At 73.6% G+C, this 56,773-nt stretch carries 53 protein-coding genes and 1 tRNA gene (2 of these 54 running past the window's edge); 19 read left to right on the plus strand and 35 right to left on the minus strand.

Features of this window, described 5'->3' with window-relative positions; all coding sequences use genetic code 11:
• The 5 genes in view from RKE38_RS13805 to RKE38_RS13825 are tightly spaced (at most 5 nt apart) and all read right to left on the minus strand, a layout consistent with a single transcriptional unit that may run on beyond the window.
• Nucleotides 1-389, minus strand: the 5' end (the start) of a protein-coding gene (locus tag RKE38_RS13805; protein WP_316008346.1) for a DUF1295 domain-containing protein. Its footprint begins 421 nt before the window's first position; only the first 389 of its 810 coding nucleotides appear in the window; its start codon is at nt 387-389; its stop codon lies beyond the left edge, outside the window.
• Between the two features lie 5 nt (nt 390-394).
• The gene (locus tag RKE38_RS13810) at nt 395-1,720 is read right to left on the minus strand and encodes a cyclopropane-fatty-acyl-phospholipid synthase family protein (RefSeq protein WP_316008064.1); all 1,326 of its coding nucleotides are present in this window, start codon (nt 1,718-1,720) and stop codon (nt 395-397) included.
• Nucleotides 1,717-3,051, minus strand: coding sequence for a cyclopropane-fatty-acyl-phospholipid synthase family protein (locus RKE38_RS13815; protein WP_316008065.1), 1,335 nt, complete (start codon nt 3,049-3,051; stop codon nt 1,717-1,719). Before RKE38_RS13815 ends, RKE38_RS13810 begins: the two co-directional genes overlap by 4 nt.
• Nucleotides 3,048-3,779 carry a DUF1365 domain-containing protein gene (locus RKE38_RS13820; RefSeq protein WP_316008066.1) on the minus strand — a complete coding sequence of 244 codons (732 nt, stop codon included), beginning with the start codon at nt 3,777-3,779 and terminating at the stop codon, nt 3,048-3,050. The genes RKE38_RS13815 and RKE38_RS13820 overlap by 4 nt, the downstream gene beginning before the upstream one ends.
• Nucleotides 3,776-5,119, minus strand: coding sequence for an NAD(P)/FAD-dependent oxidoreductase (locus RKE38_RS13825; RefSeq protein WP_316008067.1), 1,344 nt, complete (start codon nt 5,117-5,119; stop codon nt 3,776-3,778). The genes RKE38_RS13820 and RKE38_RS13825 overlap by 4 nt, the downstream gene beginning before the upstream one ends.
• Nucleotides 5,120-5,631: 512 nt before the next feature.
• Here RKE38_RS13825 and RKE38_RS13830 point away from each other — a divergent pair.
• The gene (locus RKE38_RS13830; RefSeq protein WP_316008068.1) at nt 5,632-6,558 is read left to right on the plus strand and encodes a MerR family transcriptional regulator; all 927 of its coding nucleotides are present in this window, start codon (nt 5,632-5,634) and stop codon (nt 6,556-6,558) included.
• A gap of 185 nt (nt 6,559-6,743) precedes the next feature.
• Here the strand turns inward: RKE38_RS13830 and RKE38_RS13835 are convergent, their stop codons facing one another.
• Nucleotides 6,744-8,228: an MFS transporter gene (locus RKE38_RS13835; RefSeq protein WP_316008069.1), complete on the minus strand. Its 1,485-nt coding sequence runs from the start codon at nt 8,226-8,228 to the stop codon at nt 6,744-6,746.
• A gap of 168 nt (nt 8,229-8,396) precedes the next feature.
• Here RKE38_RS13835 and RKE38_RS13840 point away from each other — a divergent pair, with 168 nt between their 5' ends.
• On the plus strand, nt 8,397-8,993 hold the full coding sequence (locus RKE38_RS13840) for a TetR/AcrR family transcriptional regulator (RefSeq protein ID WP_316008070.1): 597 nt from the start codon (nt 8,397-8,399) through the stop codon (nt 8,991-8,993).
• A 3-nt stretch (nt 8,994-8,996) separates the two neighbouring features.
• Here the strand turns inward: RKE38_RS13840 and RKE38_RS13845 are convergent, their stop codons facing one another.
• Complete coding sequence (locus RKE38_RS13845; protein ID WP_316008071.1) at nt 8,997-9,641, minus strand: PAS domain-containing protein; 645 nt, start codon at nt 9,639-9,641, stop codon at nt 8,997-8,999.
• Nucleotides 9,642-10,043: 402 nt separating this feature from the next.
• Between RKE38_RS13845 and RKE38_RS13850 the strand changes: the two genes are divergently transcribed.
• Nucleotides 10,044-10,397 (plus strand): cupin domain-containing protein, encoded by a 354-nt coding sequence (locus tag RKE38_RS13850; protein ID WP_316008072.1) that lies wholly within the window; start codon nt 10,044-10,046, stop codon nt 10,395-10,397.
• Nucleotides 10,398-10,490: 93 nt separating this feature from the next.
• Here RKE38_RS13850 and RKE38_RS13855 read toward each other — a convergent pair.
• Together RKE38_RS13855 and RKE38_RS13860 are read right to left on the minus strand one after the other, a co-directional pair.
• Nucleotides 10,491-10,567: transfer RNA gene (locus tag RKE38_RS13855), tRNA-Met, on the minus strand.
• An 84-nt stretch (nt 10,568-10,651) separates the two neighbouring features.
• A complete protein-coding gene (locus RKE38_RS13860) occupies nt 10,652-13,624 on the minus strand; it encodes a UPF0182 family protein (RefSeq protein ID WP_316008073.1) in 2,973 nt (990 codons plus the stop codon).
• A 254-nt stretch (nt 13,625-13,878) separates the two neighbouring features.
• Here RKE38_RS13860 and RKE38_RS13865 point away from each other — a divergent pair, with 254 nt between their 5' ends.
• Complete coding sequence (locus tag RKE38_RS13865; protein WP_316008074.1) at nt 13,879-14,415, plus strand: PPA1309 family protein; 537 nt, start codon at nt 13,879-13,881, stop codon at nt 14,413-14,415.
• A gap of 11 nt (nt 14,416-14,426) precedes the next feature.
• Here the strand turns inward: RKE38_RS13865 and RKE38_RS13870 are convergent, their stop codons facing one another.
• From RKE38_RS13870 to RKE38_RS13880, 3 genes are read right to left on the minus strand one after another with little or no spacing between them, the layout of a single operon-like run.
• Nucleotides 14,427-15,557 (minus strand): PDZ domain-containing protein, encoded by a 1,131-nt coding sequence (locus RKE38_RS13870; RefSeq protein ID WP_316008075.1) that lies wholly within the window; start codon nt 15,555-15,557, stop codon nt 14,427-14,429.
• Nucleotides 15,554-16,021 (minus strand): molybdenum cofactor biosynthesis protein MoaE, encoded by a 468-nt coding sequence (locus RKE38_RS13875; RefSeq protein WP_316008076.1) that lies wholly within the window; start codon nt 16,019-16,021, stop codon nt 15,554-15,556. Before RKE38_RS13875 ends, RKE38_RS13870 begins: the two co-directional genes overlap by 4 nt.
• Complete coding sequence (locus RKE38_RS13880) at nt 16,018-17,169, minus strand: NAD-dependent epimerase/dehydratase family protein (RefSeq protein WP_316008077.1); 1,152 nt, start codon at nt 17,167-17,169, stop codon at nt 16,018-16,020. The genes RKE38_RS13875 and RKE38_RS13880 overlap by 4 nt, the downstream gene beginning before the upstream one ends.
• Before the next feature lie 61 nt (nt 17,170-17,230).
• Between RKE38_RS13880 and RKE38_RS13885 the strand changes: the two genes are divergently transcribed.
• On the plus strand, nt 17,231-18,655 hold the full coding sequence (locus RKE38_RS13885) for a zinc-dependent metalloprotease (RefSeq protein ID WP_316008078.1): 1,425 nt from the start codon (nt 17,231-17,233) through the stop codon (nt 18,653-18,655).
• Entirely contained in the window at nt 18,652-19,245 is a 594-nt protein-coding gene (locus RKE38_RS13890; RefSeq protein WP_316008079.1) for an NUDIX hydrolase, read from the plus strand. The genes RKE38_RS13885 and RKE38_RS13890 overlap by 4 nt, the downstream gene beginning before the upstream one ends.
• Nucleotides 19,246-19,252: 7 nt before the next feature.
• Here RKE38_RS13890 and RKE38_RS13895 read toward each other — a convergent pair whose 3' ends face one another.
• Together RKE38_RS13895 and RKE38_RS13900 are read right to left on the minus strand one after the other, a co-directional pair.
• Nucleotides 19,253-19,864 (minus strand): M48 family metallopeptidase, encoded by a 612-nt coding sequence (locus tag RKE38_RS13895; protein WP_316008080.1) that lies wholly within the window; start codon nt 19,862-19,864, stop codon nt 19,253-19,255.
• 200 nt (nt 19,865-20,064) lie between these two features.
• Nucleotides 20,065-20,889 carry an enoyl-CoA hydratase/isomerase family protein gene (locus tag RKE38_RS13900; RefSeq protein WP_316008081.1) on the minus strand — a complete coding sequence of 275 codons (825 nt, stop codon included), beginning with the start codon at nt 20,887-20,889 and terminating at the stop codon, nt 20,065-20,067.
• Between the two features lie 132 nt (nt 20,890-21,021).
• Between RKE38_RS13900 and RKE38_RS13905 the strand changes: the two genes are divergently transcribed.
• The 3 genes from RKE38_RS13905 (at nt 21,022) to RKE38_RS13915 (ending at nt 23,828) form a co-directional block, all read left to right on the plus strand.
• A complete protein-coding gene (locus tag RKE38_RS13905) occupies nt 21,022-21,180 on the plus strand; it encodes a DUF5679 domain-containing protein (protein WP_091756008.1) in 159 nt (52 codons plus the stop codon).
• Between the two features lie 150 nt (nt 21,181-21,330).
• Complete coding sequence (locus RKE38_RS13910) at nt 21,331-22,494, plus strand: hypothetical protein (RefSeq protein WP_316008082.1); 1,164 nt, start codon at nt 21,331-21,333, stop codon at nt 22,492-22,494.
• Nucleotides 22,491-23,828 (plus strand): AarF/ABC1/UbiB kinase family protein, encoded by a 1,338-nt coding sequence (locus RKE38_RS13915; protein ID WP_316008083.1) that lies wholly within the window; start codon nt 22,491-22,493, stop codon nt 23,826-23,828. Before RKE38_RS13910 ends, RKE38_RS13915 begins: the two co-directional genes overlap by 4 nt.
• A 90-nt stretch (nt 23,829-23,918) precedes the next feature.
• On the opposite strand, the gene RKE38_RS13920 is transcribed toward RKE38_RS13915, so the two are convergent.
• The 7 genes from RKE38_RS13920 to RKE38_RS13950 all read right to left on the minus strand — a co-directional run bounded on the left by RKE38_RS13920 (nt 23,919) and on the right by RKE38_RS13950 (nt 29,830).
• Nucleotides 23,919-24,137 (minus strand): hypothetical protein, encoded by a 219-nt coding sequence (locus RKE38_RS13920; protein ID WP_316008084.1) that lies wholly within the window; start codon nt 24,135-24,137, stop codon nt 23,919-23,921.
• Nucleotides 24,134-24,724: an HhH-GPD-type base excision DNA repair protein gene (locus RKE38_RS13925; RefSeq protein ID WP_316008085.1), complete on the minus strand. Its 591-nt coding sequence runs from the start codon at nt 24,722-24,724 to the stop codon at nt 24,134-24,136. The genes RKE38_RS13920 and RKE38_RS13925 overlap by 4 nt, the downstream gene beginning before the upstream one ends.
• Nucleotides 24,725-24,833: 109 nt before the next feature.
• Complete coding sequence (locus tag RKE38_RS13930; RefSeq protein ID WP_316008086.1) at nt 24,834-26,351, minus strand: alkaline phosphatase family protein; 1,518 nt, start codon at nt 26,349-26,351, stop codon at nt 24,834-24,836.
• A gap of 102 nt (nt 26,352-26,453) precedes the next feature.
• Nucleotides 26,454-26,756, minus strand: a complete 303-nt coding sequence (locus RKE38_RS13935; RefSeq protein WP_316008087.1) for a hypothetical protein — start codon at nt 26,754-26,756, stop codon at nt 26,454-26,456.
• Nucleotides 26,753-27,040 (minus strand): WhiB family transcriptional regulator, encoded by a 288-nt coding sequence (locus RKE38_RS13940; RefSeq protein WP_316008088.1) that lies wholly within the window; start codon nt 27,038-27,040, stop codon nt 26,753-26,755. The genes RKE38_RS13935 and RKE38_RS13940 overlap by 4 nt, the downstream gene beginning before the upstream one ends.
• A 235-nt stretch (nt 27,041-27,275) precedes the next feature.
• Nucleotides 27,276-27,512 (minus strand): hypothetical protein, encoded by a 237-nt coding sequence (locus RKE38_RS13945; RefSeq protein WP_316008089.1) that lies wholly within the window; start codon nt 27,510-27,512, stop codon nt 27,276-27,278.
• A gap of 149 nt (nt 27,513-27,661) precedes the next feature.
• Entirely contained in the window at nt 27,662-29,830 is a 2,169-nt protein-coding gene (locus RKE38_RS13950; RefSeq protein WP_316008090.1) for an ATP-dependent DNA helicase UvrD2, read from the minus strand.
• Nucleotides 29,831-30,017: 187 nt separating this feature from the next.
• On the opposite strand from RKE38_RS13950, the gene RKE38_RS13955 reads away from it, so the two are divergent.
• Complete coding sequence (locus RKE38_RS13955) at nt 30,018-30,281, plus strand: mycoredoxin (protein WP_310154704.1); 264 nt, start codon at nt 30,018-30,020, stop codon at nt 30,279-30,281.
• A 94-nt stretch (nt 30,282-30,375) separates the two neighbouring features.
• Here RKE38_RS13955 and nudC read toward each other — a convergent pair whose 3' ends face one another.
• A complete protein-coding gene (gene nudC / locus RKE38_RS13960) occupies nt 30,376-31,329 on the minus strand; it encodes an NAD(+) diphosphatase (protein WP_316008091.1) in 954 nt (317 codons plus the stop codon).
• Nucleotides 31,330-31,370: 41 nt separating this feature from the next.
• On the opposite strand from nudC, the gene RKE38_RS13965 reads away from it, so the two are divergent.
• The gene (locus tag RKE38_RS13965) at nt 31,371-33,035 is read left to right on the plus strand and encodes a phosphotransferase (protein WP_316008092.1); all 1,665 of its coding nucleotides are present in this window, start codon (nt 31,371-31,373) and stop codon (nt 33,033-33,035) included.
• Between the two features lie 39 nt (nt 33,036-33,074).
• Here RKE38_RS13965 and RKE38_RS13970 read toward each other — a convergent pair whose 3' ends face one another.
• The 5 genes from RKE38_RS13970 to moeB all read right to left on the minus strand — a co-directional run bounded on the left by RKE38_RS13970 (nt 33,075) and on the right by moeB (nt 41,895).
• Nucleotides 33,075-33,551, minus strand: coding sequence for a hypothetical protein (locus RKE38_RS13970; protein WP_316008093.1), 477 nt, complete (start codon nt 33,549-33,551; stop codon nt 33,075-33,077).
• Between the two features lie 63 nt (nt 33,552-33,614).
• The gene (locus tag RKE38_RS13975; RefSeq protein ID WP_316008094.1) at nt 33,615-37,028 is read right to left on the minus strand and encodes an ATP-dependent DNA helicase; all 3,414 of its coding nucleotides are present in this window, start codon (nt 37,026-37,028) and stop codon (nt 33,615-33,617) included.
• Between the two features lie 101 nt (nt 37,029-37,129).
• On the minus strand, nt 37,130-40,267 hold the full coding sequence (locus RKE38_RS13980) for an ATP-dependent DNA helicase (RefSeq protein ID WP_316008095.1): 3,138 nt from the start codon (nt 40,265-40,267) through the stop codon (nt 37,130-37,132).
• Between the two features lie 51 nt (nt 40,268-40,318).
• Nucleotides 40,319-40,654 carry an MGMT family protein gene (locus RKE38_RS13985; RefSeq protein WP_316008096.1) on the minus strand — a complete coding sequence of 112 codons (336 nt, stop codon included), beginning with the start codon at nt 40,652-40,654 and terminating at the stop codon, nt 40,319-40,321.
• 5 nt (nt 40,655-40,659) lie between these two features.
• Nucleotides 40,660-41,895, minus strand: coding sequence for a molybdopterin-synthase adenylyltransferase MoeB (gene moeB, locus RKE38_RS13990; RefSeq protein ID WP_316008097.1), 1,236 nt, complete (start codon nt 41,893-41,895; stop codon nt 40,660-40,662).
• A 122-nt stretch (nt 41,896-42,017) separates the two neighbouring features.
• Here moeB and RKE38_RS13995 point away from each other — a divergent pair, with 122 nt between their 5' ends.
• From RKE38_RS13995 to RKE38_RS14005, 3 genes are all read left to right on the plus strand, one after another.
• On the plus strand, nt 42,018-42,662 hold the full coding sequence (locus tag RKE38_RS13995; protein ID WP_316008098.1) for a TetR/AcrR family transcriptional regulator: 645 nt from the start codon (nt 42,018-42,020) through the stop codon (nt 42,660-42,662).
• Between the two features lie 169 nt (nt 42,663-42,831).
• Nucleotides 42,832-43,056 carry a DUF3107 domain-containing protein gene (locus tag RKE38_RS14000; RefSeq protein ID WP_316008099.1) on the plus strand — a complete coding sequence of 75 codons (225 nt, stop codon included), beginning with the start codon at nt 42,832-42,834 and terminating at the stop codon, nt 43,054-43,056.
• A gap of 91 nt (nt 43,057-43,147) precedes the next feature.
• Nucleotides 43,148-43,411, plus strand: coding sequence for a GlsB/YeaQ/YmgE family stress response membrane protein (locus RKE38_RS14005; protein ID WP_316008100.1), 264 nt, complete (start codon nt 43,148-43,150; stop codon nt 43,409-43,411).
• Nucleotides 43,412-43,523: 112 nt separating this feature from the next.
• On the opposite strand, the gene RKE38_RS14010 is transcribed toward RKE38_RS14005, so the two are convergent.
• Nucleotides 43,524-44,213, minus strand: coding sequence for a ferritin-like fold-containing protein (locus RKE38_RS14010; protein ID WP_316008101.1), 690 nt, complete (start codon nt 44,211-44,213; stop codon nt 43,524-43,526).
• 191 nt (nt 44,214-44,404) lie between these two features.
• Between RKE38_RS14010 and RKE38_RS14015 the strand changes: the two genes are divergently transcribed.
• Nucleotides 44,405-45,946, plus strand: a complete 1,542-nt coding sequence (locus RKE38_RS14015; protein ID WP_316008102.1) for a DEAD/DEAH box helicase — start codon at nt 44,405-44,407, stop codon at nt 45,944-45,946.
• A gap of 88 nt (nt 45,947-46,034) precedes the next feature.
• Here the strand turns inward: RKE38_RS14015 and RKE38_RS14020 are convergent, their stop codons facing one another.
• The 6 genes from RKE38_RS14020 to RKE38_RS14045 form a co-directional block, all read right to left on the minus strand.
• On the minus strand, nt 46,035-47,090 hold the full coding sequence (locus RKE38_RS14020; RefSeq protein ID WP_316008103.1) for an NAD(P)-dependent alcohol dehydrogenase: 1,056 nt from the start codon (nt 47,088-47,090) through the stop codon (nt 46,035-46,037).
• Between the two features lie 140 nt (nt 47,091-47,230).
• Nucleotides 47,231-48,010, minus strand: a complete 780-nt coding sequence (locus tag RKE38_RS14025) for a ParA family protein (RefSeq protein ID WP_316008104.1) — start codon at nt 48,008-48,010, stop codon at nt 47,231-47,233.
• A 52-nt stretch (nt 48,011-48,062) separates the two neighbouring features.
• Nucleotides 48,063-48,929 carry a PD-(D/E)XK nuclease family protein gene (locus RKE38_RS14030; RefSeq protein WP_316008105.1) on the minus strand — a complete coding sequence of 289 codons (867 nt, stop codon included), beginning with the start codon at nt 48,927-48,929 and terminating at the stop codon, nt 48,063-48,065.
• 10 nt (nt 48,930-48,939) lie between these two features.
• Nucleotides 48,940-49,557, minus strand: coding sequence for a MarC family protein (locus tag RKE38_RS14035; protein ID WP_316008106.1), 618 nt, complete (start codon nt 49,555-49,557; stop codon nt 48,940-48,942).
• Nucleotides 49,554-50,405, minus strand: coding sequence for a PHP domain-containing protein (locus RKE38_RS14040; RefSeq protein WP_316008107.1), 852 nt, complete (start codon nt 50,403-50,405; stop codon nt 49,554-49,556). Before RKE38_RS14040 ends, RKE38_RS14035 begins: the two co-directional genes overlap by 4 nt.
• Nucleotides 50,406-50,487: 82 nt before the next feature.
• Nucleotides 50,488-50,862: a YciI family protein gene (locus RKE38_RS14045; RefSeq protein WP_316008108.1), complete on the minus strand. Its 375-nt coding sequence runs from the start codon at nt 50,860-50,862 to the stop codon at nt 50,488-50,490.
• Nucleotides 50,863-51,035: 173 nt separating this feature from the next.
• On the opposite strand from RKE38_RS14045, the gene RKE38_RS14050 reads away from it, so the two are divergent.
• Nucleotides 51,036-51,563, plus strand: a complete 528-nt coding sequence (locus tag RKE38_RS14050; RefSeq protein ID WP_410055465.1) for a MaoC family dehydratase — start codon at nt 51,036-51,038, stop codon at nt 51,561-51,563.
• Nucleotides 51,564-51,632: 69 nt separating this feature from the next.
• Here RKE38_RS14050 and RKE38_RS14055 read toward each other — a convergent pair whose 3' ends face one another.
• Nucleotides 51,633-52,199, minus strand: a complete 567-nt coding sequence (locus tag RKE38_RS14055; RefSeq protein WP_316008110.1) for a MarR family winged helix-turn-helix transcriptional regulator — start codon at nt 52,197-52,199, stop codon at nt 51,633-51,635.
• Nucleotides 52,200-52,448: 249 nt separating this feature from the next.
• Here RKE38_RS14055 and glpK point away from each other — a divergent pair, with 249 nt between their 5' ends.
• The 3 genes from glpK to RKE38_RS14070 all read left to right on the plus strand — a co-directional run.
• On the plus strand, nt 52,449-53,987 hold the full coding sequence (gene glpK, locus RKE38_RS14060) for a glycerol kinase GlpK (protein ID WP_316008111.1): 1,539 nt from the start codon (nt 52,449-52,451) through the stop codon (nt 53,985-53,987).
• A gap of 7 nt (nt 53,988-53,994) precedes the next feature.
• The gene (locus RKE38_RS14065) at nt 53,995-55,698 is read left to right on the plus strand and encodes a glycerol-3-phosphate dehydrogenase/oxidase (protein ID WP_316008112.1); all 1,704 of its coding nucleotides are present in this window, start codon (nt 53,995-53,997) and stop codon (nt 55,696-55,698) included.
• Nucleotides 55,699-55,774: 76 nt separating this feature from the next.
• Nucleotides 55,775-56,773 carry the 5' portion of a DNA topoisomerase IB gene (locus tag RKE38_RS14070; protein WP_316008113.1) on the plus strand. The gene runs 3 nt beyond the window's last position, so the window shows 999 of its 1,002 coding nt (coding positions 1-999); it begins with the start codon at nt 55,775-55,777; its stop codon lies off the right edge, out of view.

Raw genomic sequence — 56,773 nt, forward strand, 5'->3', positions numbered from 1 at the left:
AGCGGCAGGGAGACGAACCACAGCGCGGCGCCCTGCACGGCGTAGACCTTGCGGATCGCGACGAGGGTCGGGTTGCCGCTCTCCTTCTCGAGCATCTCGGCGTAGCGGGGGTCCTCCCCCTTGCCGGCGTTGCGGCGGGTGACGTGCCAGGCGAGCCGCAGCCCCCACACAGCGACCAGCACGAGCACCAGCACCCGGCGCCAGCCGGCGCCGTCGCCGACGAGCGCCGAGACCAGGGCGACCAGGACGAACCCCAGCCCCCAGGTCGTGTCGACGACGCTCACCCGGCCCTGCCGGTGCCCCACGACCGCGGTGACGGCCATCAGCAGGACGAGGGCGAGCAGCGACGAGCCGGTGACCGCCCAGAAGCTCCCGAGGTCGAAGCCCATCCCGCTCACGACCACCCGCCGGGGCGGACCGGCTCGACGTCGGACCGGCCGGCCGCTCCGGGACGCACGGCGAGGATCTGGTCGACCCCCATGCGTCCGTCGCGGAACGCCATCGACCCACCCACGAGGTAGAGCCGCCAGACGCGGGCGATCTCCTCGCCGACGAGGGCCACGGCACGGTCCCAGTTGGCCTCGAACGTGTCGTGCCACGCGTCGACCGTGCGGACGTAGTGCTCGCGCAGGGCGTGCACGTCGCGCACCTCGAGGCCGGACTCCTCGATCAGCGCGACCGTGTCGCCCACCGGCCGCATGTGCATGTCGGGCGCGATGAACTGCTCGATGAACGGTCCCCCGCCCGGGTGGCGCCCCCGGCGCGACATCTGCTGGACGAGGACCCGGCCGCCGGGCCGGACGGCGTCGTGCAGGACCCTGGCGTAGGTCGGGTAGTTCCGCTGGCCGACGTGCTCGCCCATCTCGAGCGAGACGACGGCGTCGAAGCCGGTGTCCGGGACGTCGCGGTAGTCCTGCAGCCGGATCTCGACCCGGTCCTGCAGGCCCCGCTCGCGGATGCGGGCGTCGATGAATCGCTTCTGCTCGGCGGCGATGGTGACGCCGGTGACCTGCGCGCCGAAGTGCTCGGCGGCATACAGGCTCATCGATCCCCAGCCGCACCCGACGTCGAGCAGCCGCGAGCCCTCGCGCAGGCCGAGCTTGTGGCCCACGAGCTCGAACTTGTCGCGCTGGGCGTCCTCGACGGTGTAGTCCGGGTCGTCGGAGCGCCAGTAGCCGCACGAGTACGCCAGGTGCGGGTCGAGGATCAGCTGGTAGAAGTCGTTGGACAGGTCGTAGTGGTGCGAGATCGCGGCCCGGTCGCGGCGCAGGCTGTGCAGCCGGCCCTTGACGACCGCCTGGCTCGCGGGCGGGGGCAGCGGGCGCCCGAGGACGCCGGCGTTGCGGGCGAGCCGCACCACCCCGGCCGCCACCGACGGAGTCGGCCGTATGCCGCTGAGCCCGCGCTCCTGCGCCACCGACCACACGTGCGTGAGGGCATGGTCGAGGTCGCCCTCGACGTCGAGCTCCCCCGTGACGTACGCCTGCGCGGCGCCCAGCTCGCCGGGGTGCCGCAGCAGCCGGCGCAGGGCGCGCGGTGACCGGACGACGACCCGGGGCGCGTCGACCGGGCCGGCGCTGCTGCCGTCCCAGAGGGTGAGGTGGACCGGGAGCTCCCCGCCCACGACCGGGGCGAGCGCCTCCGCGAACTGGCCTGCGAGGCCCGAACCTCTTGCGGCAGAACGCGACTCGGGTGCGCGGGGGGAGTCGAGCGTGGTCACGCGGTCACCTCCCGGCGGAAGACGAGCTGCTGGACGTCGAGGTAGCCGGAACGGAACCCAGCCTCGGAGTACTGCAGGTAGAAGTGCCACATCCGGTCGAACACCTCGTCGAAGCCGAGCCGGTGGACAGCGTCGAGGGCGCCGAGGTAGCGCTCGTCCCACAGCCGCAGGGTCTCGGCGTAGTGGCGGCCGAACGACAGGCGCTCGGTGAGCCGGAGCCGCGTGTGCTCGCGGGTCACGTCGGCGAGCGCCTCGGTGGAGGGCAGGAACCCGCCCGGGAAGATGTACTTGTTGATCCAGGTGTAGGTGTTGCGGGTCACCAGCATCCGGTCGTGGGGCATGGTGATCGCCTGGATCGCGACCGACCCACCGGGGGCGAGGACCCGGTCGATGGTGCGGAAGTAGTCCTTCCAGTACTGGTGGCCGACGGCCTCGATCATCTCGACCGAGACGACGGCGTCGAACTCGCCCTGGACGGCGCGGTAGTCGAGCAGCTCGACGTCGACGCGGTCGGAGTAGCCCGCCGCCGCGACCCGCGCGCGCGCCAGCTCCTGCTGCTCGCTGGACAGGGTGACGGTCAGGACCGTGGCACCGCGTGCTGCCGCCCGGATGGCGAGCTCCCCCCAGCCCGAGCCGATCTCCAGCACCCTCGTGCCGTCGCCGACCCGCGCCGCGTCGAGGATGCGGTCGATCTTGCGCTCCTGCGCCACGCGCAGGTCCGGCCAGGTGGGGGCGGTCGGCGCGGGGCTGACGAGGGCCGTCTCCCCCGACACCGACGCGACCCGCTGGGCCGGCGCGTCGAACAGCGCGGACGAGTAGGAGAGCGTGTCGTCGAGGAACGTCGCGAACAGGTCGTTCGAGAGGTCGTAGTGCCGGGCGATGTTGCTGCGCGTGTTGCGGGTGGTGTTGCGCTCGCTCGAGGGGTGCCGCGCGACGTAGAGGGCGCGCAGGCGCTGCAGCGGCGCCGGGATGAGGGTCGCCATCTGTGCCGCGAACACCTCGAGCAGGCCGGCGAGGTCGGGCGAGTCCCAGTCGCCGGCCATGTACGACTCACCGAACCCGATCAGCGCCTTGGAGCCGACGGCTGCGTAGAAGGCCTCGGGGCGGACGAGGCGCATGACGGGTGCACCCGGGTCGTGGGCGCCGCCGCCGAAGACCTGGTCGCCGGCCTCCACCCGGACGGCCAGCCGCTTCACGGCTGAACGGAACAGCTGCCGGGCCACTGCCGACTCCACGCCCCTGCGCACCTTGGCGCGGGAGGCGGCGAGGTCCGGCCAGCGGACCGGGTCGATGGTCGGGCGGGACGCGAGGACGGGGTCTGCGGTGGTCACTGGACGGCCTCCTGGTGGTGCGGGGGTCGGGGTTGGACGGGCAGCCGGCGCAGCCAGAGCCGGATGCCGTGCAGGCGGATCCGGGCCATGACGGCCAGCGGTTCGAGCGGTTGGGTGAGGGCGAGGCGGAGCACCGAGCGGGTGGTCACAGGCACCGCGACACCGGTCATGCTGGCCACGAACGGGTCGTGGCCCCGGCGGTGCAGCACGACCTGGACGTGCAACCGGTCGTCCGGCTCGGGGACGGTCAGGGAGTAGCGCCCGGAGACGTCGTTGAAGGGCGAGACGTAGAGCGCCTTGTCGACCTCGGCGCGGCCGCGCTCGTCGGGCCGGACCAGGTACGCGTGCCGGTCGCCGTACGTGTTGTGCACCTCCACGACGGTGGCGACGTGGCGGTCGTCCCGGTCGTGGCACCAGTGGATGCTGATGGGGTTGAAGACGGTGCCGAGCACCCGGGGCATGGCGAGCATCCGGATCCGGCCGCCCTGCAGGTCGATCCCCTGCGTCGCCAGGAAGGTGTCGAGGTTCTGCCGCAGGCTGCGGTGCGGGTCGCCGAGGTGGTCCCGGGACTCGAACCGCGCCAGGGGCGCGAGGACCCCGAGCTGCGGCAGGTCGTCCAGGTCCACGAGCCAGGTGTGGCTGCGGTGGGCGAACCGGTGCCGCAGCGGCGAGGTGCGGGCGTGGCGGATGCTGGTGCGGTAGATCCGGGTGCCCCGACCCGGCCTCACGAACCCACCGCCGCCGGCACGACATCGCCGTCCGGGTCGGCGTGCCGCCTGCGGGCGTCGCTCGGAGTCGCGGACCACTCGGCGCCCAGCACGCGGGCCGCCTCGACGCCGGAGCGCGCTCCGTCCTCGTGGAAGCCCCACCCGTGGTAGGCCCCGGCGAACGCGATGCGCGAGGAGTTGATGTGGGGCAGCTTGCGTTGCGCGGCAACGGATTCCGGCGTGTAGAGCGGGTGCTCGTAGTGCATGGTGTCGATGACGAGTGCGGGGTCGACACAGTCCACGCCGTTCAGCGTGACGAGGAACCGCGGGCCGGGCACGTCGATGCGCTGCAGCCGGGTGAGGTCGTAGGTCACGAGGACACCCGCTCCGTCGCGCTCGGGCCGCCGCCAGTAGTTCCACGAGGCCCGGGCGCCGGCACTGCGCGGCAGCACCGACTCGTCGGTGTGCAGCTGGGCGACGTTGGAGGAGTAGGGGATCGCGCTCAGGACCTCGCGCTGGAGGTCGGTCGGCTCGCCGAGCAGCGACAGCGCCTGGTGGGGGTGCGTCGCGACGACCACGCGGTCGTAGACCTCACGCCCACCCGTGGCGTCGTCGACCACGACACCGTCCTCGCGCTCCACGACAGAGGTCACAGGGGTTCCCACGCGGACGTCGTCGAGCCGGGCGGCGAGGGCCTGCACGTAGCGCGCCGACCCACCGACGACCGTGCGCCAGGTCGGGGACCCGAAGACGGTCAGCATCCCGTGGTGGTCGAGGAACTCGAACAGGTACCGGGCCGGGTACCGCAGCGACACGGTGGGGTCGCAGGACCACACCGCGGCGACGACCGGCTCGAGGAAGTGGCGGGCGAAGTAGTCGCTGAACCGCACGCGGGCGACGAACTCGCCCAGGGTCTCGTCGCGCCTGGCGTCGTCGTCTCCCCGTGCCAGGACGGCACGGGCGGCGCGGTGGAACCGCTTCACCTCGACGAGCATGCGCAGGTATGCCGGGTCGGTGGCGTTGCGCGCCGTGGGGAACAGGCCACGGGCACCCTTGGCCCCGGCATACTCCAGCCGCGCAGCGTCGTCACGGATGGACATGCTCATGTCCGAGTCCTGCGTCTGGACCCCGAGCTCGGCGAACAGCCGCAGCAGCGTCGGGTACGTGCGGTCGTTGTGGACGATGAAGCCGGTGTCGACGCCGACGACCCGGTCGCCGACGGTGACGTCGTGGGTGTCGGCGTGACCGCCGAGCCGGGGGTCGGCCTCGTACAGGGTCACCGGCCCGCTCTGGGCGAGGACGTGCGCGGCGGCGAGGCCGGCGATGCCGCTGCCGACCACCGCGCTGCGTGCTCCGGACATCAGGGGGCCTTTCGTAGGGGGCGTCGCCGGGAGTTCGGCGTGCGCACCGCCCCGGATTGGGTCCGGGAGGCCGCCGAGCACGAGCCCCTCTCACCGGCAGTCGCCAGGACGGCGACCGACGAGGGGGCGGGACACGAGGAGACGGGACACGAGGAGGGGCGGCACGGACGGGCGGCGCAGGAGCGGGCCGCGCGTCGCGGCACCGTCGCAGGGCGGACGGGCGCGGCCATGGGCGTCATCCTGTCAGCCGGGAGCCCATCCGGCAGAGCGACGCCGCCGTCTGCCCCCTGCGCACGCAGACGGTCGGCGACGCCGCGGCGCCTGGCCGGGGCTGCGGCCCGGCTCCGGGATCCCGTTGAGGGATGGACGGGACAGGACCCCGGAGCCGGACACGACCTTCGGTGGAACTCGAACCCCGGTGTACAACCCCTGTCCAAGGTTCGCCCTTGAAGCATGCGCTTCCTTCCCCGTGATGTCCAGACTTTGTCCAATCCTGAGGGTAACCTCCGATCGTGCACACCATCGGCCACACGGCCTGGCTCACCGGCGTCCCGGTCGCCACGCTCCGGGCGTGGGAGCGCCGCTATGCCGTGGTGTCGCCCGCCCGGACGCCGGCCGGCTACCGGCTCTACGACGACCACGCCGTGCGGACGCTCACCGCGATGGCGGCGCTCGTGGCGGCGGGCTGGTCTCCCCGTGACGCCGCCGACCACGTCGTCGGCTCCGTCGGCGACTCCGTGGTCGGGCCGGACGCGCCGCACCGAAGAGTGGAGGAGCACACGGTCACCACCGGGCGCCCCGGCCCCGAGCTGCCGGGGATGGACACCTCAGCCCTGTCGAGGGCCGCCGCGGCCCTGGACCCGCGGATGGCCGAGTCGGCCCTCGACGAGGCGTTCGCCGTCGCCGGCCCGGAGCAGGCCGTCGACGGGTGGCTGCTGCCCGCCCTGCGGGTCCTGGGCGAGGACTGGAGGGCCGGCCGCGTGGACGTGGCCGGCGAGCACCTCGTGAGCGCTGCCGTGCAGCGCCGGCTCGGAGCCGCCCTCGACGCCACCGGCCCGCAGGGCGGCAGTCCGCAGGTGGCGGTCGGCCTCCCCCGCGGCGTCCGGCACGAGCTGGGCGTCACGGCATTCGCCCTCCTGCTGCGGCGGGCCGGCCTCGAGGTGGCCTATCTCGGGGCGGACGTGCCCCCGGAGTCGTGGGCGGTGGTGCTGCGGCACCACGCCCCCTCCGCCGTGGTGCTGGGGGTCCCGGCCACGGACGACGTGGCGGCTGCCCGCGAGGCGGTCGCGGTCCTGGGCGCTGCCGACCCGTCGCCGGCCGTGTACGTCGGGGGGTCGGCGCAGGACGCCGTGGGCGCCGGGACCATCCCGCTCGGGCACCACGTGCGGTCCGCGGTCGCGCGCCTCGTCCGGGACGTCGAGGGCGCAGCGAACGCCTGAGCGCTGCCTGGCCCCTCGGCATACCGCCCTGCGCTCCCCCACCTCCCACTCCCGTGCCCGCTCGTCTGCGCACGGACCAGCGCACCACTGCGCGGTGATCGGATCCGTGCGCACCGACACGCTCGTCTGCGCGCAGACGAGCGTGTCGGTTGGGGCTGGCCGCCCTCCGCGTGGAGGGTGGTCGGTCAGGCCGCGGGCTCGAGCACCGCCTCGGCCGGCACCGGGGTCTCCGGCGAGGCCTCCGCGGGGCGCGGCGTCCGCCGCCGCCCGGACAGGCTGACGAGGAGGGCCACCGCGACGGCGATGAGCCCAGCCGCCACCCCGAAGCCGCGGTCGGCGCCCAGCACGAAGAGGTCCTTCGCGGCCGCGGTCGCGCCCGGTCCGGACGCAGCACCCGGTCCGGCCGTCGCGAACACCGTCACGAGGACGGCCAGCCCGACCGCCCCGCCGAGCTGCTGGGTGACGTTGACCAGACCCGAGGCGACCCCGGCCTCGTGCGGGGCGACACGCACCATGCCCGCCTCGGTGAGCGGCACGAACGCCGTGCCGTTGCCGAGCGCGAACACCACCATCGAGGCGGCGAGCTGCGGGTAGGTGGTGTCCACGCCGACCCGGGTGAGGAGCACGAGGCCCACGAGGGACATCGTCATCCCGACGAGCATGACGGCCCGGCCGCCGAAGCGGGGGACGAGCACCCGCGTGGCCAGCTGCGAGCTGAGGAAGACCGACACGGGGAAGGGCACGAACGCCATGCCCGCGCGGACCGCCGACCAGCCGAGGACGAGCTGGAAGTACTGGCTCAGGAAGAAGAAGGCGCCCATGCTCCCGGCCACGAGGAGCAGCCGCGCGGTGTAGGCGACCACCCGCTCGCGGTCGGCGAAGAGGTGCAGCGGCACGACCGGCTGGGCGACGCGGCGCTCGACCGCCACGAAGGCCGCCAGCAGCACCACGGAGGTGACGAACGAGCCGACCGCGGACCCACTCCCCCAGCCGTGCGCGGCGGCGGAGATGAAGCCGTAGACGAGCGCCGTCATGCCCGCCGTCGACAGCAGGCTGCCCACGACGTCGATGCGGCCGTGCTGGGACCGGCTCGCCGGCAGCGCGACACGGGACAGCACCAGCACCGCCAGGCCGATCGGCACGTTGACGAACATCACCCAGCGCCAGGAGGCGTACGAGGTGAGCAGCCCACCAGCGATGAGGCCGATCGCCGCGCCACTGGCGGACACGATCGTGTAGTAGCCGATGGCCCGGGTCCGGTCGCGAGGCTGCGGGTACAGGCCCATGAGGATGGCCAGGGCCGACGGGGCCACGAGGGCGGCGCCGACGCCCTGGGCGGCACGGGCGAGGAAGAGGTGGCTGCCGGCGTCGGCGAAGCCGCCGAGCAGGGACGCCACGGTGAACAGGGTCATGCCGACGGCGAAGACGGTGCGCCGGCCGAAGAGGTCACCCGCGCGGGCGCCGAGCAGCAGCAGCCCGCCGAAGGCGAGGGTGTAGGCGTTGACGACCCACGACAGGTCGGCCGGCTCGATGTGCAGGGCCTGCTGCATGTCGGGCAGCGCGATGTTCACGATGGCCGAGTCCAGCACGATCATCATCTGGGTGGTGAGGACGACGGCGAGGGGTAGCCAGGTCCGGGTGGGCGTGGCCGGGGTGGTGGTGGAGCTCATGGATGGGGAGGTCCTTCCCGACAGGGCGTATCATGGGAGAGAAGCGGAGGCCTCCTCCGCGTCGTTGCGAAGCGAGACGGCGGTCGAGGTGACCGCGGAAGCGGAGAGATCCTCCGCTTTCAGCTACTATACGGAGACAGCCTCCGTTTACGCAAGGTGGAATGCCATATGGGTGCCGACGACGCCAAGCCGCTGCGCGCGGACGCCGCCCGCAACCGCGCCCGCCTACTCGAGTGCGCCACCGCCCTGTTCGCCGAGCGCGGCGTCGACACCTCGCTCGACGACGTGGCCAAGGCCGCCGGCGTGGGCATCGGCACCCTGTACCGCCACTTCCCCACCCGCGACGACCTCGTGCTCGCCGTCTACGGCGCCCAGATCGACGCGCTCGACCAGCGTTCGCGCGAGCTGTCCACGAGCGAGGACCCGGGCGCCGCGCTGCGCGAGTGGATGCGCGGCTTCGTCGCCTTCTACGCGGTGAAGCAGGGCATGGTGACGCTGCTGCGCGCGATGATGAACGGCAGCCGGTCCGAGCACTTCCAGCACACGCGGGAGACGCTGCGACTGGCCGCCGAGCGCATGCTCGCCCCGGCCATCGAGGCCGGCGTCATCCGCGACGACGTCGCCGCCGCGGAGCTGCTGCGGGCCCTGGGCGGCATCTGCCTGACCAGCGAGCCGCGGAGCGTCAGCCCCGAGTCCACCCTCGCCCTCGTCGACCTGGTCTACGACGGCCTGCGCTTCGGCGCGAAGGCTCCCGCCACGGCCTGAAGGTCAGCCGCCCTCGGCCGCGGCTTCCGCGATGAGGTCCCGCAGCTCGGCGATGGCGCGGTCGATGTCGCCCATCACCTCCCACAGGGGCCCGGAGTCGCTGGTCGCCCCCTGCGAGAGCGCGCCCGACAGCTTGAGGGTGGCCCCGAACAGCTGCCGGGTCACGATGTCGGTCGTGACGTCCGCGACCCGCCGGCGCTCACGCTCGACGGCACGGGCCTCCGCCCGGTGTCGCAGCAGCGCCTCGGCGTCGATCCGAGCGGTGATGTCGATGACGTGCTGCAGCACCCCCGTCACCTCGCCGTCGACGACGAACGGCGAGCACGAGACCTGCACCTGTCGCACCTGTCCGGCAGCGTCCTCGACGGTGCGGGCGTACTGCCGCTCGGCTCCGGCCAGAGCCGCCTCGAGGAAGGGGCGGATGCTCTGCCACACCTGCTCCGGCACCAGGGCGCTGACGTGACTGCCACGCACCTCGGCGAGCCGTTCGCGCCCCGACTCGCGCAGCGCGAACGCATTGGCGAAGTCGCACCGCAGCTCGCGGTCCCACACCGTCACGCCCGCCGGCAGCAGGTCGAGGACTGCGGCCACCTCCGGCCCGACCAGTGATTCGGGAGCCTGCGACGCGACCGACCCGGGCTGCCCCATGTGGACCTCCTTTGGCGGCGGAACGACCCCGCGACCCCGCTGGACCGCCCGCCCCAGCCCTGACGTGGCATCGGCCTCGCACCACCCACGCTACCGGCGCCAGCTGCACCCCGGATCCGCCACGAGAGCGATCTCACCCCGGGAAGCGCCGGGCATGACGGGCCGCGCACGACGGGTGCTGCACGGCGCGCCCTGACCTCGGGCTCACCCCTTTGCCGGTGTCCCGGGCTCGGGCCCGGTGGCAGCCTCGAGCCACACGAGAAACCCGGTCGGCGCTGCAGGGGAGCCCGGGGAACGCCTCCCACGGCCCGGGACCGACGTGGGCGCACCGGTGCGCACGGCCGGGCACCACCGTGCCGCTGCCACCCTCCACCGCACGAGCACCCGTCCACGGGAGGGCACATGACCGCCAAGCAGAACATCGACACACCCCACGAGCGCCGAACCTTCAAGGACCACGGCCACATGGACGTCGTCACCCTCGGGGACTTCACGCTGGGCCGCGGCGTCTTCGAGCCGGGGTGGCGCTGGTCGCAGGACGTCCAGCCGATCGCCGGGACCGACTCCTGCCAGACGCACCACACCGGGTTCTGCCTGTCCGGGCGCATGACGGTGTGGTTCGACGACGGCAGCGAGCTCGCCGTCGCTCCCGGCGACGTGGTGGACATCTCTCCCGGCCACGACGCCTGGACCGACGGGGACGAGGCGTGCGTCCTGCTCGACACGGGCGTCGCGGCATACGCCCGCCCCAGCTGAAGCCCTTCACGACGAAGGCCCGTGCACGACGAAGGCCCGTGCACGACGAAGGCCCGGACCGTGTCGTCCGGGCCTTCGTCTCGCCGATGCGATTGGTAGCGGGGGCAGGATTTGAACCTGCGACCTCCGGGTTATGAGCCCGGCGAGCTACCGAGCTGCTCCACCCCGCGTCGGTAGCCCCAACTGTACGGGACTCCGTGCGGCTGGGCCAAATCGGGCACCCGCACTGCCGGCCGTCGCCTGCCCCAGAGCCCCTACTTCGTGGTCGTGGGGCTCGGCGACGGCGTCGTTGTGGCGGTGCCCGATGGGGTCGGCGTCACGGTCGTGCTGCCGCCCTTGGGCGAGGCTGCGACCGCGCGCTTGATCGCGTCGTCGAGCTTCTTCTGCGCCTCGCCGTATGCCGCGAAGTCGCCCGCCTTGAGCGCCTTCTGGCCGTCGTCGTACGCCGACTGGATGTCGGTGAGCGCCTGGGCCAGCGCCGCGTTCCCGGTCGACGGCGTCGTCGGCGTGGTGGGCGTCGTCGGCGTCGAGCCGGTGCCCGAGCCCGTCCCCGAGTCGCCCGCCGTGGCGCCTGACCGGCCGCCGAACAGCCCGTCGAGCGCCCCGTCGAGCGTGTCGGACCACGCCAGCTTGTTGCCGAACGCCACGACCGTCGCCCGCGACAGCGGGAACGAGGAGGTGCTGTTGGCGCTGACGTAGATCGGCTGCACGTAGAGCAGCCCGCCACCGACGGGCAGCGTCAGCAGGTTGCCCAGCGTGACCCGGGAACCCTGCTGGCGTGCGTTGTTGAGGAACTGGCTCAGCGTCAGGCTGAACGCCGGCGAGGTCTGGTTCGAGGAGTTGATGTCGTTCTGGACCTGGCCCGGACCGCGCACCTGGCTGTCCTTGGGCAGCTCGAGCAGGCGCAGCTTGCCGTAGTCCGAGCTCGGCTTGCCCGAGGTCGATCCGGCATCGGCGTCGACGGCGAGGAAGCCCGACAGCACCTGCCGGTCGCCGACCGGCTTGAACGTCGTCGTGAGCGAGAACTTGGCGCTGTCCTGGTCGGGCATCTTCAGCGTCAGGTAGTACGGGGGCTGGTCGACGTTGCGGGCCTCCTGGGCCGGGTCCTCGGGGACCTCCCAGTAGTCCTGGCCGCCGTAGAACGACGCGGCGTCCGTGACGTGGTACTGGGTCAGCACCTGCCGCTGCACCTTGAACAGGTCCTCGGGGTAGCGCAGGTGCGCCATGAGGTCGCCGCTGATCTGGGACATCGGCAGCACCGTGTTGCCGAAGGCGTTGCTCCACGCCTTGAGCAGCGGGTCCTTCTCGTCCCAGGTGTAGAGCTTGACCGCGCCGCTCTCGGCGTCGACGGTCGCCTTGACCGAGTTGCGTATGTAGTTGACGTGGCCGCTCCCGATGGGCCGCACCGCCGAGGAGGTGGCGGTCGTCGAGTCCGACGTGGCGTTGTCGATCTCCTTGAGCCGCGAGTACGGGTAGTCCGCCGTGGTCGTGTAGCCGTCGACGATCCACTGCACCCGTCCGTCGACGACGGCGGGGTACGGGTTGCCGTCGAGGGTCAGCCACGGGGCGACCCGCTCGACGCGCTCCAGCGGCTTGCGGTGGTCGAGGATGCGGCTCTGGTCGGTCACCGCGTCGGACAGCAGGAAGTTGAGCTCGCGGTACTTCAGCGCGTAGGCCGCCTGCCGGAAGATCGAGCTGAGCTTGACGCCGCCACCGCCGGAGTAGGTCGTGTTCTTCTGCCCCGCGGCGCTGTTGTCCGGGTAGTCGAACTCGCGCGGCGCCGCACCGGGCGCGCCACCGACGATCGAGTAGTCGGGCGACTTCTCGCCGAAGTAGATCCGCGGCTGGAAGTCACCCAGCGGTCCCGTCTGCGGGATGTTCTGCTCGTAGAAGACCGGCTCGCCGTCGGCGGTGCGCTGGTTGCCGTACGCCGCGACGACACCGAAGCCGTGGGTGTAGACCGTGTGGTCGTTGAGCCAGTTCCGCTGGTTCTGCGGCACGCCGTCGAGGTCGAGCTCGCGGACGGCGACGACGGTGTCGCGCACCTTGCCGCCGACGGAGTAGCGGTCGACGTCCAGCGCGTCCGGGAACGCGTAGTAGGACTTCACCGACTGCAGCTGCTTGAACGTCGGGGACACCACGATCGGGTCGACCAGGCGGATGCCCGGGATCGTCTCGGCGTCGTCGCGCAGCTGGTCGGGCTTGGCCTCCGTCGTGGCCGTGTACGGGGTGCTGCTCAGCCCGTCGATGCCGTATGCCGCTCGTGTGGCGTCGATGCTGCGCTGGATGTACTTCTGCTCCAGGGACTTCTCCGAGGGGCGCACCTGGAACCGCTGCACGAGGGCGGGGTAGATGCTGCCGACGACGACCGAGGTGACGACGAGCAGCCCCACGCCGACGGCCGGCAGCCGCCAGGACCGGGTCCAGATGGAGGCGATGAAGAGCCCCGCGGTCATCACGGCGGCCACGGCGAGGATCACCTTGGTGGGCAGCACGGCATTCGCGTCGGTGTACCCGATGCCGGTCAACAGGCGGCTGTCCTTGGTGGCCAGGCTGTACCGGTCGAACCAGTAGCTGGCGGCACGGACCAGCACGATGGCGGCCAGGAGGATCGCGAGGTGCGTGCGGGCCGCCCGCGTCGTGCGCTCGCCGCGCCCCTGGACCTGCAGGCCGCCGTAGACGTAGTGGGTGAAGGCGGCCGCCACGAGCGCCATCACGAGCGCCATCGTGAGGAAGCCGAGCAGGAACCGGATCCAGGGCAGGGTGAAGACGAAGAAGGACAGGTCGAGGTGGAACTGCGCGTCCTTCCTGCCGAACGAGACGCCGTTGCGCCAGAGGAGGTAGGTCTTCCACTGCCCCGCTGCACCGGTGCCGGCGAGCAGGCCGAGAACGCCTGGGATGACGACCATGGCGACCTTGCGCAGCGGCTCGATGGCCTCGCGGTACTGGTCGAGGTTCTGCTGCTGCGGCGTCACCGGGGCGTAGATCGGCCGCGTGCGCCAGCCGACGACGAGGCTCGAGGCGACGAGGGCCGCGGTGATGGCGAAGCCGAGGACGAAGAGCACGACCTTGGTCAGTAGCTCGGTGCGGAACACCTCCTCGTACCCGACGGAGTCGTACCAGAGCACCTCGGTCCACACCGAGGCCGCGACGGAGACCACGATGCCCAGCGCCACGACGATGGCGATCGTGGGACCGAGCGGCCCGCGCCGCCGGCGGAAGGTCATGGTCGGGGGGCGCCTGCCCCCGGGCCCGCCCGCACCGCCACCGGGCCGGCCGCCGCCTCCTGAGGACTCGCCCGGCCCGAACCACTCCGAAGAACTCACACCACGCCCGATCTGCCGCGCGAGCAGCCACCCCGGCCACCTGCTGGTAGTGGGACCAACTTACCGATGACGGCTGGGGTTCCCGGGAGGCGGGAGGTCCGACGCGGCGGGGTGCGCCGGTCCGGCTCCCCCGCGGCATACGGCACCATGAGCGGGTGAGCCAGACCAGCCGTCCCGTCGCGGACCCGTTGTCCATCGCCGCCCTCGACACCGAGCGCCACGTCGCGGCGTCCGGGTGGGACCAGAACCCCCGGCTGTTCGCCCTCGTCCCCACCGCCGACCTGCTCGAGCGCGAGCCGCACCTGCGCGCGGGCATGCACGGGTCGGACCTCGCCGAGGGCGCCCTCAGCGCGATCGAGCAGGAGAACCTGCCGCCCACCTCGAACCTCGAGTCGCTCCTCGGCGGCATCGCGTGGCCGGATGCCGTCGTCGGCGCCGCCCTGGCCGTCGAGCGGATCGTCGTCCCGCCGGATGCCGAGCGCGACCTGCCCGTCCACGCCCAGTCCGCGGTCGACGCCCTGGCCGCGCACCCGGCGCGGCAGGACGTGCGGCTGCTCGTCGCCGTGACTCGCGACGGCCAGAGCCGCTGCCTGCTGCGCCAGCGCGCCCACGACAGCGACGACCAGGTCGCCCTCGGCGACGACATCGCCCCCGGCCTGGTGCACGCGCTCAGGGCGACGCTGCAGGACTGACGCGGCTGCGCCTACTTCGTGCAGGTGGGCAGCGACCCGCCCCGGTGGGCGGCGATGGCCTCGACCGAGGACCGGGCCTGGTCGAAGGTCGAGATGCGTACCACCCGCAGGCCGTCGGGCACGTGGCCCACGACCTCGTTGCAGTTGTCGGCGGGCGCGAGGAACCACTGGGCGCCTCCGTCGCGGGCGCCGACGAGCTTCTGGCGGATGCCGCCGATCGGGCCGACCGCGCCGGTGCTGTCGATCGTGCCCGTGCCGGCGATCTTGGCGCCACCCGTGAGGGCCCCTGGGGTGAGCGTGTCGTAGAGCCCGAGCGCGAACATCGTCCCGGCCGAGGGCCCCCCGACGTTGCCGGCGTCGATCTTCACCGTGAACGGGAAGTCGAAGCGCACCCCGAGGAACACGCCGATCGTCGTCCGCCCCCCGGCGTCCCGCGTGGTCGCCGTGACGTCGACCGGCTTGCCGCCGCGGACCAGCCCCAGCTTCACCGGCTGCCCCGCGCTGTGGTTGCCGATGGCCGTGCGGATCGAGGCGCTGTCGTCGACGGCCGTCCCGTCGACGCTCACGATCTCGTCGCCCGGGCGCAGCACGGACCGGTTCGGGCTGTCCTGCGTGACCTGGGCGATGACGACGTGCTGCACGACCTTCTGGCCGACCGCGCGGAGTGCGACCGCGATCGCCTCCTGCTGGGAGTCGGCCATCTCCGCGGCGCCCTCCTCCTGCACCTGCTTGTCGGTGATGCCCTTGGGGAAGTAGGCCTCCTCGGGCTCGATCTCCTCGCTGCGGTTGAGGGCCGCGCCGAGCAGGTCCCACACGGTGACCCGGAAGCCGGGACCGCCGGCGACCCGGACGGTGGTGAAGTCGAGGGCGCCCTCGGTGGGGTAGGTCCTCGCGCCCGAGACGGTGATGAGCGGCGTCTTGCCGGCGGCGATGATGTTGGTGACCGGCCCGGGCTTGAGGACGACGTAGGGCAGGCCCACCATCGTCGACAGCGCGGCCAGCGCGATGAGCACGAAGCCACCGACGAGGACGACGACCGAGCGGCGACCGAGGCGGTAGGGGTCCTGCCCGTCCCCGTCCTGCGGTCCCTGCGGTCCCTCGGGTCCTGCGGGCGGCGGCGACGACGTGGACGACAGGGTCACGGCAGCCCCACCCACTCGTCGGTGCCGTCGGCGAACTGCTGGTGCTTCCAGATCGGGACGGTCGACTTGAGCGTGTCGATGAGGTCGCGGCACGCCTCCATCGCCTCGCCCCGGTGGGGTGCGGAGACCCCGACGACGACGGCGAGGTCACCCACCTCGAGGTGGCCCGAGCGGTGCACGGCGGCGACCCGGGACACCGAGTGCCGCGCGGCGACCTCCCTGCACACGCGGGCGAGCTCGTCCGCGGCGCTCGGGTGGCTGGAGTAGTCCAGGGCGGTCACCGGCTCCCCGTGGTCGTGGTCGCGCACCACCCCGACGAACAGCGACACGGCTCCGCAGCGCGGGTGCCGCACGGCGTCGAGGACCTCGTCGACCCCGAGCGGTTCGTCACGGACGACGGCGAGGACGACCTCGGCCTCCCCCGTGGTCTGGCCGGTGGTGGTCCCAGTGGTGCGGTCGGTCATGACCCACCCTTCCTGCGGCGGCGCCGCATGATGGCCGCGGTGCCCACGAGGGCCACCGCGGCACTGGCCGCCCCGAGGGCGGCGTCCTTGCGGTCGAGGCGTCGTGCCGCGACCGCGTGCGAACCCCGGATGGTGTCGAGCAGCACGCCGAGGCAGGTCTCGTTGTCGTGGACCGGCTCCCACCCGTCGCCGAGCAGGCGGCCTGCCGACACCGCCCAGGGGAAGGCGACGAAGGCGAGGTCGCTGGCGGGTGCCGGCAAGACCCCAACGCGGTGCAGCCGGTCCGCGGTTCCCATGGCCGCGCCGAGGCTCAGCTCGACCGGGCGCATACCGGTCAGGCGCTCGAGGTCGCGCTGGGTGAGGTGACCCGGCGCGCCCACCGACACGGCGCCCTCGATGCCCCTGGCCAGGACGAGGGCCACGGCGGAGCCGAGGTCGTCGACGTGGCAGAACTGCCACGCCGGGTCCGAGCCGCGCACGGTGAGCAGCCGGGGTGCCTCGAAGTGCCGGGTGAGCACCGTGTCGACACCGTCGCCGACGAGCGCGGCAGGCCGGACCGCGGTGATCCGCAGGCCGGGGTGCACGTCCCGGGCGACGGCCACGAGCTGCTCGACGTCCATGAGGTCCCCGACCTGGCCCTCGTCGCTCGGGGCGCGCAGCGGGGCGTCGTCCGGCAGCGGGACCGGGTTGTCGGGGTGCGCGCCGTAGACCTGCGCCCCCGTCACCACCACGAGGTGCCGCACGCCGGCGGCAGCGGCCGCGGTGATCACCGTCTGCGCCCGGCGCAGGTTGCGCTCGCGCCGGACCCGCGCGCCGAGCGCCAGGTCGGAGTCGAGGTCCGTGCTCGTCGCGACGTATGCCGCCGCGTGCACCCCCCGCAGCGCCTCCACGAGCGTGGGGTGGGCCGGGTCGCACTGGCGGTACTCGACGCCGCCCACCGGCGGCCGCTCCACGTCGACGGCCAGGACGGTCCCGATACGCGACTGGGGGCCGTGCGCCGTCGCGCCCGCCGTCCCCCGGGCAGCGGTCGTCACCAGCGCGCGCAGCACGGCCTGGCTCGCCGCGCCGGCGGTCCCGACGACCGCGACGTCGACGGCGCTACGCCGCGAGCGAACTGCACCCCCCTGGGCGCCCGCTGGGGAACTCACCGTGGCCTCCACGTGGTTGTCTTGGACGAAGCCATCCTCTCAGGACTCCCGAGGAGCCGTTGTGCCCGACCACCCCGACCTGCCCGACCGTCCCGGCGACGACGCCGGTTCGGGGCTGCCTCCCGAGCTGGAGCAGGTGCTGCGCCGGCTCACGGGCGGGGCCGGGCTCGACCCGCAGATGGTGCAGGCCCTCAAGGACATGGGCGTCGACAAGGTCGACCCCGCGATGCTCGAGATGATGGCCGGTCAGGTGCAGGCGATGTTCACCGGCGCGGCCGGTGACACCGGCGAGCCGTTCAACGCCGCGCTCGCCACCGACACCGCCCGCAAGGTGGTGGCGGCCGAGGGCGACACGGTCGTCTCGGACGCCGCGCGCTGCCAGGTCGACCAGGCCGTGCAGGTCGCCGAGCTGTGGCTCGACCAGGTGACGGCGTTCGAGGCCCCGGGCATCACCACGCACGCGTGGAGCCGGGCCGAGTGGGTCGAGGCCACCATGCCCACCTGGCGCGACCTCGTCGGACCGGTCGCGGAGGGCGTCGGGCGCGCCGTGGGCGACGCGATGCGCGCGCAGATCGCCGAGCTGGGCGAGGGCGGGATCCCGGAGGGGATGCTGCCCGAGGGCCTGCTGCCGCCGGGTGTCGACCCGGCTGCGATGCTCGGGCAGATGGAGCCGGTCATGGCCCGGATGAGCGGCTCGATGTTCGGGCTTCAGGTGGGGCAGGCGGTCGGCGCCCTCGCGTCCGAGACCGTGAGCGGCACCGAGGTCGGGCTGCCGCTGGTGGCCGACCGCTCGGTGGCGCTGCTGCCGGCCAACGTCGAGGCGTTCGCCGAGGGCCTCGAGGTCGACCTCGACCAGGTGCGCCTCTACCTCGCCGTGCGCGAGGCCGCCCGGGTGCGGCTGTTCGCGCAGGTGTCGTGGATCGGGCCGCAGCTGCTCACGGCGGTCCGCGACTACGCCCGCGACATCACCCTCGACACCGACCGCATCGAGTCGGCGCTGCAGTCGGTGGACCCCAGCGACGCGACCGCGCTGCAGTCGGCCCTGCAGGACCAGCTCTTCCGCCCCGAGCCCAGCGCCTCGCAGCGCGCCGCCCTGACCCGGCTGGAGACCTACCTCGCCCTCGTGGAGGGCTGGGTCGACGTCGTCGCCGAGCGCGCCACCCGCGACCACCTGCCCCAGGCTGCCTCCCTCGGCGAGGCCATCCGTCGCCGCCGCGCGACCGGGGGGCCGGCCGAGAAGGTGTTCTCCGGCCTCGTGGGCCTGGAGCTGCGGCCGCGACGGCTGCGCGACGCCGCCAACCTCTGGGCCGCGCTCGAGTCCGCCCACGGCCAGGAGGGACGCGACGCGGCGTGGGGCCACCCCGACGTCGCCCCCACCGCCGCCGACCTCGATGACCCGCTGGGCTACGTCGAGCGCGTCGGCACCTCCCAGGACAGCGACCTGGACTCCGCCCTCGACCAGATCCTGCGCGAGGGCGACCAGTGACCGGACACGACGCGGGCACCGCCACCGGCGTGCCCGCGGCATACCTCGCCCTGCGCGACGACGCCGTCGCGGCGCTCGAGGCGTGGCAGGCGCCCGACGCCGGCCAGGAGCAGTGGCGCCGCGAGTTCCTCGAGCTCTGCGCGGCCCACCCGGACGCGTTGTGGAAGCAGGGCCCGCCGCAGCACCTGACCACCGGCGCGATCGTGCTCAACCCCTCCCTCGACCGGGTCCTGCTCACGCACCACCGCAAGGCCGGGATGTGGCTGCAGTTCGGCGGCCACTTCGAGCCGCAGGACGCCTCCGTCCACGCGGCCGCCACCCGCGAGGCGCGGGAGGAGAGCGGGCTGCCCGACCTCGTGCTCGACCCGCGGATCGTCGAGCTGCACCGGCACTCGCTCGTGGCCGCGGCGTTCGGCCGGTGCGCCGAGCACCTCGACATCCGGTATGCCGGCGTGGTGCCGGACGACGCCGGGTACGCCGTCAGCGAGGAGTCGCTCGACGTGCGCTGGTGGCCGGCCGACGAGCTGCCGGCCGAGAGCGCACACGAGATCGGCCCGATGGTGCAGGCCGCGCGCAGGTTGCTCGGCTAGTCCCCGGCTAGTCCTCGGTGGGTCCGAACTCCAGGGCGGCCTGCCCCGGAGCCCCGTCGGGCTCGTCGACGTCGCCGAGCTCGTCGACCAGCGGCTCGGCGGCTGCGTCGCCGTCGGACAGCTCCAGGCCGGCGGCGGCCGCGACGCCCTCGAGGTACCCCCGGGCCCGCTCGAGCCGGGGGTAGCCCGCCAGTAGCGCCCAGAACTCGGGTCCGTGACCCGGGGCGAGCAGGTGGGCGAGCTCGTGCAGCACGACGTAGTCGAGGACGTACCCCGGCATGCCCTTGACCCGCGAGGAGATGCGGATCGTGCCGTCGGAGGGGGTGCACGACCCCCACCGGGACTGCTGGTTGGAGACCCAGCGGATCGAGGTCGGCTTGGCGAGGCCGCCGAGGTAGCGGCCGGAGAGCTCCGCCGCCCGCGAGCGCAGCTGCGCGTCACTGGGCCGGCGCCGCCGGTCTCCCCGCTCCAGGCGCTCGACCATGGTGGCCACCCACTGGCGCTCCTCGGCCTTGGTGAACCGGGCCGGGATGAGCACGATCGTGCGCCCGCCCTCGCGGTAGGCGCTGACGGTGCGGCGCCGCCGGCGGCTGCGCCTGACCTCGATGTCGGTGCTCACGCTCCCACGATAGGCGAGCGGTCGGACATTTCAGGTGCTCCGGCGCGCCCGGGACGTCGCGGGGACACGCCCGGGGTCATGCGGGACGCTCCTCGGCGCGTCGTGGGGACCGGGACCGGGCGGCCCTCGGGACCCCAGGGCCGTCGGCGTCCGTCGCGGGGCCGGGGCGGCCACAGGACGCCAAGGGCCGGCAACGGCCGTCAGCGACCGTGGAACTCCGGTCTGCGCCGGGCCGCGGCGGCGGCGATCCCCTCGTGCACGTCCTGGGTGGCCAGGGTGGTCGCCTGGGCGAGCGCCTCCCACTGCAGCGCGGTCTCCACCGTGTCGTGACCTCCCCCGCGCAGGGCCTGCAGGCTGAGCCGTGTGGCAACGGGCGCGGCGGCCGCGACGCGCTCGGCGGCGGCGAGAGCCTCGTCCAGCACCGCCTCGGCGGGGAACGCCCCGGAGACCAGCCCGAGCCCGACCGCCTCGGCCCCGGTGACGAGCCGGCCCGTGAGCAGCAGGTCCCGGGTGACGGCCATCCCGGCGACGTCGGGCAGCGACCACGTCGTCGCCATGCCCGGGTGCAGCCCGAGGGAGGTGAACGGCACCCCGAGCCGGGCGTCCTGCGCGGCATACCGGATGTCGCAGGCCAGGGCGAGCGCGAACCCGGCACCGATGGCCGCCCCGTTCACCGCGGCGATCGTCGGGACCGGCAGGTCACGCACGGACAGCCACGACCGGTAGAACGCCAGCATCCGCTCCCGCAGCCGGGGGACGGAGGCGTCCGGCTCGGAGACGATCCAGGACAGGTCGCCGCCGGCGCAGAACGCCGGTGGAGCACCGGTCACCACCACGGCCGACAGGGCGTCGTCCTCGCGCAGCTGCCCCATCAGCCGCACCCACGACCGGCTCATCGCCTCGGACATGGAGTTGCGGCGGTCTGGCAGGTCGAGGGTCACGACGGCCACCCGCCGGCCCGAGGCCTCCCGCAGGGCGACCGACAGGTCCTCGAACGGGGTCTCCCACCAGGTCAGGGCGCTCATGGGGGCGAAGACTAGGGGGTCCGCTGAGCACGACGCATCCGCCCCCCTTGCGGGAATTTGTGCTCAGGATGGTCTAGGTTGGCCGAAGTCCGACACCGCACCGTGCGGTGTGATCGACAAGGAGACATCGCGATGGCAGACGAGACCTACAAGGGCGAGTTCTACTGCGTCAAGTGCAAGGAGAAGCGCGAGGCCGAGGGCAAGGTCGTCGAGACGAACGGCCGCCGCATGGCCAAGGGTGTGTGCCCGGTCTGCGGCACCAACCTCAACCGCATCCTCGGCAAGGCCTGACCCAGGACCTCCCATCGCAAGGGGCGGACCCGACCAGCTGGTCGGGTCCGCCCCTTGCTGCGTCCCGGTGGCGGCGCACTGCCCCGACCCGTCGAGGTCCGGCTGTGGACGACCGGGGCGACCGGGTGCCGCTGTGCCAGATTGGCTCGCATGACCGACCGCCCGCTCCCGAAGCTGCTCGGACCGCTGCTGCGCCGGGGGCCTGGCCAGGTGCAGGTGGGTGTCGAGCCGGGTCGGTCGGTCGTCCTCGACGGGCTCGGTGAGGACGAGGTGGGTGCCCTCGAGGTGCTCGACGGCACGCGGCCGGTGCCGACCGTCCTCACCACGCCTGGGGGCGCCCGGGTGCTGCGGCTGCTCGCCGACCGCGGGCTGCTGGCGGTCCCCGCGGGGTCGGAAGGCCTGCCGCCCGGCCAGAGGGCCCTGCTCGACGACGACGTCCAGGCCTTGCTGCGCCTCACCAGCCCGCCCGAGGGCGCGTATGCCGTGGCCGGCGCCAGGCGGGCCGCCCACGTCCTCGTCGTGGGTCGCGGTTCGGTGCCCGACGCCGTGGCCGGCACCCTGCGCCGGGCCGGCGTGGGCCGGGTGGACGTCGGGCCGGGCGCCGCCGACGCGTGGGAGATGGCGGACCTCGAGCAGGACGTCGCCGCCGCCCCGCCGTCGCGGTCGTGCCCCGGCCCGTCCCTCGTGGTGCTCGCCGCCAGGCATGCCCTCGATCCCCGGGTCGCCCGGCCGTGGGTCCGGCGGGCGGTCCCCGTGCTCCCGGTCCTCGTGGGGGCGACCGAGGCGGTGGTGGGCCCCGTCGTCGACCCGGCGGGCTCGCCGTCCGGGCCGTGCCTCGCCTGCCTCGACCTCGCCCGCACCGACCTCGACCCGGCCTGGCCGCGCCTGCTCGAGCAGCTCACCCGCCCCACCGTCGGCGCCGGCGTCGAGGTCGGTGGCGAGGCCAGCCTCGTGGCCATGGCGGCGGCGATGACGGCCATGGTCGGCCTCGGGGTGCTCGACGGGCGGCGGCTGCCCTCCGGGCGCTCGCTCGAGGTGGGGCTGCCGTGGCCCGGCGTGCGCCAGCGGTACTGGACGGCGCACCCGCGGTGCACCGCGGAGCACGCCGGCGACCGTGCCGGTGGGTCCGCGGCCCCGGAGGCTGAGCGCACCGCCGGGGAGGCGTCGGACCGGGCAGCCGGTGAGGCGGTGGACGGGGCAGCCGGTGAGGCGGTCGGCGGGGCGGCCCACGAGGTCGCGAAAGGGGGCGCCGACGACACGACCGCGCGCCCGGTCGGCGGACCGGAGCCTCCTCAGGTGAGAATGGCCGGGTGAACGAGCTCCCCCGCCGTGCGGTCAGCCGCACCGCCCGACTGGCCAGCCTGCCCCTGGGCTTCGCAGGACGCACCGCCGTGGGTCTGGGCAAGCGCGTGGGTGGCAAGCCGGCCGAGCTCGTCGCCGCCGAGCTCCAGGCGAGGACGGCGGAGCAGCTGTTCCGCGTCCTCGGCGAGCTCAAGGGCGGTGCACTCAAGTTCGGGCAGGCCATGTCGGTCATGGAGGCGGCGATGCCCGAGGAGCTCGCCGGCCCCTACCGCAGCACGCTCACCAAGTTGCAGGAGGCCGCTCCCCCACTGCCCGCCGCGACGGTCCACAAGGTCCTCGCCGAGGAGCTCGGGCCCCGGTGGCGCACGTCGAAGTTCCAGTCCTTCGACGACGTGCCGGCCGCCGCCGCCTCGATCGGGCAGGTGCACCGGGCGGTCTGGCGCGACGGGCGCCCCGTGGCCGTCAAGATCCAGTACCCCGGGGCCGGCGCGGCCCTGCTGTCCGACCTCAACCAGCTCGCCCGGGTGGCGCGCCTCGCCGGCGGCTGGATCCCCGGCATGGACATCAAGCCGATCACCGACGAGCTCAAGTCACGCATGACCGAGGAGCTCGACTACAACCTCGAGGCGGGCAACCAGCGCAAGTTCGCCCGCACGTTCCGCGACGACCCGCACTTCGCGGTGCCCGACGTCCTCGTCAACAGCGAGCACGTCATCGTCTCGGAGTGGATGGACGGCACCCCCCTGTCCCGGATCGTCGAGTCCGGCACGAAGGAGGAGCGCGACGCCGCGAGCGCCCGCTACATGGAGTTCCTGCTGGTCGGCCCCGCTCGGGCAGGGCTGCTGCACGCCGACCCGCACCCCGGCAACTTCCGCCTGCTGCCGGACGGCCGTCTGGGGGTCATCGACTACGGCGCGGTGAACCGCCTGCCGAACGGCCTGCCCCAGGAGATGGGACGGCTGGTGTCCGCGGCCCTGTCGGGCCAGGCGGACGAGCTCGAGGCCGGGCTGCGCTCCGAAGGCTTCATCAAGCCCTCGATGAGCATCGACGCCGAGGCGCTGCTGGAGTACCTCGGCCCCTTCATCGAGCCGCTGAAGCACGAGTCCTTCACCTTCAGCCGGCCCTGGCTGCGCTCCGTGGCCGCCCACGTCAACGACGTGCGCCGGCCGGAGTTCCTCGTCGGCATGAAGCTGAACCTGCCGCCGTCCTACCTGCTCATCCACCGGGTCTGGCTCGGCGGCATCGGGGTGCTCTGCCAGCTGAACGGCACCGTGCCGGCCCGCGAGATCGTCATCGACCACATGCCGGGGATGCGGCTGCGGCACCTGCCGCCGCCGGTCGACTGAGCGCCGGCCGGGTCACCGAGCGCCCGTCGACCCCGCTGGAGGGTGCCGGCGCGGTCCACCACGCGGTCCCCGTCCGCAGACCGGGCTCCGTCACCACCAGGCGGAGTCGAGCTTGCCCTCGATGCTGCGCAGGTGGCGGCGGCTGCACTGGTCGCAGGTCCACACGTCGCGGCCGTTCTCCGTCCCACGCGACCACGTGAGGCGCGCGACGCCCTCGTCCTCGGGCGTGGCGCCGCACGTGGCGCACACCACCGAGGCGGCGTCGGCCGGACCGCTCGGAGTGCCCGGACCACCCGGGGAGGACGTCACGAGCCCGTCGCCGCCTTGGCGGCCTTGGCCTGCGCCTTGGCCGCCTGCTTGAACTCGCGCACCTTCTGCAGGGACTCCGCGTCGACCACGTCGGCCACCGAGCGGTAGGAGCCGTCCTCGGCATACGGCCCGATCGCCTCCTGCCAGCCCGCCGGGCGCACGTCGAGCTGCTTGCCGACCAGGGCCGCGAAGATCCGCGCCTTCTGGTCCCCGAAGCCCGGCAGGGCGCGGAGCCGGCCGAGGAGGTCCTGCGCGTCGGACGCCTCGGTCCAGATGCGCCGGGCGTCGCCGCCGTACTCGTCGCGGACGACTGCGGCGAGCTGCTGCACGCGGCCCGCCATGGAGCGGCCGTACCGGTGGATGGCGGGCGGGGTGGAGCACAGGTCGGCGAACGCCTCGGGCTCGGCCTCGGCGATCGCCGCCGCGTCCAGCGTGCCGAAGCGGCTGCGGATCTTCCACGGCCCGCGGAACGCGTGCTCCATCGGGTACTGCTGGTCCAGCAGCATGCCGACGAGCAGGGCGAACGGGTCCTCGCTCAGCACCTCGTCGGCGGCGTCATCCTGGGCGATGCGGATCTGGGGGGCCATGGCCGCAGACTAGCCACCGGCCGGACGACCGCGGTAGGCGCCGACACCCTGCGCCACGGCGCCGCCTCGGGCTCGTCGGGTCGGGCTCGCCGGGTCGGGCTCGCCGGCATCAGAGCAGGTAGACGAACCCGGGGCCCTCGTCGCGGTACGGGATGCCCAGCGCGTCCAGTGCCGGGCGCCACGACCCGGTCACCGAGGGGTCCGACCCCTCGAAGCCGTGGTCGGCGGTCAGCAGGAAGGTGACCTCGTCGAGCACGCCCAGGCCCTCGAGGTGGTCGAGGAAGGTGACGAGCCGGGCGTCGGACTGCTCGAGCGCGTGCCGGGCCATGTCCGACCTCGGCCCACCGCCGTGGTGACCGGCGTCGGTGACCGTGTTGGCCCACCAGGTCAGGGTCGGGGCGCTGTCGGCATCGCTCCAGAGCTCGAGCACCTGCTGAAGGCCCAGGTCGTCGACCTGCACCGCCCAGCGGAAGTAGTCGTCGGTGAGGTGCGAGGGGTCGCGCAGGTATGCCGACTCCGCCGGCTCGGGCAGCGCGCCCTCGCTGGCCTTCGTGGCGGCCTCGAACCCGCCGACGGCTCGCAGCAGGGCCATGGTGCCGTAGTCCGCGCCGCGGTCGATCGCCTCGTCGACGCTGGCCGTCCGCGGCGAGTCTCCTTGCGGCACATGGTCGTTCACCATCTCGAACACGGTGCGCACCCCGGGCCGCAGCCACTCGGCGGACCGATACCAGGTCTCGGCGTCGTTGGGCACGACCTGCTGCCCGGTCGCCCGGTCGTAGTAGACGTTGCCGAGCACGCCGTGCCGCCCGGGCCCGACGCCCGTGAGGATCGAGGTGTGGTTGGTCAGCGTCACGCTGGGGAACTCGGCCACGGCGCCGCCGCGCAGGGCCAGCCCGCGCTCGACCAGGCGGGCGACGCCCGGCAGGCGCCCGGCCTCGGCCATCGCCAGGAGCTCGCCGCAGTGCGCGCCGTCCCAGAGGATGCCGACCACGCGTCGCCGCCGTCCGGGACCCTCCGCCTCCGCGGGGCCCTCTGACGCCCCTGCTGCACCCGTGTCGAGGTGCTCGAGCAGCGGGCGCCCGTCGAGCTGTCGCCCCGCACCGTCGCGCAGGTCGGCCTCGGGCACACCGGCGAGCAGGGCCAGGGTCGGACCCACGTCGACGAGCCGGGCGTGCTCGTCCACGTACCCGCGCCGCCGGACGCCGGCCCCCGACAGCAGCAGCGGGGCCCGGGACTGCACGACGTCGAGCGACCCGTGCTCGCCCACGTGGCCGCCCTCATCGGGGAAGTGGTGCCGGGGCGTGTGCACCACCGCGACGTCGGGTGAGCGCTCCGCGTCGGCGAACAGCGACAGGATGCGCTGCGCGGCGTACGGGTAGGCGTTGTCGGTCGACACGGCCGGGCTCGGACACCGCAGCTCGTGCTCGTACGGCAGGAACGCCATCGGGTCCTCGCTCGCGACCGGGTCCGTCCCGCGCAGCACCTCGTGGCGCCCGTCCTCGTGCAGGCGCACGGCACCGAGCGCGTTGGCCGCGTGCGCCACCCCGTCCTCGACCCACAGGACCAGGTCGACGACCGGGGCGAGATCGGGGGCGCACAGGGCTTCGACGACGGCGTCACGCGACATGACGCGACCCTAGGCCAGGGAAGCGGTCCGGACCCGCGACAGCGCGGCCGGGCGCGCAACAGCCCCGGAGGACTGGTCCTCCGGGGCTGTCGGTCGGGCGGGTCACCGGGCCAGCATGCGAGGCAGCGCGTGCAGCATCTCCTGCTGCGCACGGGCCTCGAGCCGGCGCTGGTACTCCCGCTCCCGGCGCGTGCGATGTGCACGGGCGAGGTCGGCGTACAAGGCCTGGAACATGGCTGTTCTCCTGGGTTCGAAGTACTGGGTGTGGTGGTGCGGGGAGCCGGACGGCTGCCCCGCGGGGTCGGTGCCCCCCGGCACCGACCCCGCGGGCGCCCCCTCGGGCACCCCCGCGTGCGGGGTTCCGTCGACGGACGGACCGTGGTCGTGGATCTGGACGAGGGTCATGCGGCGACCGGATTCTTCCTCGGGCGACCGCGCGGACGCTTGCGGGCGACGATGGCTCCCTGGACGAAGAGCTCACCGCCCCACACGCCCCACGGCTCGGACCGGTCGAGCGCGCCGGCGAGGCACGCGGTGATGGCCGGGCACGTACGGCACAGCGACTTGGCGAACTCGACGTCGGCCGGGCTCTCGGCGAACCACATCTCGGCGTCGTTCTCTCGACACGGGATGCCTGCGCCGGACGTCGCGGCCTGCTCGTTCAGGTCGTGAAGTGCGCTCAACTGCATCGGGTGTCACCTCCCCTTCTCGTCCCCGCCACGGTGGTGGCGGCATCTTCGGTGTTCGTCCCGGTCGGCTGGTCCCCGGTGGGGGGCCGACCCGTTCTGTTCGGTGTCGTGCTGATCAACTGGTGGTACTTCTTCCTGACTGGTCGAGCGGAAGAAATCTGTCGGGCAAACAGAAAGGCCGCGGATCCCGGTTTCGGGTTCCGCGGCCTTGGAAGAGACCTGATTGGCGATATGCCTAGACAGGTGGCTCTCCGAAGGGGCGGAACACGAAGTCCTTGCGGGCGATGCCGGCACCGAGACCGTCGACGTAGAACGTCGGGCGCGGGGCATCCGTGATCACGACGGACGCGGACACAGCAGTCCCCTGGACCCAGCCCTGGGCGCCTGCGAGGACGACTCGGCCGGCCTCGGGGCACACGGAACGGACGCGGGACATGTGGGTCGCGTCGATCGTCATCGTGGTCTTCTCCATGGGGCCAGCCTCCTTCGTCTGTTCCGTCGGTCCCCAGCCCGTCGCGCGCGACGGCTGGGCTGTGTGTCCCCCAAGAGTAGGGGACCGCTCCGGAGAGCGGCAACGCATTTTCCGGGATTTCCGGAACTTTCCTGCAAGTTTTCCGTCAGTTAGTCGGATTCCGTTGCGGCAGAACGGCTTTCGAGCACGTCATCGACGTCGGCCCCACCCATGAGGGCGAGGACCTGCTCGCCGTACATGCCGAGCTTGCGCACCCCGACACCGGAGATCTGCGCCAGCTCCCCCTCGGTGCCCGGCTCGCGCTCCGCGATCGCCGTCAGCGTCGCGTCCGTGAAGACGACGTATGCCGGGACGCTGGCCTCCTTGGCGACCGCCAGCCGCCAGGCCCGCAGCTTCTCGAACGTGCCCTCGGCATACGTCGGCGGGCAGTCGTCGCAGCGTCCGGTGGTGCGCTGCCCGGCGGTGGTGAGCTCGGTGCCGCAGGAGCGGCAGTGGACCGGCAGGGCGGGTCGCGACGGCTTGCCCGACCGGCGGCCGCCGACCGAGGCCTTCGACTTCGGCTGCGAGCGCGCCCCGTCGCCGAGGACGGCCGCGGCGCCGTCGAGGAACCGGGACGGGCGACGGCTGGCCCGGGCACCCGGGGTGCGGGCGCCGGCCCAGGAGATGCGCAGCTCGCGCCGGGCCCGGGTGACCCCGACGTAGAGCAGGCGCCGCTCCTCCTCGATGGCCTCCGGGGTCTCGGCCATGGTGATCGGCAGGTAGCCGTCCGAGCAGCCGACGAGGAAGACGACGTCCCACTCCAGGCCCTTGGCGGCGTGCAGCGAGGCGAGGGTCACCCCTTGGACCGCCGGCGCGTGCTGGGCGGCGGACCGCTCGTCGAGCTCGCGGACGAAGTCGGGGAGCCGGGCGTCCGGGGTCGCGGCGACGAGGTCGTCGGCGAGGGTCGCCAGCGCCGCCAGGGACTCCCACCGCTCCCGCTGGGCCCCGCCGGCCTTGGGCGCCTCACGGCTCCACCCGGCGCCCACGAGCACGTCGCGGACAAGGTCGGGCAGCGGGGTCGAGCCGTCGTCCGAGCGTGCGGCCCCCCGCATGAGGAGCACCGCGTCGCGCACCTCGCGGCGGGCGAAGAAGCGCTCGCCCCCGCGCACGAGGTACGGGACGTCCTGCTCGGCGAGGGCCGACTCGAACGCCTCGGACTGGCCGTTGGTGCGGAACAGCACCGCGATCTGGGACGCGGGCACGCCCGCCGCGATCCGCTGGGCGATCTCCGCGGCCACGGCGGCGGCCTCGGCCGGGTCGTCGGGGTGGGCGGTGAGCGAGGGCGGCGGACCGGCCGGCGACTGGGCCTGCAGGGTCACGGCGTTGCTGCGCATGGCGCCCGAGGGACCGCGGACGACGAGGTTCGCGAGCTCGACGACCTGCGGGGTCGAGCGGTAGTTGCGCACCAGGCGCACCACGTGCGCCTCCGGGTGCGTCACCGGGAAGCCGAGCAGGTGCCGCGGGCTGGCCCCGGTGAAGGAGTAGATCGTCTGGGCCGGGTCGCCGACCACGCACAGGTCGGTGCGCTCCCCCACCCAGAGGTCGAGCAGGCGCTGCTGGAGGGCGTTGACGTCCTGGTACTCGTCCACCACGAAGTGGCGGTACTGCTGGCGCACCGTGCGCGCGATGTCGTCGCGCTCGTCCAGGATGCCGACCGTCAGGAGCAGGACGTCCTCGAAGTCGATGACCCCGCGCGCGGTCTTGACCTGCTCGTACGCCTCCAGCACGCGCGCCATCGCCGTGGCATCGAGGCCGGGGGGCTCCCGGCGCGCCGCCCGGGCGCCGGCGGCATACGTCTCGGGGGTCAGCATCGAGACCTTGGCCCACTCGATCTCGGCGGCGAGGTCGCGCACGGCGGTGCGGTCGCGAGCGAGGTCCAGGCGCAGCGAGGCGGCGGCCTGCGCGACGGCCGCGGCCTTCTGGCTCATCACCTCGGGCGCGGCGCCGCCGATGGCCTGGGGCCAGAAGTAGTGCAGCTGGCGCAGGGCGGCGGCGTGGAAGGTGCGGGCCTGGACGCCGCCGACACCCAGGTCCCGCAGGCGGGTGCGCATCTCCCCTGCTGCCCGTGCGGTGAAGGTGACTGCCAGCACGCGCTGCGGCTGGTAGGCGCCCGAGTGGGCGCCGTAGGCGATCCGGTGGGTGATGGCCCGCGTCTTCCCCGTGCCGGCGCCCGCCAGGACGCACATCGGGCCCAGCGGGTTGGCGGCCACCTCACGCTGCTCGGGGTCGAGGGCGGCGAGCACCTCGTCGGGGGTGGGGGGCGTGGGCTGGCTGGGCATCGTGCCGATCCTAGGGGCGGCCGCCGACGACCGAACGGGCGTCCCCAGCCGCGGGCGGGGCGGCCCGGCCGGGCTGCTGGGGCGTGGAGGGTCGTCGGGGGTCACAGCGCGTGACGGAACAACCGGCCGGCTCGTTGGGTTGGCAGACGTGAAGACCCCCCCGGCACCACGAAGGAAACGACACCCCATGAGCACCCCCAAGGCCCCGGCCCCCGGTTCCGTGACGATGTTCAGCACCTCCTGGTGCGGCTACTGCAACCGCCTCAAGGCGCAGATGGGCCGCGAGGGCATCCCGTTCACCGAGGTGAACATCGAGGAGGAGCCCGAGGCCGTGGCCTTCGTCATGGACGTCAACGACGGCAACCAGACCGTCCCCACGCTCCTGTTCCCGGACGGCTCGGCGGCGACCAACCCGAGCATCAACGAGGTCAAGAAGCGCCTGGCCTCCTGACCGAGGCGCTCTGCGCGCGGCCGGCCCCCGGTGGGGCCGGACGTTCGCGTGCCCGAGGGTCCCGGGCCCGTCGCCGCCCCGTCGGCGGCGACGGTCAGCGGACGCCGTCGATCTCGTGGCCGAGCCAGTGCTCGACCAGCCGGCGCGAGATCGACAGCCGGGACGAGACCGCGAGGCTGCCGTCGGCCACCCCGGCCCGCACCTCGTCGCGCGTGAACCAGCGGGCGTCGGCGATCTCGCTCTCCTGCAGGCGCAGCGCGCCGCTGCCGGCGCGGGCGGTGAAGCCCACCATCAGCGACGTCGGGAAGGGCCACGGCTGGTCACCGAGGTACTCGACGTCGAAGACCTCGAGCCCCACCTCCTCGCGCACCTCGCGGGCCACCGCCTGCGCCAGGCTCTCCCCCGGCTCGAGGAAGCCCGCCAGCACCGAGTAGCGCCCGGTCCCCCAGCCGGCGCCCTGGGCCATCAGCAGCCGGTCCTGCCCGTCGACGACGGACATGATGACGGCGACGTCGGTGCGCGGGTAGTGCTCGCTGCCCTCGTTGGTGCACCGCCGCACCCACCCGGACTGCTGGGGCTCGGTCGGGGCCCCGCACCGGGCGCAGTGGCCGTGGGCCCGGTGCCAGTTGGCGAGGGCGAGCAGCGTGGAGAACATGCCCGCCTCGACGTCGTCGAGGTCGGCAGCCACGTGGCGCAGCGTCACGAGGCCGGCCGCCTCGCCGCTCGTCGTGGACCTGTTGCCGGTGGCCCCGTCCTCGGCCGGGAGCGGGTCGCCGACGACGCCCACGTGCATGACGTCCTGGTCGTCGGCGCCGAGGAACACCGCCAGGCGCTCGGCATCCGCGGCCACCGGGGCCCTCAGGCGCAGCCGTGCGCCGTCGGGACCCTCGTCGGCCGCGACGCGGTCACCCCGCAGCTCCAGCACCCGCGTGGCGGGGTCGGCGAGCAGGCGTCCCAGTAGGTGGCGGTCGGTGCGCAGCTCGGCCCTGCGGTCGAGGCCGGAGCCGGCCAGGGTGACATTCTCAAGAGTTTCAGCAGGTCGGCCCACGCCTCCACCCTAGGCGTGCCACCACGGCATACGGTGACGGTGTGGACCGCAGCCCCCTGTTCCTCGCTGCGCTCGCCAGCGCGGCCGTACCCGGCCTCGACCCCGCCAGCGTCGAGGCCGTGCCCGGCGTGCCCGACCAGCAGTACGACGTGGCGTTCGTGCAGGACACCCAGCACCGCCGCTGGGTGGTGCGGGTGCCGCGCAACCAGGCGGCCGCGGCGCAGATGGAGTCCACGTTCGGGCTGCTCGCCTTGCTGGCTCGCCGCCTCCCGTTCGGGGTGCCGACCCCCAAGGGCTTCGCCGCGCTCAAGGAGGGCGGCCGCGCCGCGATCTACCCCTACCTGCCGGGACGGCCGATCGACTTCTCCCAGCTGCCGCCGGGTCCCGGGCTCACGGCCGAGCTGGGCCGGGCGATCGCCGCGCTGCACAACGTCGACCACCAGCTGTTCGACGAGGCCGGGCTGCCGGCGTACGACGCGGACACCTACCGCACGCGCCGGCTGAGCGAGCTCGACCGGGCCGCCGCCACGGGCCACGTCCCCACCTCGCTGCTGTCCCGGTGGGAACGCCAGCTCGAGGACGTCGCACTGTGGCGGTTCGCGCCGACCCCCACGCACGGCGACCTCACCGGCGACCAGGTGCTCGTGGTGTTCGACGACGAGGACGACGCCAGCACCGGACGGGTCAAGGCCTTCACCGGCTGGGAGGACGCCAAGGTCGCCGACCCCGCCGACGACTTCGCCGCCCTGGTCTCAGCCGCCAGCCCGGCGAGCGTCGACTCGCTGCTCGAGGCGTACGCGCACGCCCGGGTCGAGCGACCCGACCCCCACCTGCTCGAGCGCGCCCGCCTGTCGGGCGAGATGCGGGTGCTCAGCGACCTCATGGGGGCCGTCGGCGCCGGGGACCGGCTCGTCGTGGAGCGGTGCGCCGCCGCGCTGCGCCGCCTGGAGAACCGGCTGCACGCCGAGGAGGAGTCCGCCAACGACTACCGCCGCACGGGCCTGCGTCCCGCGCACACCACGCGACCGGTGCTCGTGCCGCCCGAGCTGTCCGACGAGGACGACGACCTCGAGGACGACGTGGACACCATGTTCGGCGACCGGGCAGGCACCCGTGCCGGCAGCACCGGGGCTGAGCAGGACGGGGACGCGGCGGACCGCGAGGTCGACGACATCACCGCCGCCGCCCCTGAGGGCGACGACGACGCCGCAGCCCGCGAGCGCGACGAGGACGTCGAGACGACCGCACCCGGCCGGGCGGAGCCCGAAGCTGCCGCGCGTGAGCTCGACGAGGACGTGGAGACGATGTTCGGCGACCGCTCCACCGCCGGCGGGGCCGGCGACGCCGCTGCGGTCGAGCGCGAGCAGGACGAGGACGTGGAGACGATGTTCGGCGACCGGGGCGCGCCCGGCGACGACCCCGACGATGCCGACACGGCCGGTGCCGACCCGGACACCGAGGACCAGCAGAGCCGGGACGACGCCATGGTCGGCCAACGGCCGGAGGGGGCCGGCGGGCCCTCCGACGAGTTCGGCATCGAGGACGAGCCCGAGCCGGAGCCGGCCGGCGCCGAGGTGCCGCCGCCCAGCTCCGGGGGTGCCGAGGAGACGGCCGAGATCGACGTCAGCCCGCTGCGCCGACCGCAGCCCATCGAGGGCGACGACCCGGGACCGGACTTCGAGCCGGGCTACGACCCCCGCGCCTGAGACCGGCGTCCTCCGGCCCTGCTCCGCCCCCGCACCGACTCAGCGTCGTCGCGGGAGGGCGTCCGGGGACTCGATGCGGGTCGCCAGCCGCTCGAACCCGCGCCGGATCATGACGCCGTAGGGGTCGTCACCGAGGACCTCGAGCGTCCGGGTCCCGGCGTCGAGGTGCTGCCGGGCCCGGTCGACGTCCCCGCGACGCAGGTAGCCGTCACCGAGGTTGAGGTGCAGCGACGGCGCGAACCCGGCCGCCGAGGTGATGCCCAGCCCGGCCACGTCCTCGTCGCGCACGTGCGGCAGCGACTCCAGGGCCCTCTCGTCCCAGGCGATCTCCGCGTCGAGGTCGTCCTGCAGGTCGGCGAGGTAGTGCGCGACCACGCACCGCACCGCGTGCTCGTCGGTCCCTGACTCCACCCAGCGTCGCTCCAGCGCCGCGCGGGCGGCCGCGCCGTCACCGCGCTGGGCTGCCTCCACCGCCTCGAGCACCGGTCCCCACTCCACCCTCGTCACGCCTGCCACGTCCTTCCTCGTCCCTCGGGGCCGGCCCCCCGGTGCGGGCGGCGGCACCGCAGCCTCCCGCACTCACTCGGGAACCGTGCGGAGCAACGCCAGCAGCTCGTCCTCCTCGGGCAGGTCGGGCCACACCGTCTCGCCCGTCCCCGCGTAGTAGAAGGCCGCGTCGACGTCCTCCACGTCCAGCCCGCGCAACCTCGCATAGGCCACCCGGTATGCCGCGAGCTGCAGCGCGCGGGTGCGCGCCACCTCCCCCGTGGGCTTGCGGCCCGTCTTCCAGTCCACGACCGTGAACCCGCCCCCGGCACGGGGGAAGACGGCGTCGATGCGCCCGCGGACGGCGATGCCGTCGAGCACCGTCTCGACGGCGATCTCGATCTCGACCGGCGCCCGCTGCGCCCACTCGCTGGCGAGGAACCGCTCCTTCATGGCGGGCAGCTCGGCGTCGTCGGCGGGGTCCTCGTCGGCACTGCCGGGCAGCTCGAGCAGGTCGACCATGGCGGCCCGGGCGTAGTGCTGCTCGATCCAGGCGTGGAACGCCGTGCCCCGCCGCGCGGCCAGGGCGGGGGCCTCGGGCATCGGCCGCCGCAGCGACGTGGCGAAACGGTCCGGGTCGGTGGCGAGCGCCACGACCGCGGAGGCGGACAGGTGCCGGGGCAGCAGCACGGTGATGTCGCCGCGCTCTGCCAGGCGTCGCTGCTCGGCGAGCAGCAGCTCGACCTCCTCGAGCACCGGGACGCCTTCCCCGGGCAGCGGCAGGACGCCCTGGGAGGGTGCGTGGGGCTCCGGTGGCGCGCCCGCGGCATACGCCTCGATGGCTTCGCGGACGGCGCCGGCCGCTCGCTCCACCGCCGCCCGGCGCTCGGCGAGCGGGTCCGCGGGCCACTGCACCACGCGCTGCTCGACCTCGAGGGGGTTGGTCACCGCCTTGGGGTCATCGGTCGGGGGCATGTCCACCCACGCGAGTCGGCGGACGCCCGGAACGGCCGCGCTGTCGTCGGAGAGGTCGCGCCCGACCACATCGAGCAGGAACCGGGAGGTCACGCGGGGCGACTTCGCGTCGCCCCAGACGTGCGCGCTCAGCAGCATGGCCCGCTTCGCGCGGGTGAAGGCGACGTAGGCGAGCCGGCGCTCCTCGCCCATGGCGTGCTCGCCACCGCGCAGCGCGAAGTCCTCGAGCCTGGTCTCCAGGTCCTTGGTGTCGGCGGCGCCCTCCCAGTCGAGCACCGGGAGCCCCCCGCTGTCGCCGCGCAGGGCGTAGGGGATGCCACCGCCGGACAGGCCGCCGGTCCAGCCCTTGTCCTTCGGGACGCTGCAGGCCCACTCGCCGCCCCGCACCGTGCTGACGGTGTACGGGAGGTCCGGGAACGTGCCCTCGACCAGCCCGGGCACGGCGACGGCGTCCCACTCCAGTCCCTTGGCGGCGTGGACCGTGAGCACCTGGACGGCGCCCTCCTTGGGCTCGACGTAGCCCTTGTCGAGCCCGCGCTCCTCGTCGAGGGCCGCCTTGAGCCACGCGAGGAACCCGCCCAGGTTGGGCCGGTCGGCGCTGATGGAGAAGGTCGCGGCGACGTCGGCGAAGGCGTCGAGGTGGGCGCGGGCGACGCTGGGCGTGTAGCCGGGGCGGGCGAGCACCTCGATGTCGAGCCCCAGGGCGCGCTCGGCCTCGCCGACGAGGTCGGCCAGCGGCAGGGCGGTGAGGCCGCGCAGCCGGCGGATGGTCTGCTGGAGCCCGTGCAGCCGCTGGAGCGCGGTGTCGCCGACCCGCCGGCCGTCCCAGCTCTGCCAGCCGGGCCGGGGCAGGTCGTCGACGGCCTCGACGATGCTCGCCGTGTCGGAGCTGTCCGGCGACTGGTCGCGCACGCCGCTCTCGCCGACCGCCTCGGCGTCGCCGTCACCGAGCTCGGGCGCCTCGCCGTCGGCGGCGTCCGCGTCGGCAGCCTCCTGCTCGGGCCGTCCGTGGCCGAGGCGCACCTCCTGCTGGTGGCGGGCCCAGGCCATGAGCCCGTCGAGGTCGGCCGCCCCCAGGCGGCACAGCGGCCCGGTGAGCAGCCGCATGAGCTGGTCGCCGCGCGTGGGGTCGTGGACGACGTGCAGCAGCGCGGTGATGTCCTCGACCTCGGGCGTGAGCAGCAGCCCGCCGAGTCCCACCACCTCGTACGGCAGCTCGGCGCGCTCGAGGGCGTCGATGACCGGCGCGAACAGCGACCGCTTGCGGCACAGGACCGCGAACGAGCCCGAGCCGGTGCGCCGCTGCTCCCCCAGCCACTGCGCGACGAGGTCGGCCTCCTCGCGCACCGTCTGCACCCGGGCCACGTCGACCCGCCCCACCCCGGCGTCGGGCCGTGCGTCGAGGGGCTCGACCTGCACGCTCGAGGTGTCGCGCAACGGTGCCGCGACGCGGTTGGCGACGTCGAGGACGAGCCGGTCGTTGCGCCAGCTCGTCGTGAGCGGGACCCTCGGCACCGGGTCGGGGCCGGTGCGGAACGCCTGGCGGAAGGCCGACAGGGTGGTCGCACTCGCGCCGCGCCAGCCGTAGATCGACTGGTTGGGGTCACCGACGGCCGTGACGCGCACCGGCTCGCCGGGTGCCGCGAAGAGCGCGCGCAGCAGCTGCAGCTGGGCGTCCGAGGTGTCCTGGAACTCGTCGAGCAGCACCACGCGGTAGCGCTGCCGCTCGATCGCACCGATGTCCTCGAAGGTCCGGGCCAGGGTCGCCGCGAGCGCCATCTGGTCGGAGAAGTCCATGGCGTCGCGCGACTTCTTCAGCGCGAGGTAGCGCTCGACGATGGGCAGCACCCCGGCCCGCGCGCGCAGGTTGGCCAGCAGGTCCCGGCCGCCCTTGAGCAGCCCCGACGCGCGGCTGGATCCCGAGGGCAGCGCACCGAGCGCCTGCTCGACCCGGGCGAGGTATGCCGAGACCTCGGCCGGGGTGCGCAGGTGCTCGGCGAGCTCCCCGGCCAGGTCGACGACGGCACCCACGACCGTCGCCTCGGCCCCGGTGACGTCGTCCATCGGGCCGTCGTAGGCGGCGACGACCTCGGCGGCGTACTGCCAGGCCGCCGCCTCGGACAGCAGCCTGGACTCGCTCTCGTAGCCGAGCCGCAGGGCGTGCTCGCGCACGAGCCGCCCGGCGTAGGAGTGGTACGTCGACACGGTGGGGGTGCCGCCGAGCACCTCGGCACCCGACTCCTCGTCGGTGTCGGCCGGGGTCCACACACCCTTGGCCTGCAGCTGGCGCAGCCGCAGCCCGATGCGCTCGGCCAGCTCGGTCGCGGCCTTGCGGGTGAAGGTCAGGCCCAGGACCTGGTCGGGGTCGACGTACCCGTTGGCGACGAGGTAGACGACCCGGCTGGTCATCGTCTCGGTCTTGCCCGAGCCCGCCCCGGCGACCACCAGCAGCGGCTGGTCCGGCGCCGCCTCGATCACCGCGGCCTGCTGGCTCGTCGGCCGCGGCAGGCCGAGCGCATCGGCCAGCGACACCGCGGTGTGCGGAGGCTGCCCGCCTGCGCCGGGTGGCTCTGCGTCCCGGCCCGCATCGCGCGCGGACCCGGGCTGGAGGTCCGTCGCCGTGGTCGGTCCGCTCACAGGACCCTCCCCTCGGGCTGCGCCGGGCAGGACGCCTTGACGGCGCACAGCGTGCACTGGTCGCCGACCTGCGCGAGGAAGGTGGCAGCGGCCATGCCCTCGGCGGTCTCCGCGACGAGCCGGCCCGCCCACTGCGGGTCCTCGGCCCGGGACAGGGCACCCTGCGGCTGTTCCTGGTAGCTCTTGCCGGCCGCCTTGCCGATCTGCAGCAGGGCCGCGCCGGCCGAGCGCTCCCCGTCCCCGAACGCGCCGTTCTCCACGGCGAGCTGGTAGACCCCCAGCTGGGGGTGGCTCGCGAGGTCGTCGGCCTTCGGCTTGCTGCTGCCGGTCTTGTAGTCGACCACCCGCAGGCCGTCGGGGCCCCGCTCGAGCCGGTCCACGCGCCCGCTCACGACGGCCCGTCCGAGCGTGACCTTCATGGCCACCTCGGCGCCGACCTTGGTCCAGCCCTTGCCCTGCGCCTCGGCGAAGTAGCCGGCGAGCCGCGCGACCATGTCGTGCGCCTCGCTGCGCTTGCGGTCCGAGACCCAGCCCCGCGGCATACCGAGCCGGGCCCACCGGGCGTCGACTTCGGCCGCGAGGGTGGCGGCGTCGACGTCGCCGAGGTCGGCGGCGATGTCGTGCACCAGGGTCCCGATGTCGGCGGCGCCCACGCGCGGGCCGTCGCCGCCGACCGAGCTCAGCAGCCAGCGCAGGCCGCACTGGCCGAACGACTCGACCTTGCTCGGCGACACCCGGACCTCCTGCTCCGTCTCTCGCACCGGACGGTCGTCGCTGAGCGAGCGCAGGACCCACCACTGCGACGGGTCGGCGCCGGGCACGCCGGCGTCGGCGAGCCGGGCCAGCGCCGCGACGGCCGTGCGCCGGTCGCGGGTCTGGCCGTCGACGAGCTGGCGTCGCAGCTCGCCGACGAGCGTCGGCAGCGTCATCGTGCGCCCGACGTCGGTGAAGGGCCGGTCACCGAGCCGCTCGACGGTGTCGGGGTCGACGACGTCGAGGTAGACCGAGGGCTGCTCGTCCTCGCTGCGGACGGCGGTCACGACGACCCGCTCGGTGGCGCGGGTCAGGGCCACGAGGAACAGGCGGGTCTCGTCGTAGCGCACCGCAGCCTGGGCGGCGCGGAAGCCGGGGTCACGGCCCGAGACGACGTCGACCAGCTGCTCGGAGCCGAGCAGCGAGCCGCGCAGCCGCAGGTCGGGCCAGACGCCCTCCTGGACCCCCGCCACGACCACGAGGCGCCACTCGCTGCCCGCCGCCGCCTGCGGGGTGGTCACGACGACGGCCTCGTCCGACGGCGACCGGGCGACGAGGGTGTCGCCGGGGATGTCCTGGCTCTCGATGTGGGTGAGGAACTCCGCCGGCCCGGCCAGCGGTAGCCGGTCGGTGAAGCGCGCCGCGGCGTCGAACAGGCCGACGACGGCGTCCAGGTCGCGGTCGGCCCGGGCGGCGCCGGGTCCGTTGCCGAGGGCGGCAGCACGCCACTCCTGGCCGAGGCGCACGGAGGACCACATCGCCCACAGCACGGTCTCGGCGGTGACCCCGTGCTCCCAGCGTCGTCCCGGCTCGGAGCTCGGCCGGGCCGCGTCCAGCCCGGCGCGCAGCATGGTCGCCACCCGGCGGGCGGGGTTGGCCTCGACCCCGAGCTCCTGCAGGGCACCCGGTGACACCAGGGCCTCGGCCAGCAGCTCGTCGCTCGTGCGCCCACCACCGGCAGCCAGCTCCTCACGGCGCAGCGCCCGGCGCAGGCGTCGCAGGCTCACCGCGTCGGCGCCGCCGAGCGGTGACAGCAGCAGGTCGACGGCCACCTGCGGCGGGACGACGTCGGCCTCCCCCTGCGCGAGCTCGAGCACGACGCGCAGCAGCATCACGAGCGGGCGCACCGCCACCTCGTCGCGCACGGGTAGGTCGGTCGCGCTGCCGGCCACCGGGACCCCGGCCGACATGAGCACCCGTCGGAGCGTCGCGGTGCGCCCCTGGCCGCGGACGACGACCGCCATGTGCGACCACGGGACCCCGTCGCGCAGGTGCGCCTCCCGGAGCTCGCCGGCGACCAGGCTCGCCTCCTGACTGACGGCCCGCACGAGCCGGACGTCGACGGTCCCGCCCGGGCGGCCCGGCGCGGTCTGGCGCTGCACGCCGCCCCCGAGGGCGCCGATCTTCGGAGCGACCCGGCCCGCTGCCGCGTGGACCGCCGCGGTCAGGCGGTGGGCCGTCGGCAGGACGAGGGTGGGGCCGTCGCCGAGGCTGCGCCACCGGTCGGCGAGGAAGCGCGGGTCGGCGCCACGGAAGGTCTGCACCGCGGTGTCGGGGTCGCCGAGCAGCACGAGGTCGATGCCGGGGGTCAGGACCGTGCGCAGGAGCCGCACGGCCGCGGCCGTCAGCTCCTGGGCGTCGTCGACGACGACGAGCCGCAGCCCGTCGCGCACCCGGGCCATCGCCTCCGGCTCCTCCGCGAGCAGGTCCGCGGCCGACCCGAGGATCCACGCCGGGTCGTAGGCGCCCGGCGCGGACAGGGCCGTCACCTCGTCGTACTCCTCGAGCACGTCGGCCGCGGCGACCCACTCGGGGCGGTCGTGCCGCTCGCCGAGCCGGCGCAGGTCGGCCGGCTCGAGGTCGTGCTCCACGGCGCGCATGAGCAGGTCACGCAGCTCGGCGCGAAAACCCTTGGTGGGCAAAGCTTCTCGCACCCGCTCCGGCCACCGCGGGCCGGGGGTCTCACCGGACGCGTGGCCTGCCAGGAGCTCGCGCAGGATCACGTCCTGCTCGGGGCCGCTGAGCAGCCGGGGCGCCGGGTCACCGCGCAGCGCGGCGGCCTGGCGCAGGATGCCGAAGCCGAAGGCCTGGTGCGTCCTGGCCAGCGGCTCCGTGGACGTGCGCCCCAGGCGCGCCGTCACGCGCTGGCGCAGCTCTCCGGCAGCGACGCGCGAGGAGGTCAGCACCAGGCACTGGTCGGGGGCCAGGCCGTCGCGCTCCACCCGGCCGACGACGACCTCGACCGCGGTGGTCGTCTTGCCCGTGCCGGGGCCGCCGAGCACGCGCAGCACGCTGCCGCGGTGGTCGACGACCGCCTGCTGCACCTCGTCGAGGGCCGGCGGGTCGACCACGAGGCCCGGGGCGCGTCGCAGCTTCAGCACGCGCTCATCCCACCATCCCGCGCCGACACCGTGCCGCCCGTGGATGGCGTGTCACGAGCCCGGGCCCTCCCACCGGCCGCGGGCCATGTCCACCCGCCGACCCAGGGCACCCCCGACCAGCGGCGTCGACTCCTCCCGCCACCGGGCGACGGCCTCGTCCTCGAGCCCCTGCGGCGGGTACCCGCCGGACCGGATCACGCGCCACCACGGGACGTCCGAGCCGTACCGAGCCATCACCGACCCGACCCCGCGAGCGCCGCCGCGCCCGAGGATCTCGGCCAGGTCGCCGTACGTCGCCACCTTGCCCTCGGGGATCTGGTCCACCAGGTCGAGCACGTCGTCGGCGAACTCGCTCGGCAGCCCGAAGTCCTTCTCCTGCGTCACCACGGCCGTCAGTAGACCGGCAGGCTCGGGTCGACGTCACGCACCCACGCCAGGACCCCGCCGGTGAGGTTGGCGACGTCGGCCCGACCGGTCGCCGCCAGCAGGCCCGCGGCCTCGGCCGAGCGCACGCCCGACTTGCACATCACGACAACGGGCACGCCGTCGGGCAGCTCACCGGCGGCCACACCGTCGCGGAACCGGTCGAGGTGCACGGCCCGCGCCCCGGGGATCGAGACGACCTCCCGCTCCCCCGGCTCGCGCACGTCGACGAGCTCGAACTCCCGGTCGCCGCGGTCGCGCTCCTGCAGCATCCGGGCCAGGTCGGTCGCCGAGACCTCCTCGTATGCCGCCGGCCCGCCGCCCGAGCCCGCGCCGCCATGGGAACCGGCGCCCCCGGCATACGCCTGCGACGGATCCGGCACCGCGCAGAACTGCTCGTAGTCCACGAGCCCGGTCATGCTGGGGTCCTCGCCGCAGACGGGGCACACGGGGTCGGCACGCACCGTGAGGGTGTCCCAGGTCTGGCGCAGCGAGTCGTGCACGAGGAGGCGCCCCACCAGGGGCTCGCCCTCCCCCGTGATCAGCTTGACCGCCTCGGCCACCTGGACCGACCCGATCGACGCGCACAGCACCCCGAGCACCCCGCCGGTGGCGCACGAGGGCACGGCGTCGGGCGGCGGCGGGTCCGGGAAGACGCACCGGTAGCACGGGCCGACCCCGGCGAACCACACCGAGACCTGGCCGTCGAACCGGTAGATCGACCCCCACACGTGCGGCAGCCCGAGCAGCACGCACGCGTCGTTGACGAGGTAGCGGGTCGGGAAGTTGTCGGCACCGTCGAGCACGACGTCGTAGTCGGCGAGGATCTCCAGCGCGTTCGAGGAGTCCAGCCGGACGTCGTGGCGCACGACCTGCACCAGGGGGTTGACCGACGCCACCGTCTCCGCGGCCGACTCGGTCTTGGGGCGGCCCACGTCCGCCACGCCGTGCACGACCTGGCGCTGGAGGTTCGAGGCGTCCACGACGTCGTCGTCGACGACGCCGATGGTGCCCACACCGGCGGCGGCGAGGTAGAGCAGCGCCGGGGAGCCCAGTCCGCCGGCACCGACGACGAGCACGCGGGCGTTGGCGAGCCGGCGCTGGCCCTCGAGGCCGATCTGCGGCAGGAGGATGTGCCGCGCGTAGCGGGCCTTCTGCTCGGCCGTCAGCTCCGGACCGGGCGACACCAGCGGGGGGATGCCCATGTCCCCGACAGTACCCGCGACCGCCGACGACGACGCCGTGCCCGGCGACGACGGGGTTACCCGTGCGTACGATGTGCACGACCCCGCAGCACGACTGCGACACCTCGACCGGAGAGGCCCGAATGTCGCTCAGCGCAGAGCAGCGCACCGGCACCCGACAGCCCGGACAGCGCCTGCCCCGTTCCGCTCGCCGCGCCCAGCTCCTCGAGGCGGCGCAGGCGGCGTTCGTCGAGTCCGGCTACCACGCCGCCGCGATGGACGACATCGCCGACCGTGCCGGCGTCTCCAAGCCGGTGCTCTACCAGCACTTCCCCGGCAAGCTCGAGCTCTACCTCGCCCTGCTGGACAAGCACTCCGAGGCCCTCGAGCAGCTCGTGCGCGAGGCCCTGGCGTCGACGCACGACAACAAGGAGCGCGTCTACGCCTCGATCGCGGCCTACTTCGACTTCGTGTCGCGCGACGGCGCCGCGTTCCGGCTGATCTTCGAGTCCGACCTCACCAACGAGTCCGCCGTCCGCAACCGGCTCGACGCCGTCGGCCTGGTCTGCGCCGAGGCGGTCGCCGAGGTGATCGCCGAGGACACCGGCCTCAACGAGGAGGACGCCTCCCTGCTCGGCATGGCCCTCACCGGCCTCGCCCAGGTGTCCGCCCGCCACTGGCTCGCCCAGGGCAGCGACGTCCCCAAGGACGAGGCCGCCCGGCTCGTGGGGTCGCTCGCGTGGCGGGGACTGGGCTCCTTCCCCAAGGTCGACGCCGAGACGCCCTGAGCCGCGCCGCCGCGACGCCCTGAGCCGCGCCGCCGCGACGCCCTGAGCGAACACGCCTCCGGGGGCGCCGTGCCGGGGAAGGTTCCGCCCGCGACGGCCGTTAGGTTGGGCGACAGCACCGACGCGCCCGTATGCCGGGTGCCCACCGTTTCGAGAGAGAGGACCTCACGTGGAGGTCAAGATCGGCGTCCAGAACGTCGCCCGCGAGATCACCTTCGAGACCGACGAGAGCGCGGACGAGGTCGTCAAGGCCGTCACCGCCGCGATCGAGAACGGCACCCCCCTCACCCTCACCGGGGAGAAGGGCCGGCAGGTCCTCGTCCCCGCGGGTGTCCTCGGCTACGTCCAGATCGGCGAGTCCGAGCGTCGCGGGGTCGGGTTCGGCAACATCTGAGCGCGACCCGGTTGACGTGCGAGGTCGCACCATCCGTGGTCGAGTTGTTCCTGCACGGGCCTCAGCGGCCCCTGGAGGAAGGAACAGTGGGATGGAGATCATCGGTCTGATCATCGCGGGAGCCATCATCGGCGCCCTCGCGCGGCTGTTCATGCCGGGACGCCAACCGGTCGGCATGCTCATCACGGTCATCCTCGGCATCGTCGGGGTCCTCATCGGCTACTGGCTGGCGGGCCTGCTCGGCGTCCAGGCCACGAGCGGCATCGACTGGATCCGCTGGATCATCAGCATCATCGTCGCGGCGGTGCTCATCGGCATCTACATCGCGATGACGGGGCGGCGCAGGACGGTCTGACCGCACTCAGACGACGAAGGGCCCGGTCCACACGGACCGGGCCCTTCGTCGTGTGCTGATGGTGGTGCCGGGCGCGTCGTGACCGGTCCGCCGGCCGGGGCCGCGCGCTGCCTCAGGCGGCCAGACCGAGCCGGCCCATCCGCCGGGTGTGCTCGTCGGTGAGCCGGGCGAACATCCGGCCCAGCTCCGCGAGGTCGGCGCTGGGCCGCCCCGTGCCGACGCCCCCGACGAGCAGGGACGCGAGCGCGTCGCGCTCCACCGCCACCTGCTGCGCCTGCGACAGCGCCTCACCGACGAGGCGGCGCCCCCACAGGGCGAGCCGGCCGGCGACCTTCGGGTCGTCCTTGATGGCCTCGCGGACCACCTTGACGACGAAGTCCGCCTGCCCGACGTCGGCCATGGCGGAGTGGACCAGCTCCTGGGTGGAGGGGTCCACGTAGGCCGCGATCTCCCGGTAGAAGTCGGTGGCGATGCCGTCGCCGACATAGGCCTTGACCAGGCCCTCGAGCCAGGTGCTCGGGCGCGTCCGCTCGTGGAAGGCGTCGATGGGCGCGATGAACGGCGCCATGGCCTGCTCGGGGTCGGTGCCCATGTCGGCCATCCGGGAGACGAGCATCTCGTAGTGCCGGAACTCGGCGACGGCGAGCGAGGCGACCGAGGCCTTGAGCGGCTGGGTCGGCGACATCTCCGCGTCGCCGGCCAGGCGGACGAACGCCGTCAGCTCGCCGTAGGCCAGCACGCCGAGCAGGTCGGCCACGGCGTCGCGGTAGAGCGGGTCGGCGAGCCAGTCCTGCTGCGTCATGGCGGTCACCCTACAAGCGCGTGGGCCCGGCGATTGGGGTGCAGACACCGCCCCCCGGTAGAGTGGGCGTGTCACACGGTGCCCGGTCGGCACGAATCTGCCGCGGACCGACGTCCGCGCCCCCACTGAAGACCTCCGATCGGCCCACAGCGCGCGCCGCGACCCGCAGGCGCCCCGATCGAGAGAACTCCATGACCGACACCTCCACGAGCACTCCTGTGCCCGCCGATATCACGTTCGCCGACTTCGACGTGCACCCCGACATCGTCGCCTCGCTGGCGGACGCCGGGATCACGAGCCCGTTCCCCATCCAGGCCATGACCCTGCCGGTGGCCCTGTCGGGCCACGACATCATCGGCCAGGCCAAGACCGGCACCGGCAAGACGCTGGGCTTCGGCGTCCCCATGCTGAACCGCACCATCGCCCGCGGCGACGCCGGCTGGGACGGCTACGCGTATGCCGGCAAGCCCCAGGCCCTGGCCGTGGCACCGACGCGCGAGCTCGCCGTCCAGGTGGCCGGCGACCTCGAGAAGGCCGGCAAGCGCCGCGGCATCCGGGTCCTGACCGTCTACGGCGGCCGCGCCTACGAGCCGCAGATCGATGCCCTGAACAAGGGCGTCGAGGTCGTCGTCGGCACCCCCGGACGGTTGATCGACCTGGCCAAGCAGGGCCACCTCGACCTCTCGCACGTGAAGTCCGTCGTCCTCGACGAGGCCGACGAGATGCTCGACCTCGGCTTCCTGCCCGACGTCGAGAAGCTGCTCGCCATGACCCCCGGCTCGCGGCAGACGATGCTGTTCTCGGCCACCATGCCCGGCGCCGTCGTCGCCCTTGCGCGCCGCTACATGAGCCAGCCGACCCACATCCGAGCCATGGGCGACGACCAGGAGAACGCACACACGGTCAAGGCCGTGGAGCAGTTCGTCTACCGCGCCCACGCGATGGACAAGGTCGAGATGGTGTCGCGCATGCTCCAGGCCGAGGGCCGGGGCCTGACGATCATCTTCAGCCGCACCAAGCGCACCGCCGCCAAGGTCGCCGACGAGCTGGTCGACCGCGGGTTCGCGGCCGCCGCCATCCACGGCGACCTCGGGCAGGGCGCCCGCGAGCAGGCCCTGCGCGCGTTCCGCAACGGCAAGGTCGACATCCTCGTCGCCACCGACGTGGCCGCCCGGGGCATCGACGTCGACAACGTCACCCACGTCATCAACTACCAGTGCCCCGAGGACGAGAAGACCTACCTGCACCGCATCGGCCGCACGGCCCGCGCCGGCAACACCGGTATCGCGGTCACCCTCGTCGACTGGGACGACATCCCCCGCTGGGGCCTGATCAACAAGACGCTCGACCTCGGGATCCCGGACCCGGAGGAGACCTACTCCTCCTCCGACCACCTGTACACCGACCTCGACATCCCCCGCGAGGCCAAGGGCCGCCTGCCCAAGGCGCAGCAGACCCGCGCCGGCCTGGCCGCCGAGGAGCTTGAGGACCTCGGCGAGACCGGCAAGTCCGGCGGACGCCGGCCCCAGGGCGGCGGCGCCAGCGGTCGCGGCGGCCGTGGCCAGGGCGGTGGCCGCGACGGTGGCCGTTCCCAGGCTGGTGGCCGGGACGGCGCCCGCGGCGGTGCCGAGCAGCGCGGCGAGGACGGCGACGCCCCGGCGCGCCCGCGTCGCAGCCGCAACCGGCGGCGTACGCGTGGCGGCAAGCCCGCCGGCGAGGCCACCCAGGGCTGACCACCGCCTGCACCCAGCTCGACGACGAAGGGCCCAGCCTCCGAGGAGGCTGGGCCCTTCGCGTGGTCCGCTGTCCGCGGCGCCTCGGTCAGGCGCCGATGGTGGCGGTGTCGATGACGAACCGGTAGCGCACGTCGGACTTCACGACGCGGTCGTAGGCCTCGTCGACCTGGTCCGCGTTGATCGTCTCGATCTCGGCGGTGATGCCGTGCTCGGCGCAGAAGTCCAGCATCTCCTGGGTGAGGGCGATGCCGCCGATGTTGGAACCGGCGACGGTCTTGTCACCGTTGATCAGCGCACCGAAGGGCAACTGCTGCGGGCTCGGCGGCAGGCCCACGGTGACGAACGTGCCGAACGGCTTAAGCAGCGAGAGGTACTGCGGCAGGTCGAGGTCGGCGCTGATCGTCGAGATGATCACGTCGAACGCGCCGGCGAGGTCCTCGAACGTCTTGGCGTCGCTCGTCGCGCGGTAGTCACGGGCGCCGAAGCGGCGGCCGTCCTCCTCCTTCGACAGGCCTTGGCTGAGCACGGTGACGTCCGCGCCCATGGCCGAGGCGATCTTGACGCCCATGTGCCCGAGGCCGCCCATGCCCACGATCGCCACCTTCGCGTCGGGGCCCGCGTGGTCGAGCCAGCGCTTGAGCGGGGTGTAGAGGGTGATGCCGGCGCACAGCAGCGGTGCGGCCTTGTCGAGGTCCAGCCCGTCGGGGATCCGGACGACGAAGCGCTCGGTCACCACGACCTGCTGGCTGTAGCCGCCCTGGGTGATGGTGCCGTCGACGTCGGTGTCGCCGTAGGTGAAGACGGTCTTCTTCTCGCAGAAGTTCTCGTGGCCGGCCTTGCACTGGGCGCACTCGCCGCACGAGTCGACCATGCAGCCGACGCCGACGCGGTCGCCCACCTTGAAGCTCGTCACCTCGGGGCCGACCTCGCTCACGACACCGGCGATCTCGTGGCCGGGCGTCAGCGGGTAGCTGGTGTCGCCCCACTCGCCGCGGACGGTGTGGATGTCGCTGTGGCAGATGCCGGCGAACTTGATGTCGATGCGCACGTCGTCCGCGCGCAGGTCACGCCGCTCCACCGTCGTCGTCTCGAACCGGCCGTCAGCGGACGGCATGGCCAGGGCAGGGGTGGTGGTCGTCATGTCACTCCTTGGATCGGGGAGGTGCCCGGTCGGGGGGAATGGGCACCATCTGGTGACAAGTACGCGACCGCCTCGGCTATTCCGCAACCGCTGCCGCCGTGGCCGGCGCCACAGCCGGGTCCGGGCGGCGTGGGAGCCGCTCAGAGCTGCTTCGCGAGCGCCTTCGCCACGTCGCGGTACGCCTTCGCACCCTTGGAGGTGCGCGACGTCGCCAGGATCGAGCGCCCCACGGCGGGTGCCTCGGCGAACCGCACGGTCTTCGGGATCGGCGGGTCCAGCACCGGCAGGCCGTACCGCTCCCCCACGTCGGCCAGGACCTCCTGGGCGTGGTTGCTGCGGCCGTCGAAGAGGGTCGGCAGGATTCCCATCACGCGCAGGTCCTTGTTGAGGATCTTCTGCACGTCCGCGACGGTGTCGAGCAGCTGGCCGACCCCGCGGTGGCTGAGCATCTCGCACGGCATCGGGATCACGAGGCCCTGCGAGGCGGTGAGCGCGTTCAGGGTGAGCACGCCGAGGCTCGGCGAGCAGTCGAGCAGGATGACGTCGTACTCCGACCGGACGTCCTCGAGCACGCCGCGCAGGATGTACTCGCGCCCGGGCCGGGGCAGCAGCTGCGCCTCCGCGCCGGCGAGGTCGATCACGCTCGGCACCAGGTCGACGCCGTCCTCGCACGCGATCCGGACGTCGGCGACGTCGGCCTTGCCGAGCAGGACCTCGTTGACCGAGCCCTCGACCTCGTCGGGGTCGACCCCCAGGCTGAAGGTCAGGCAGGCCTGCGCGTCGAGGTCGACGAGCAGCACCCGCTTGCCCTGTTCGGCGAACGCCGCCCCCAGCGACGCCACCGAGGTCGTCTTGGCGACCCCGCCCTTCTGGTTGGCCACGGAGACGACCGTGGCCGGCCTGGTGCGCTTGCTCGCCACGTGCTGACCTTTCGTGCGGGTCGGTCGGTATGCCGGCTCGTGGCCCAGTCTGTCAGGTCGCCGGGACCGGGTCCTCCAGGGCCGCCCAGTCGGACTTCTCCGGGCCGAACGCCTGGCCGGCCGGGCAGTGCCGGCGGAAGTCGCACCACTGGCACAGGGGGCCGACCCGCGCGGGGAACCGGCCGGAGTCGACGCCGAACTGGGCGTAGTCGTCCTCGGCACGACGCGCGTCGGCCGCGATCGACTCGGCCTCGGCGAGCTTGCGCTGCAGGGACTCGGGCGTGTGCTCGTGGGAGGCGACGGTGCCCGACGGCAGGTGGTGCAGCTCGACCCGGACGCAGCGGCGGCGGAACATCTTCCACGCGGCGGCGGCATACAGGGCCAGCGGCAGCGAGGTGCGGGCGTCGTCGTCGGTCGGGGCCGTCCGGCTCGTCTTGTAGTCGACGACGGCCAGGCCCTCGCCGCGGTCGTCGAGCCGGTCGATCCGCCCGGACAGCGCGAGCGTGCCGGTCTTGAGCGACACGGTGCGCTCGATGCCGAGCGGCTGGGTGCGCGGGTCGACGTCGGCCAGGTAGGTGCTCACGTGGTCCTGCGAGCGCTCGCGCCAGGTGCGGGAGTGGTCGGGGTCGCGGAAGCCGGACTCGATCCAGGAGGTGCGCACGAGCTCGGCCCCGGCAGCCGGCGTCCGGCGCTCGCCGGGCAGGTCCCACCAGTCCCGCAGGGCGTTGTGGACGGCCACGCCGAGGGAGGTGTGCGCGCGCTGCGGCCGGGCGGGGGGCGTGGGCCGGTCGAGGTACTGCATGCGGTAGCGCCGCGGGCAGTCCACCCACGCGAGCAGTTTGCTCGGGCTCGCGCGGAACAGGCGCCGCGGCATACCCGCCAGCTCGCCCTGCTCGAAACCCCCGGTCCCTGCTCCCACGGCGCCCACGCTAGGACGTCCCGCTGACAAAGGCCCGGACGCTGTCGGCGACCATCTGCACGGCGATCGCGGAGAGCAGCAGGCCGGCGATGCGGGTCAGCAGCACGGTGCCGCTGTCCTTGAGCACCCGGTGGATCTGGCTGGCGAAGCGCAGGAACAGCCAGACGACCACGAGCACGGCGACCAGGGCCGCACCGACCGCGATGTACTCCCCCGGGCGCGAGGAGTTCTGCACGGCCAGCATCGTGGCGACGATGGCACCGGGCCCGGCGAGCAGCGGGGTGCCGAGGGGCACGAGGGCGACGTTCACCCCGGCGTCGGCGTGCTGCTCCTGCTCCGACCCGGTGAGCAGCTGCAGTGCCACGAGCAGCAGCAGGAGGCCGCCGGCACCCTGCAGCGCCGGCAGCGAGATGTGCAGGTAGTTGAGGATCTGCTGCCCGAACACCGCGAACGCGGCGATGACGCCGAGCGCGACGAGGCTGGCGCGGCGGGCGGCGGCGAGCTTCTGCTTCTGGGTGAGCGACCCGGTCAGCGCGAGGAAGATCGGCAGAGCGCCGGGCGGGTCCATGATGACGAGCAACGTCACGAAGACCGAGCCGAACACCTGCGGGTCGAGCACGCTGCTCACGACCGCACCACCTCGACCCCGCTCGTGGCCTGCCGCTCGATCTCGGCGAGCACCTCAGGGTCTGTCGTGTTCTCGCCCAGGCGGTTGGGCTTGCCGTCGCCGTGGTAGTCGCTCGCACCGGTCGTGAACAGCCCGAGCTGCGCCGCGAGCGCGCGCGCGTGGTCGCGCTGCTCGTCGGTGTGGTCGCGGTGGTCGGCCTCGAGCCCGGCCAGTCCTGCCTGCGCCATCGCGGCGATGACGTCGTCGTCGACGGTCCAGCCGCGCGAGGAGGCGAACGGGTGCGCCATGACGGGCACGCCGCCTGCCGCCCGGACGAGCTGGACGGCCCGCACGGGGCTGGGCGCGTAGTGCGAGACGTAGTAGGGGCTGCCGTTGCGCAGCACGTCGGTGAAGGCCGCGTCGCGCGTGGGGACGTAGCCGGCCGCCACGAGCGCGTCGGCGATGTGGGGCCGCCCGAGCGTGGTGCCCTCCGCCGCGTGCTCCCGCACGGCCTCCATGCTGACGGGTATGCCGTCGGCGGCCATCCGCTCGACCATGCGCCGGACGCGGCTGACGCGGGAGTCCCGGGCCTTCTCGAGCTCCTCCACGAGCGGCGCGAAACCCGGGTCCACGAGGTAGCCGAGCAGGTGGACGCTGACGCCGCGGTGCGAGCAGGACACCTCCACGCCGGGGACGAACCCGATCCCGTGCTCGCGTGCCGCCGCCTGTGCCGCCGACCACCCGGCATACGTGTCGTGGTCGGTGAGGGCCACGACGTCGAGGCCGGCGCGGGCTGCCTCGCGGACGACGACCTCCGCCGGCTCGGTGCCGTCACTCGCGGAGGAGTGGGTGTGGAGGTCGATGCGCACGGGGCAAGCGTAGGGGTGGCGGGAGGGCTGCCCGGGGTGCCCCACCGGCTGGACGACGGGGACGGCGAGGCACCCCGCGCGGTCAGGCGAACAGCGGGCGCAGCTCGACGGTCTCGCCCGGGCCGGAGAACCTCGCCGTGACCTCCTCGGCACGGTCCTGGCTCGCGACGTCGATGAGGAAGAAGCCGGCGAAGTGCTCGGCCGTCTCGGCATAGGGACCGTCGGTGACCTTGCGGCGCCCGCCCTCCCACCGGAACAGCCGGGCGTCGCGCGGGTCGCCGAGCGCCTGGCCGCCGACGAGCTCGCCACGCTCGGACAGGTCCTGCAGGAGCGCATCGAACTCCTCGCCCTGCCGCCGGCGCTCCTCGTCGGACAACGACTCGTACTGGGGAAGGAACTCACTGGTGGGGTGGCCCCAGGGCTGGGGGTTGGAGTGGATGAGGATGACGTACTTCATGGTGGTGGCTCCCTCTCAGGTCGCGTGGGTCCGGATGCCGGCACCACGGTGGTCCCGACAGCCCCATGACGACTCCTGGCCGGCGGTCTCGACAAACTCCGGCGCAGTTTCTCGCGGGCTGTGAGCGAACGCACGCGCCGCACCGGTGTCCCCGGACGGCCGCCGTCGGCAGGATGGGCCGCATGCAGTTCGGACGCAGCTACGAGGAGTTCGAGGTCGGCGCGGTCTACAAGCACTGGCCCGGCAAGACGGTGACCGAGTACGACGACCACCTGTTCTGCCTGCTCACCATGAACCACCACCCCCTCCACCTCGACGCCAACTACGCGGAGAACACCACGCAGTTCGGCCGCAACGTCGTGGTCGGCAACTACGTGTACTCGCTGCTGCTCGGCATGTCGGTGCCGGACGTCTCGGGCAAGGCCATCGCCAACCTCGAGATCGAGAGCCTGCGCCACGTCGCGCCGACCTTCCACGGCGACACGATCTACGGCCAGACCGAGGTCCTCGACAAGTGGGAGTCGACGAGCAAGGACGACCGCGGCGTCGTCCACGTCGAGACCAAGGGCTACAACCAGGACGGCACGCTGGTCTGCATCTTCCGGCGCAAGGTGATGGTGCCCAAGCAGAGCTACCTCGACGCCCGCGGCGGCGAGCAGCCCGCCCGCCCTGAGCTGGTCGAACCTGCGCCCAAGGCCTGACGCCGCGCCGCCCGTGGTGCTGCTCTGCCGAGGGGCAACGCCACGGGACCACGTCACAGGGAGACGACGTCACCACGGCGCGCGGTCCGGCTCGATCATGGCCAGGTCCGCGAGCTCGCCCACCAGCGTCACGAGGCGCTCGTCGCCCAGGTCGTCGGCCACCAGCGACACCGCCACGAACAGCTGGCCGCGCACCTGACGCAGCAGGGCCTCGCCCTTCTCCGTGGTGCCCACCAGCCGTTGACGGCGGTCCGTCGGGTCCACGGTGCGTGTGACCAGGCCACGACCCTCCAGCACCGAGACCATCCGACCTGCTGCCTGCGCCGAGACACGCAGCCGCCCGGCGAGCGCGACCACGGGCCGAGGGGTCCGCGCCAGGACCACGAGGTGCACGGCCGCCAGCGGCAGGTCGGTCACGTCGGCGCGGCGCAGGAGGTGCGCCAGGAGCTGGTCCACCGAGCGGCTCGCCTCACGCAGCGTGAACGGCAGGTGGTCGAGGCGATCGTCCAGCTCGGCGCGCTCAGGGCGCGCGTCCTCGGCCCGCCCCGCCGCCAGCCGCTCCCGCAGCCAGCGCTGCTCGTCCTCGTCGAGATCGGACAGCGGGCCGGCCACGTCGCCGTCCACGTCCACGTCCACGTCCACGTCCCACGCCCACGCCCACGTCCACGTCCACGTCAAGAGTTTGTGGGCGAGAAACGAACCTGGGTTTGGGATATCCACAACCCAAGTTCGTTGTTCGCACGGACACCCATGTTCCGGCCCGAGCCGTTACCAGGCGGGCGACACGTGGCCCCGCCCGCAGGTCGGGAGCGAGAGTCCACGGCTCGTCCCAAAACGCGAGGGCGACCCTGTGTGCGCGGTGCCCCACGTCAGTAGGGTCGCGCCATGGCCGAATTCGTTGGCGCGGTGGACCAGGGCACGACGAGCACGCGGTTCATGGTGTTCGACCACGACGGCACCGAGGTCGGCAGCCGACAGCTCGAGCACGAGCAGATCCTCCCCCGCGCCGGCTGGGTCGAGCACAGCCCGCTGGAGATCTGGGAGCGCACCCAGACGGTGATCGCCTCCACCCTCGCCCGCCTCGACCTCCAGCCGGGCGACCTGGCCGCGATCGGGATCACCAACCAGCGCGAGACCACGGTGGTCTGGAACCGGCGCACCGGGCGCCCGGTGCACAACGCAATCGTCTGGCAGGACACCCGCACCGACCGCATCGCGCGCGCCCTCGACCAGGACGGGCGCGGCGAGGTCATCCGCGAGCGGGCCGGCATACCGCCTGCCGCGTACTTCGCCGCGGGGAAGGTGCAGTGGATCCTCGACAACGTCGACGGGGCCCGCGCGGCGGCCGAGGCCGGCGACCTGGTCTTCGGCACCATCGACACCTGGCTGCTGTGGAACCTCACCGGCGGCACCGACGGCGGCGTGCACGTCACCGACGTCACCAACGCCAGCCGCACCATGCTCATGGACCTGCGGACCCTCGACTGGGACGAGGAGCTGCTCGGGTTCTTCGGGATCCCCCGCTCGATGCTCCCCCGGATCCGGCCGAGCTCCGACCCCGCCCTCTACGGCACCACCCGCGCCGGCGGCCCCCTCGGCGGCGAGGTCCCGCTGGCGGGTGCGCTCGGCGACCAGCACGCCGCGACCGTGGGCCAGGTGTGCTTCCGGCCCGGTGAGGCCAAGAACACCTACGGCACCGGCAACTTCATGCTCCTCAACACCGGCGAGGAGATCGTGCGCAGCGAGTCCGGGCTGCTCACGACGGTCGCCTACCAGCTCGGCGACGCCAAGCCCGTGTACGCCCTCGAGGGGTCGATCGCCGTGACCGGCTCCGCGGTCCAGTGGCTGCGCGACCAGCTCGGCATCATCTCCGGCGCCGGTGACGTCGAGCGCCTCGCCAGCCAGGTGCAGGACACCGGCGGCCTGTACTTCGTCCCCGCGTTCTCCGGGCTCTTCGCGCCGTACTGGCGCCCCGACGCCCGCGGCGCGATCGTCGGGATGAGCCGCTTCAACACCAACGCCCACCTGGCCCGCGCCACCCTCGAGGCCATCTGCTACCAGACCCGTGACGTCGCCGACGCCATGACCGCCGACACCGACGCCGCGGGCGTCCCGATGGAGCTGTCGGTCCTCAAGGTCGACGGCGGCGTGACCGCGAACGAGCTGTGCATGCAGCTGCAAGCGGACATTCTGGGCGTCCCCGTCTCACGCCCGGTGGTCGCCGAGACGACCGCGCTCGGCGCCGCCTACGCTGCAGGTCTGGCCACCGGCTTCTGGAAGGACACCGAGGAGCTGCGCGCCAACTGGCAGGAGTCCCGGCGCTGGGAGCCGACGTGGAGCGACGAGCAGCGCGCGACCGGGTACGCCGGGTGGCGCAAGGCGGTCGAGCGCACGCTGGACTGGGTCGACGTCGACGAGGAGTAGCACCGACATGAGCAGCGGACTGTCACCGCAGGGCCGTCAGGCGGCCATCGAGGCCCTCACCTCCGGCGAGGAGCTGGACCTCCTGGTCATCGGCGGTGGCGTCGTCGGCAGCGGCACGGCCCTCGACGCCGTGACCCGGGGCCTGTCCACCGGCCTCATCGAGCAGCGCGACTTCGCCAGCGGCACGTCGTCCCGCTCGAGCAAGCTCATCCACGGCGGCCTGCGCTACCTCGAGATGCTCGACTTCGGCCTCGTCCGCGAGGCGCTGCGCGAGCGCGGCCTGCTCCTCACCCGGCTGGCCCCGCACCTGGTTCGGCCGGTGCCGTTCCTCTACCCCCTCACCCACCACGTCTGGGAGCGCGGCTACGTCGGCTCCGGCATCGCGCTCTACGACGCCATGGCCATGCAGTCCGGCACCGGTGCGGGACTTCCCCACCACCGCCACCTGACCCGCCGCCAGGCCCTGCGGCTCATGCCCAGCCTGCGCAGCAGCGCCCTCACCGGCGCGGTGCAGTACTACGACGCCCAGGTCGACGACGCCCGCCACACCATGGAGATCGCCCGCACGGCCGCCCACTACGGCGCGCACGTCGCGAACCGGGTCGCGGCCGTCGGCTTCCTGCGCCAGGGCGAGCGCGTCACCGGGGTCCGGGCCGTCGACAAACTGACCGACCGGGAGTTCGAGGTCCACGCCCGGCAGATCGTCAACGCGACCGGAGTCTGGACCGACGACACCCAGGCGATGGTCGGCGAGCGCGGCCAGTTCCACGTCCGCGCGAGCAAGGGCATCCACCTCGTCGTGCCCCGCGACCGGATCCACTCCTCCACCGGGCTCATCCTGCGCACCGAGAAGTCGGTGCTGTTCGTCATCCCCTGGGGCCGGCACTGGATCCTCGGCACCACCGACACCGACTGGAACCTCGACAAGGCGCACCCCGCCGCGACCCGCGCCGACATCGACTACATCCTCGACCACGTCAACCGGGTGCTCGCGACGCCGCTGACGCACGAGGACGTCGAGGGCGTGTATGCCGGGCTGCGGCCACTGCTCGCGGGCGAGTCCGAGTCGACCTCGAAGCTGTCGCGCGAGCACGTCGTCGCCCACAGCGCCCCCGGCCTCGTGGTCGTCGCCGGTGGCAAGTACACGACCTACCGGGTCATGGCCAAGGACGCGGTCGACGAGGCGGTGCAGGGCCTGGACGGCCGCATCCCCGCCTCGACGACCGAGACCATCCCGCTGGTCGGGGCGGTCGGCTTCCAGGCCGCCTGGAACCAACGGCACGCCATCGCCGCGAAGGCGGGGCTCCACGTCGCCCGCGTCGAGCACCTGCTGCGCCGCTACGGCGCGCTCACCCAGGAGGTGCTCGACCTCGTCGCCGAGCGACCCGAGCTCGGCGAGCCGCTCGACGGGGCCGAGGACCACCTCAAGGCCGAGGTCGTCTATGCCGCGTCGCACGAGGGTGCCCTGCACCTCACCGACATCCTCACCCGGCGCACCCGGATCTCGATCGAGGCCTGGGACCGTGGCGTCTCGGCCGCACCGGCGGCGGCCGCGCTCGTCGCCCCGGTCCTCGGCTGGGACGAGGCGCGGCAGCAGTCGGAGGTGGACATCTACCTCGGCCGCGTGGAGGCCGAGCGGATCAGCCAGACGATGCCCGACGACGAGACGGCCGACGAGGCCCGGCGCAGCGGCCCGGACAGCCGCATCTGACGCCGCCGCGGCCCTCCCCCGCCGCCGCGACCGCGCTCGACCAGCCTGACCTGCGACTTTGTCCTAGGGTCGGGGCATGGCTCGGTTGCGCACGGTGTCCCCCGGATCGCGCGGGTGGACCCGGCGCCGCAGCGGCAAGGGGTTCGTCTACCTCGACGCCGACGGCGCCCGCCTCCCCGCCGAGGAGGTCGAGCGCATCCGGTCGCTGGCCATCCCGCCGGCGTGGGAGAACGTCTGGATCTGCCCCCATCCCCGCGGCCACATCCAGGCCGTGGGCACGGACACCGCCGGGCGCAGGCAGTACCTCTACCACCCCGACTGGCGGGTGAAGCGCGACCAGATGAAGTTCGACCGGGTGCTCGCGGCGGCGAGCCATCTGCCCGCTGCCCGCCGCAGGGTGCTCGCCGACCTCGCCCTCGCCGACATGCCCCGCGAGCGCGCGGCCGCGACGGCCGTCCGCCTGCTCGACCACGGCTACTTCCGCATCGGCAGCGACGCCTACACCGACGCCAACGGCTCGTTCGGGCTGACGACCCTCGAGCGCCAGCACGTGCGCCGCCGCGGCGACGTCATCGTCTTCACCTTCGTCGGCAAGTCCGGCATCGAGCACCGGATCGAGATCGACGACGAGCTCGCCATGGCCGCCATCGACCGGCTGCGCAAGCGCAAGTCGGCGAGCAGGCGGCTCCTCGCGTACCAGCAGCAGCGCCGCTGGTCCGACCTCGACGCCGCCACCGTCAACGCCTACCTCGCCGAGCTCCTGCACGGCGAGATGACCGCCAAGGACTTCCGCACCTGGCACGCCACCGTCCTGGCCGCCCTCGCCCTCGCCACCACCGACGAGAAGGGCGACACCAAGGCCTCCCGCCGCCGCGCGGTCAAGGCGGCCGTGGAGGAGGTCGCCGGGTACCTCGGCAACACCCCGACGATCGCCAAGAGCTCCTACATCGACCCGCGCGTCCTGGACCTCTACGAGTCGGGTACCACCATCGCGGTCGACCCCTCCCGCTACCGCAGCCCCGAGCGCCGCCAGGCGGCCGTGGAGAAGGCCGTCCTCACCCTGCTCGCCGAGGGC

It is taken from the genome of Phycicoccus sp. M110.8, from assembly GCF_032464895.1.
GTDB lineage: Bacteria > Actinomycetota > Actinomycetes > Actinomycetales > Dermatophilaceae > Pedococcus.

Coding starts and splice junctions, on each gene's coding strand:
- RKE38_RS13860 (WP_316008073.1), bottom strand. CDS start 13,624: ATGACCTTCCGCCGGCGGCGCGGGCCGCTCGGTCCCACGATCGCCATC.
- RKE38_RS13935 (WP_316008087.1), bottom strand. CDS start 26,756: ATGACCCTCGTCCAGATCCACGACCACGGTCCGTCCGTCGACGGAACC.
- RKE38_RS14020 (WP_316008103.1), bottom strand. CDS start 47,090: ATGACGACCACCACCCCTGCCCTGGCCATGCCGTCCGCTGACGGCCGG.
- RKE38_RS14050 (WP_410055465.1), top strand. CDS start 51,036: ATGGGCCGCATGCAGTTCGGACGCAGCTACGAGGAGTTCGAGGTCGGC.
- RKE38_RS14015 (WP_316008102.1), top strand. CDS start 44,405: ATGACCGACACCTCCACGAGCACTCCTGTGCCCGCCGATATCACGTTC.
- RKE38_RS13850 (WP_316008072.1), top strand. CDS start 10,044: ATGACCGCCAAGCAGAACATCGACACACCCCACGAGCGCCGAACCTTC.
- RKE38_RS14065 (WP_316008112.1), top strand. CDS start 53,995: ATGAGCAGCGGACTGTCACCGCAGGGCCGTCAGGCGGCCATCGAGGCC.
- RKE38_RS14045 (WP_316008108.1), bottom strand. CDS start 50,862: ATGAAGTACGTCATCCTCATCCACTCCAACCCCCAGCCCTGGGGCCAC.
- RKE38_RS13930 (WP_316008086.1), bottom strand. CDS start 26,351: ATGTCGCGTGACGCCGTCGTCGAAGCCCTGTGCGCCCCCGATCTCGCC.
- RKE38_RS13835 (WP_316008069.1), bottom strand. CDS start 8,228: ATGAGCTCCACCACCACCCCGGCCACGCCCACCCGGACCTGGCTACCC.
- RKE38_RS13950 (WP_316008090.1), bottom strand. CDS start 29,830: ATGCCCAGCCAGCCCACGCCCCCCACCCCCGACGAGGTGCTCGCCGCC.
- RKE38_RS13875 (WP_316008076.1), bottom strand. CDS start 16,021: ATGACCGACCGCACCACTGGGACCACCACCGGCCAGACCACGGGGGAG.
- RKE38_RS13955 (WP_310154704.1), top strand. CDS start 30,018: ATGAGCACCCCCAAGGCCCCGGCCCCCGGTTCCGTGACGATGTTCAGC.
- RKE38_RS13910 (WP_316008082.1), top strand. CDS start 21,331: ATGACCGACCGCCCGCTCCCGAAGCTGCTCGGACCGCTGCTGCGCCGG.
- glpK (WP_316008111.1), top strand. CDS start 52,449: ATGGCCGAATTCGTTGGCGCGGTGGACCAGGGCACGACGAGCACGCGG.
- RKE38_RS13925 (WP_316008085.1), bottom strand. CDS start 24,724: ATGGCCCCCCAGATCCGCATCGCCCAGGATGACGCCGCCGACGAGGTG.
- RKE38_RS13940 (WP_316008088.1), bottom strand. CDS start 27,040: ATGCAGTTGAGCGCACTTCACGACCTGAACGAGCAGGCCGCGACGTCC.
- RKE38_RS13900 (WP_316008081.1), bottom strand. CDS start 20,889: ATGAGCGCCCTGACCTGGTGGGAGACCCCGTTCGAGGACCTGTCGGTC.
- RKE38_RS13840 (WP_316008070.1), top strand. CDS start 8,397: ATGGGTGCCGACGACGCCAAGCCGCTGCGCGCGGACGCCGCCCGCAAC.
- RKE38_RS13825 (WP_316008067.1), bottom strand. CDS start 5,119: ATGTCCGGAGCACGCAGCGCGGTGGTCGGCAGCGGCATCGCCGGCCTC.
- RKE38_RS13995 (WP_316008098.1), top strand. CDS start 42,018: ATGTCGCTCAGCGCAGAGCAGCGCACCGGCACCCGACAGCCCGGACAG.
- RKE38_RS13945 (WP_316008089.1), bottom strand. CDS start 27,512: ATGGAGAAGACCACGATGACGATCGACGCGACCCACATGTCCCGCGTC.
- RKE38_RS13905 (WP_091756008.1), top strand. CDS start 21,022: ATGGCAGACGAGACCTACAAGGGCGAGTTCTACTGCGTCAAGTGCAAG.
- RKE38_RS13845 (WP_316008071.1), bottom strand. CDS start 9,641: ATGGGGCAGCCCGGGTCGGTCGCGTCGCAGGCTCCCGAATCACTGGTC.
- RKE38_RS14005 (WP_316008100.1), top strand. CDS start 43,148: ATGGAGATCATCGGTCTGATCATCGCGGGAGCCATCATCGGCGCCCTC.
- moeB (WP_316008097.1), bottom strand. CDS start 41,895: ATGGGCATCCCCCCGCTGGTGTCGCCCGGTCCGGAGCTGACGGCCGAG.
- RKE38_RS14010 (WP_316008101.1), bottom strand. CDS start 44,213: ATGACGCAGCAGGACTGGCTCGCCGACCCGCTCTACCGCGACGCCGTG.